The organism is Streptosporangiales bacterium, from assembly GCA_009379825.1.
Taxonomy (GTDB): domain Bacteria; phylum Actinomycetota; class Actinomycetes; order Streptosporangiales; family WHST01; genus WHST01.
In genome coordinates this window covers 1-50,355 of record WHTA01000037.1, presented here as the reverse complement: position 1 = coordinate 50,355, position 50,355 = coordinate 1, and the positions used below count along the sequence as shown (strand labels likewise).

Below are 50,355 nucleotides of genomic sequence, written 5' to 3'. Positions count from 1 at the left end.
ACCCACCGGAGTCTTCACCCGCATCGCCCAGCGACTCCTCGCCCTCACCTCCGGCATCTGGACCAACTGGACCACCGGCGTCACCAGCAAACGATCACTAACCGCCTACGACCACTGACCAAGGAATCAACCATCTAGCGGACATGGGTGTCGTGCCCGGCGATGCGGGCGGACAGCGGGGTGTCCGGGAAGGCCCGCAGCGTGCGTTTGATCTCGGCGAACCCGGGCCAGTTGGCGAGTGTGGTGACGGCATCCCACACGCGCAGCGCATCGTCGCCGTCGGGGGCACGGTGGATCACCGGACCGAACAGGGCGGGTCCGTCCGGCGGGTGGAACGACAGGATGGGCGTGCCGACGCCGCCGCCCACGCGGGCGACGGCGTCCTCGGTCTCGGCGCGGATCTCGTCATCGAAAGACCCGTCGATGGCGGCGTCGGCGAGATCGCGGGGCAGCCCGGCGCTGTCGAGTGCTCCGGCGAGGTCACGGGGCCGGGCGGTGTCGGCCAGGACCGCTTCGAAGCCGGGGGCTTCCGGTACCGGCGCGTGCCATACCGCCTCCCCCAGCGTCCGGTACAGGGCGTCGATCACCTCCGGGCCGTGGGCGGCGCGGGCGGCGACAACCACGCGCAGCATCTCCAGTCCGCGCTGGTGCGCCTCGGGATAGGCGGCGGGGCGCCCCGCGTAGCCGATCGGCTCGTTGAGGATCCGCAGCGACAGCGGGCGCCACTCGATGCGCAGCGGCCGGTGTCGGCGGACGTTGCGTACCCACTGCGCGGTGACCCAGCAGAACGGGCACACCGGGTCGAAGAAGAACTCCACGTCGACGTCGCTCATCTTGCCTCCCTGTCGACTCGGTGCACCGGCGTGTCACGGGCCGCGGCCGGATCGCGTTCTCGCGTGGCGCGGCGCAGCGCCTGAAGCATCATCTCGACCGGTTGGGCACCGGGTATCGCGAGTCGCCGGTCGAGCAGGAACAGCGGCACCGCGGTGACGCCGAGTTCGAGCGCCTCGTGCTCTTCGGCGCGCACCGCGTCGGCGTAGGCGTCCGAGTCGAGGGTGTCGCGCACCTGGTCCGGCTCCAGGCCGGCGTCGGCGGCGAGCCGCAGCAAGGTGGCGGGGTCGCCGATGGCCTCGCCTTCGGACAGATAGCCACGCATGAGGCGCTGGACGACTGCACTCTGCCGGCCGTGGTCCGCGGCGAGGTGTGCGAGCCGGTGCGCGTCGAAGGAGTTGCCGGGACGGGCACGTTCGAGGTCGAACCCCAGGCCCGCGTCGGCGGCGGCCTCGGTCATTCGCGCGATCATCGCCTGCCCGCCGGCCAGGCTGGTGCCGTACTTGCTCGCCAGCATGGCGGCGTAGTCGCCTTCCCGCACAGCGGGGGCACCAGGGTCGAGCTCGAAGCTGCGCCAGACCACGTCGACGCCGTCGGCATGCTCGAACTCGGCAAGCGCCGCCTCGAGCTGCGCCTTGCCGATCGCACACCACGGACACACGATGTCCGACCAGATCTCGATTCTCATGCGGCCCTCCCGACCGGCATACGTTCCGCGCTCGGCCCCGGGGGACCGGCACCGTGATCCCTACCCTGCGCAGCAGGCCACCAACGTGAGCACCCGCGGCAGCGTCGCGAAGTAGCAGTCCAGGATCGCCGCCATGCCGGGGCTTGCGTCGGCGATGCCGGCCTCGGCCGAGGCCGCGGGCTGACGACCACAGGCCAGGCCAGCTCTTGCGCGGTCTGTGTCGCCCGCTGACCCAGCGCAGCGGCCCGCTGCCGGGTCTGCGGCACTTGGCCGGCTACTTCGTGCCAGGCCGCGTCGAGGAGACCTCGGCCGGCCAGGCTCAGCCAGATGCTGTTGACCAGCGGCGTGCGCAGCGCGGCGCGAATGTCCCCGTACACCTGCTGCGCGCCGCTCTCGGCGGGCGTAGGTACCCACCGGCGAGGCTGCATCGGTCCGGTCGCTGCTGGTAGCCGGTTATCGGCGGGGACGTCGTCGAGGTGGCCGGCCAGCGCTTCTCGCAGCCCCGCGAAGACCAGCAGCATCCAGCTCAACGGCGACATGAACTCCGCCATCGCCTCCCGTACCCTCGCGTCCGCCGGTGGCACGGCGGCGGTGCGCACCGAGTCGGCGAGGCCGTCGCGGCCGCCAGGTGGATGTCGTCGCGCAACGCCGGCGCTGCCTGGTCCCACGCCAGTGCCAGGTACGGCGGGCACGCCGCCAGCGACTTGAACAGGCTCGGCACGATCGGCATCACCTCGGCGATCTGCGCGTACACGGCCGCCACCTTGCCCGTCGCCGCGCCGGGTTCCACCATCGGGTACCGCCACGTCCCCGTCGTCACCGCGCATCGCCGGCCCCCTCGGGGAGGGCCAGCAGTCCCTCGGCGACCTCGACCAGGTCGGCGCCGCTGACGTCGGCGGGGGCGAACAGTGCACCGTAGCCGCCTTCGGCGCGGCTCGCCCATCCGGTGGTGAGGCCGGCCCGCTTGGCTCCGTGGCAGTCCCAGGCGTGGACGGCGACGAGTGCCACCCGCTCGGCCGGCAGCTCCAACACGTCGAGCGCGTGGCGGTAGACGCGGGCCGGCGGCTTCCAGCTGTTCACCTCCGCCGTGCTGATCACCCGCTCGACGAGGTGCGCCGCCCCGGCGCGGGCCAGGAACGCCGCCGTGACGTCGGCGCTCCCGTTGGTGAGGCAAACCACCCGTACCCCCGCGTCGGCCAGCCGCCTGATCGCAGGTTCTGCGTCCGGGTGGGCGGGCAGCTGCCCGAACCCAGCGAGCACATACGCCACGTCCTCGTCGGACAGCCGGTACCCGCTGACGGCACGCAGCGCCTCGGCCGCGGCCTCAGGGAAGGGCACGTAGTCGCCGGCCGCGGACAGCCCGACCCCGTAAAGCAGCAGCCGTGCGAACCACGCCGGCAGGACGGACGCCGGTTGCCCGACCGTTTCCAACCGTGCCTCCAGCGGCTGCAACGACATCAGCGTCTCGACCACGTCGAACGCCACTGCCGACGGACGGGTCGCCATCGTGCCTCCTCGAGCATCTGGCGCCTCAGCTAGCCAAGCCGGACGCGGCCGGGATGTCCAGCTCCGTCTCCGCGTAGTGGTTGAAGTAGTTGGTGAGCATGTTCACCATGACGTGGGCGAACAGCTCTGCCAGCTCCTCATCGCTCCACCCCGCCCGGCGAGCGTGCTCGTACGTCTCGTCCGCAACCTCGCCCACGTTCGCCGCGATCTGCCTGGCCACCATCAGCAACGCGTCGAGCTTGGGGGCGAAGCCGAGCTGACCGTCGCGGATGGCGAGCGTCTGCTCCTCGCTCCAGCCAGCGCGGACCGCGCCGAGAGTGTGCGCGGACTGGCAGTAGCCGCAGCCGTTCTGGTTGCCCACCGCGAGCGCGATCGCCTCCCGGGTACGCGCGTCGAACGTGCCGTGCTCGGCGACCGCCTGACTCATCGCGTTCGAGACGGCGAGCAGCACCGGGGCGTGCGCCATCTCGCCGTAGATGTTGAGCACCTTCCCCAACCGCTGCCGGGTCGCCTCCAGCGCCGCCCGGGACGCCTCCGGCGCATCGTCGATGGTGTGGACCGGGAACCGCGGCATGATCTCTCCTCAACTCACAGCGATAAGCTAACCGGTTTAAACAGTTAGCACGCGGAGGTGAGACGTGCAAGCCCAACCGTCGAACACGCAGGCGGCGCGGACGCGCTTCGACGCCGGGCGCCCCTGCCTGAACCTGCTGGCCACCATCGGCCGGCGCGGCTCCACCTCGGTCGAACGCATCCCCGCCCCCGCCGACCTCGCGACCTGGCTCGTCGACGCCGACCTGCTCGACGACCTCGTGCCGCTCGACCTGGGCGACCTCGACCGGATGCGGCGACTCCGCGACGCCGCCTACGCCGTCGTCGACGCCGCCCGCCACGCCCGCACACCGGCCGCCGGGGCGGTCAGGCTGGTCAACGCGGCCGCCGCGCATCCCACGCCCCAGCTACGGCTGAACCCCAGCGGGCGCACCGCAGCCCGCCGCAGCGACCACCCCGTCGAGGCCGCCCTCGCCGTGCTCGCCCGCGACACCATCGACCTGGTCACCGGGCCCGAGCTGACCCGGGTACACGAATGCGCGGCCACCGAGTGCCGGATGCTGTTCCTGGACACCTCCCGCGGCACCCGCAGGCGCTGGTGCTCCATGACCCGCTGCGGCAACCGGGCCAAGGTCCGCACCCACGCCGCCAGGAACCGGCAATCCGGTCGACGGCACGATCGGTAGCCGCACCAGCGGGAATACGGCGACACCTGCGCGGTCCAATGACCGCCTCCCGCGCTACCAGCCGACCACCAGGCAAGGCAGGGCGTTCCGGTGAGCACCGCACGTCGACGGACCGCACCAGGTCGGCGCCGCCACCGAATTGTCGACCAACCACACCGCCACGCAGCCGCGTGCCGTCGACGGCTTCCGTTACAGCATGGCGCCGAACTCCGCGACTGCTTGCGCCAATGCCGTCGCGCGGTCGAGGACGGCGCCGGAGACATCGGGATGCCGGCTCGCCCAGTCGCCGGCCGCCTCCGACGTGGTGAAGAAGTTGATGGCGCCGCACGTCCGGTCCACCGAGGGACAGCAGGAGTCATCGGTGGCACCCGCAAACACGACGGCGGATGCCGGCGTCCAGTCCGCGCGATCGCCGTCGACGTGGACGGTCACCGCGTTGCCGGTGTCCGGTTCGGTCGCAGTGATAGTGACCGGACGGTCGAGCATCGCGGACATCCCAAGCGCATCCACGGCGCACATCGCGTACACCGTCGGCCCGCCGTCCCAGGTGACCTGGATCGCGGTCGGTGTCGGCGAGAACGGGTAGGCGGCACGGAGCTCACCGCGAGCGTCGACCGCCACTACGTCGCGTTCGGCGAGTTCGGTCAGCACCATTGCCGGGTCGCAGCCCCGGTCGGCGGCGACGCGTCGCAGGTCGGCCCTGCTCGGTGCGCGGCCGGTCGCGGCGAAGGTGCGCAGCACGTATACGTGCACCTGTCGTGCTTCGGCGCTCAGCGCGGCGGTCGCCGTGCACTTGTCCAGCTGGAGGTCCACGGTTTCGACTCCGTTCACGAGGCGCAGCACGAGAGCTTGCTGACGTCACGAGTGAACGTCTGCGCGGCGAGCTTGAGCGCCTCGGCCGCGGTGAGGTACGGCGCCCAGGTGTCGGCGACCTGCTGCACGGTCATGCCGGCCTTGACGGCGTACACGGCGGCGAGGATGGCGTCGCCGGCACCATGCGCGAGCATGGACACACCGACCACCCGGCCCGTCGCCCGGTCCGCGACGATCTTCACCAGACCTCGGGTGTCGCCATCGACGATCGCGCGGGGAACCCGGTCGAGCGGGAGCACCCGGCTGTCGACGTCCAGCCCGTGCGCGGCCGCCTCGGCCGCCGTCAGCCCGACCGCGGCGATCGCAGGCGAGGTGAACGTCACCCTGGGCAGGCTCGCGTAGTGGAGTGTGCGCCGCGCGTCGGCGAACGCGTTGTCAACCGCCGCTGTCCCCTGCCCGGCGGCGACGTAGACGAACTGAGGACCGCCGGTCACGTCACCCGCGGCCCAGATCCGCGGGTTGGCGGTGCGCTGGCACTCGTCAACGACCACCGCCCCGCGCTCGTCGGTCTTCACACCGACACCGTCGAGACCAAGGTGCTCCGTGGCCGGGCGACGTCCCGTCGCGACCACCAGCTGCTCGGCCACCAGCTCCACGCCACCGTGGTCCTCGGCGTCGACGGTTACGACGTAGCCCGCCGCCGTGCGCCGCACCGACGTCACCATGGCGTCCGTAACGACCGAGATGCCGTCGGCTACGAACGCGTCCGCCAGGGCATGGGAAACCTCCGGCTCGTCGAACGGCGCGAGCCGGTCGAGCGCCTCGAGGACGGTGACGTCGACGCCGAGGCGGGCGAACAGCTGCGCGAGCTCCAACCCGACGGCGTTGCCACCCACCACGACCATCGACGCCGGCAACGCGGTGAGCTCAAGCGCAGTGGTAGAAGTCAGGTAGCCGGTGGCAGCCAGGCCGTCCACCGGTGGCGCGGACGGCGTCGCGCCGTTCGCGACGAGGTACTGCGCCGCGTCGATCCGCACCGGTCCATCGGCGGTGTCCACGTCCAGCACCGGCGCGTCGGCCTCGCCGGCGAACCGCGCGAAGCCGTGCACGACCCTCCAGCCGTACTCGGCCGCGAGATCAACGTACTTCTCCGCCCGCATCGCCTCGACCAGGTCCTGCTTCGCGCCCACCAACGCGGCGAGGTCGACCCGGCCCGCCTGGGTCGGCACACCGGGGAACCGCTGGCTCGCCGCTACGTGGCGGGCCTCGGCCGCCGCGAGCATGGCCTTGCTCGGCACGCACCCGGTGTTCACGCAGGTACCGCCGATCGTCCCTGACTCGACCATCACCACGGCGAGGTCACGCTCGCGCGCCGCGATCGCCGCGGCGAACGCCGCACCGCCGGATCCCACGATCGCCAGGTCGTACCGCTCATCGCTCATACCTGCCACCCTCCACCCTGTACCCCACTGCGGGGTCAAGCCCCCTTGACCCGGTATCCGAGTACAGGGCGGACAGTGGGTGCATGGCGCTCACCGACAACAACGACGAGGAACGCATCGTCGGCCGTCGCTCCCGCGGAATACTCGCCGCGGCCGGCGGCGGCATGGCCATCATGCTGTGCTGCCTCGCTCCGGTGCTGGTCGCCGCCGGATTGCTCGGTGCCGCCGGCGCGTTCCTTGAAGAGAACTGGCTCCTCGTCCTCGCCACCCTCGCGCTGGCCGTCGCCGTCGTGTGGGCGGCATCGACGGCACGGCGCCGTCGGTCGCGCCGCGGGTGAACCGCTGCGTGACCTCCCCGAGGTGACGAACCGGGACGGGCTCGATGTGGCACCGCTGCACCGCCACATCGGCGACCGCGAGGCCCACATCGACACGTCCGACGGCGAGCTGCCGCGGGTACGTCCCGGCGACTCGACAATCCAAAGTTGTTAATCGTCTATTTGACAACCTATAGTTGTCAAATGGACGAGCTGAGCGAAGATCCGGTCGACCACCTCGAGCTGGTGAGGACACGTGCCGGCTCTGGTGCGGATCCGCTCTCGCTCGTCGACATCGCGGCCAGCGTCAGCCGAGACCTCGTCCACGCGGGGGACGCGGTCCTCGAGCAGTTCGTCCGCGAGGCACACGACGCCGGCTGCTCGTGGACGGCGATCGGTGACCGGCTTGGGATGACACGGCAAGCCGCCCGCCAACGGTTCGGGGTCGCCCCGATGCGATTGCTGACAGACGCCGAGCTAGAAGTCCGGCCCCGGTTGCAGGCATGTTTGGACAAGGCACACAGCGAGGCCGAGCACGACGGCTGCGAGGAGGTCGATAGTCAGTACCTGTTGCTCGGTCTACTGCACGCCGGAGTCGCCGCCGCGGCGCTCGACCGCCTCGGTGTTACTCCTGACAATCTCCGGGACGCGATGCGCGAGCTGTTCGGTGCACCCACCGACCGGCGCCGAACGCGCCGCGCACCAGAGCTTTCCGATGACGCACGCGAGGCGATCGACGGAGCATACGCCATTGCCCGGGACCGCGGCCAGTGTTACGTCGGCACCGAACACCTGCTCTTCTGTCTCGCAACCGATCCCGGATCGCAGGCCAGCCGCGTTCTCACCCGCCTCGACGTCGACGTCGCATCGGTGAAACGCGAGCTGGAAGGGTGCCTTCCGCTAAGGGCCCGCCGGATACGACGCCGCAGGCGTGGGCAGTCGTGCTCCTTCTGCGGCAAGCCCGCATCGCCGACAGTGCGACTAGTCGGTGGACCTGGCGTGTGTATCTGCGACGAGTGCGTACGCAAGGCAATCGAGCAGTTACCAGATCTCCCGCGGTAGCTGGCGCGCGTGTGTGTGGAACCGGCCATGTTGGCCGCGACGTCCGGCTCGGAGCGGCCGGTCGGCGGGGTCATCGATCCGCCCCTTCGCGCGGGGTCCTCGGCGTCGAGATGCCGCGGTTGGCACGGAACACGGCGCCTGCCCATGGTTGCTCGGTGGGGTCAATGTTCAGCTTCGAGGTGGGGACGTACAGCTCGTCCAGGTTCGGGCCGCCGAAGGTGCACGCGGTCACCTGCGAGACCGCAAGCTCGATCATGTCGGCGAGCGTCCCGTCCCGGGTGTAGTGCCGGACCGCCGAGCCACCCATCAGCGCGACCCAGATGTCGCCGTCGGCATCGACGGTGAGGCCGTCCGGCAGACCGGCGTCCTGCGGAACCGCGAGGACGGTTCTACGGTCGGTCAGCCCGTCCGCGGTGTCGTAGTCGAACGCGTCCACAATCCGGGTCGCCGAGTCGACGTAGTACGCGGTGGCACCGTCCGGGCTCCAAGCCAGTCCGTTTGACACGGTGACGCCGGAGAGCACGACTGTGACGGTGCCGTCGCCGTCCAACCGGTACAGCGCGGCGGTGGCAGGCGGGGCGTCGTAGGCCATGGATCCGCAGTAGAACCGGCCGTCCGGGTCGCAGGCACCGTCGTTCATCCGGATCCCCGGCTCCGACCACAGCTCCCCCAACTTCCGCACTCACCGGAATTCCTTGTCGGCCAAGGCGATCCCCCGCTCGACGGTGAACACGACACCGCCGTCGACGGTGGGCCGCAGCATCGAGACGATCGCGCCGGGATCGAACCTGCGCACCCTGCCGGACGAGGCGTCCAGCTCGAACACGCCGCCGCCGATCATGTCCACCCACCGCAGGCCCGGCCAGCCGGAGTGCCATACCGGTCCCTCGCCGTACTCTCGACGACCGGGTCGGTCACCTGCTCCGCCGACGGCATGTCAGCCGAACCCCAACCGGGTCTTCGGCGTCGCCTCGGTCTCGGCGCTGCAGCTGGCCGTCATGGCCGCCCCGGCATCCTTGCGTACCGGGATCTCCCGCGGCAGGCCGTCCATGGCGATGGCGAGCTCGGAGACCGCCCACCGGTGGTCGGAACGGACCTCGCGCGCGATCGACCAGCCCTGGTACATGCCGACCGAACCGCCGGAGACCGCGAACACTTGGCCGGTGAAGGTGCAGTCCGCCGTGGCCAGGTACGCGACGAACGGTGCGCGTTACCCGGGTGCAACACGTCGAACCCGTCCACCGACGACGGCAGCGAGTCACGTCGGACGCGGACGTCGTCGCTGCCGCGGGTGCGGGCGGTCGGCACGATGCAGTTGACGCGCACCCCGTATGGTTCCAGCTCCGTCGCGGCGACCATCGTCATCGCGGCGATGCCGGCCTTGGCCTCGGCGTACCCGCTCGACCCGGCGGTACCGTGCAGGCCGGCGCCGGAGGAGGTGTTGACGATTGCCCGGTCCACACCGACGGCTGCCTGGTCCCGCCAGTAGGCGGCGGCCCACCGCGTCATCGCGAAGCTGCCCTTCAGGTGCACGGCGAAGAACGCGTCGTAGAGCTGCTCGGTGGTGTTCAGCAGCGTCCGCGCACGCCCCTGCCAGGCGTTGTTCACGACGACGTGCAGGTCACCGAACGTCTCTACCGCCGTGTCGACGATCCGCTTGGCAGCCTGCCAGTCCGCGACGCTGTCGCTGTTCGCCACCGCCTGGCCACCCTCGGCCGTGATCTCGTCGACCACCGCCTGGGCGACCGTAGTGTCACCACCGGAGCCATCGGGTGCGGCCCCGAGGTCGTTGACGAGCACCTTTGCGCCCTCGGCAGCGAGCAGCAGGGCGTGCTCGCGGCCGATTCCCCTGCCCGCTCCGCTGACGATCGCGACCCGTCCGTCGAGACACCCCTCAGGCGCACCAAGGATGGACCAGCGGACGCAGCTCGTCACGGTAGAGGAGCGAGGCCGAGCGTTCCAACTCGCTAGCGCGCGCGTGTTGCGTCATGGTTCCCTCACACCCTCGGTCCCATGCAACCCAGCGCACGGAGCAACGGGCAGTGCCGTTCGGCGCGGGGCAGATGGCAGGTGGCCACCAGCTCGTCGAGCGAGTCGCGCATCGCCTGCAGGTCGGTGATCCGGGCCTCCAGCTGCGCGATACGCCTCCGGGCGACATTGCGGACCTGGTCGCAGTCGTCGGGCCCGCCCGCCATCAGGTCGAACAACGACTCGATCTCCTCAAGGCTGAAGCCGAGCTCTTGCCCACGCTTGATGAATCGCACGACCTCCACCGCGTCCGGTCCGTAGACCCGATACCCGGACGCCCGGCGCGGCGGCTCGGGAAGCAATCCCCGGCGCTCGTAGTAGCGCAGGGTCTGGATGTTCACGTTCGCCTGCGCGGCAACCTCTCCGGTACGCATGCCGTCACGCTAGACCCGGTACCGGAGTATCGAGTCAACTCGAGGGGCGTGCGCGGCGGCGGAACCAGCCCACCGCCAACCCGACGAGCAACAGTGCGGCGAATGCGGCGAACACACCGGTGACACCGAGCCGATCGAGGAAGCCGGCGAGCCAGCGCTGGATCGTCGCCGCGACCGTGATCACCGGATCGTCCACGATGGCCCGTCGCGACCTGATCTCGTACCAGCCGTAGTAGGCGACGTAACCGCCGACCACGACCAACAGACCGCCGGCCAGCCGCGACACGAGTCTCCCGGTGCGTCGCAGCCACTGGGCCAGTGACATCCGCGCCAACGCGACAGCGAGGGAGACCGCGCCGACCACGAGCGCCATGCCGACGCCATAGGCGGCGAACAGGCCGAGCCCGGCGGCGGCGGAGCCGGTACTGAAGCTGGAGACCACGATGGCCAGGAACGGCCCGACGGTACAACTCAACGACGCCAACGCATACCCCGCACCGAACAGCGCCATCGACGGGAACGTCCGGCTGACTGGGCGCCCTTGTCCGAGATGCAGCGCGGGGAAGGGCAGCGACCGGCCAGCGAGCAGCCAGCCACCGGCCGCCATCAGCAGCACCCCGAGCGCGATCGTCACCCACGGCAGGTGCTGCTGCGCAGCGCCCGCCAACGGTGCGACGAGCAGCCCGAAGGCGCCGAACACCGCGACGAACCCGGCGATAATCGCGGCGCTGAACCCCAGTGCGCGCCACACCGCGGTGAGCCGGCCCGGCGGCTCACCGACCACCAGCAGGGACGCGTACACCGGCAACAGTGCGAACCCGCACGGGTTCACTACCGCCAGAGCACCGGCCGCCGCGGCCAGCGCTAGCGGCACCTCGTTCATCGCGACCGCGCCAGCTTGGCCACCCGCTTCGACAGCTCGTCGTCCTCGAGGTAGCCGGACTGCACGACGGCGCCCTTGGCGTCGAGCAGCACGTAGGTGCTCTGTGCCGTGATGCCGAACCGTTTCCACACCGTGCCGGAGTCGTCCGCGAGATGCGTGAATCCGTCGACACCGGTGCGTGCGACGAACTTCCTCATCTGCGGCTTGTCGTCGAGTCCGGCGACGCCGACGAAGGTGACCTCGCCTTGGTACTCCTCCGCGAGGTCGGCAACGTGCGGCGCCTGCGCCCCGCAGGTGGGGCACCACAGCGCCCAGAACCACAGCACCGCCGGCTTGCCCGCAAGCGTTGTGCCGTCGAACTTCTTGCCGTCGAGCGTCGTCGCAGTGAAGTCGAGCTTCTTCGGCGTTCCAGTAGATGCGGGCGCGCCGGAGCCGGAGTCACCGGTGCCGCAACCGATGCCCGCCAGGATCACCACGGCGAGCAGCACGGCCAGGCGCCATCGGACCCATTGCAGCACGCTGCCTCCACGCTGATCATCGTCGCCTGCTGGAACTATGCAGGTAGTCCTGGCGCTGCTTCCGTGAGCCCGGTCACAGACCGAGCATCATGCGCTGGGCAGACTGTCGTGATGCTGACAGTTGCGGCGATCGATCTCGCCGCGCGGTGTTCTCCACGTAGTGACCAGACCATGGGAGGAGCACTGCGATGACGATCAGCGGGCATACCGAGGGCACCAGGCAACGGGTGGTCGAGTTCTACTGGCGACCCGGCTGCCCGTTCTGTGCCATGCTTCGACGCGGCCTGGTCAAGACCGACCTGCCGCTACGGGAGGTCAACATCTGGTCCGACCCGAAGGCAGCTGCCCGGGTGCGCTCGGTGGCCGGCGGCAACGAGACGGTACCCACCGTCTTCGTCGGCACCGTCGCCCTGGTCAACCCCAGCGTCGCGGACGTCCGCGCCGCGGTCAGGGAACAGTTCCCCGACCTCGCCACCGCGGCGGAACCCCGCAAGCTCCGCTGGCCGTGGCAGCGTGCCAGGTGACCGGCGATGGCTACGCACGCGGGCCCGGCCGTCGACGTACCGGCCCCGCCTGTGCCGACCCGGCGATGGTGGGACGCGTGGCGGCGCACGTTCGAGCACCTGGCGAACCAGGTACGCAGGCCGCCCGCTGTTCGCAGACTTCGTGAGCTCGCACCCGGCGAGCGAGTTCTTGCCTACGCCTGTGACGCCGAGGAGGCGTCCGTCGTCGTCACCGACGCTGCACTACATCGCCTGACCGGTGCCGACGGTACGGAGAGCTGGGCACTCTGGGGGTGGGAGCAGGTCGCACAGGTCAGCTGGGACGCCCAGCGCCGGACACTGACCGTGGTCGGGCTGCTGCCGCAGCTGCCCCGACGTACCGTGCTGCGGTTCCTCGACCGTGCGCCGCTGGTCGACCTGGCGGCCGAACGCGTCGCCTGGACCAGGCAGCTCGCAACCCGGTTGACAGTGACCGGCGGCGGTACAGTCGACGTGGTGGTCCGGCGGCAACCGCGGTCGGACCGGATGTACTGGCTCGTGCATCCCGACGAAACTGGCAGCCGGCGACACCGTGCCAACCCACAGCGTGCAGACCGCGTGGGGCGACCTCGTCCGGATCCCCGACCCGAAGCGGTTGGTACACCTGCAGTTCCGCCGGTACGCCGGATGCCCGGTCTGCAACCTGCACCTACGTTCCATCACCAGCAGGCGCGACGAGATCGCCGCTGCCGGCATCCAGGAAGTCGTCGTCTTCCACTCCACCGCGGAGTCGATCGCGCAGTACCACGCCGACCTGCCGCTCGCCGTGGTCGCCGACCCGAAGGGGAAACTCTACGTCGAGTTCGGCGTCGAGACCGCACCCAAGCGGTGTTCGATCCCCGAACCTGGCCGGCCGTCGCCCGTGGCGTCTGGGCAGCGGCCTGCACCTCGGTGACGACCCGCAACCGGACCCGGGTGGGCACGGTACGGGCACTCCTCGACGCCGGTGCCGCCACCGACGGCGCCTGGGTGGCGGGCAAGCCACCCAGCCCCGAGGTCGCGTCCGTCCTCGCCGAGCATGGCATCGGCGAGGACGAGGGCGACTAGGCGGCCCAGCCGACCTCGCGCAGGGCGCGCCGGGTGATCTCGAACTCGTCGGCCACCGGGTCGACCCGGCCTGCCGGATTGCGGGCCAGCCAGTCGGTGGCGGCGTCCGGTGAGCTGAAGAAGTGGCCGAGGCCGCAGACGTCGCGACGCACGTCGGCGAGCTCCCCCGTCGGCCGGACCTTCGACACGACGGCCTCCGGCGGGTCCACCACGACGCCGTCGGGTGTGATCTCGACGCACACGTTCGTACCGGTTGCCGCGCACGGCGAGTCGATAGTCCCGGCGCGGCCGAGTGCGATCAGGATCTCCATCGCACCGGTGGCGCAGAACGCGTACACGGTGGTGCCGTCGAGGGCGATCCGGTGCGGTGTCGGACGGAGGGTGAGGTTGAATCCGGCGACCCGGTCGCCGTCCCAGTCGGTGCCGGGGTGCCGGGTCAGCTCACCACGCAGCTGCCCGGCATCCCAGCCGGTCTCGGCGGCCAGCCGTTCGACGGGTACCGGCTCGCCGCGGACGAGCAGTCGGTAGAGCAACCGCTGCGCGTACAGCACAGCGCCGTCGTGCAGCTTCACGGCGAACCGCTCACCGTCGTAGCTCACCTGGCTCGCCCGGCTGGCCGCGCGCACGGCGATGCCGTCGCGCTCCAGCGCATCCCGCACGACGTGCGACACCTCGGGCTCCTCCACCGGCAGCAGCCGGTCGAGCGCCTCCACCACCGTGACGTCCGAGCCGAACCTGGCGAACGCCTGCGCCACCTCCAGACCCACGGCGCCGCCACCGAGCACCAGCAACGACTCCGGCGGCTCAGTCGCCTTCATCGCGTCACGGTTCGTCCAGTACGGCGTGTCCGCTAGCCCGTCGACCGGCGGCACGACGGGCACCGTGCCGGTGCCGATCACGACGCCGCGGCGCGCCTCGTACGTCACGCCGTCGACCTCCACCTTGCCGGTGCCGACCAGCCGGCCACGGCCGCGGACGAACGTCCCACCCGCGCCGGTGAACCGCTCCACCGCGATGCGATCGTCCCAGTCGGTCGTCGCCTCCTCACGGATCCTGGTCGCCACCGGCGCCCAGTCCGGCGTCACCGACGCATGCCCGGCCATGCCGTCGACGTCGAGCCCCTTCCCCGCCAATGTGTCCGCGACCGATTCACCACCGACGCCCATGCCGAGGACGACGACGTCCACCTGCTCGGTCATGACTCCCCCATTTCGACGATCTCGACGTCACCATGGAACGCAACGTAGTTCTTGATCTTCCGCGCCAGCGGGAACGGCCTCGGGTAGTACCACGCGGCATTCTTGTTCGACACACCGTCTACGGTGACCGTGTAATAGGACGCGACGCCCTTCCACGGACACACGGTATGCAGCCTGGTCTTGGCGAGACACTCCTGCCGCACCGACGCCGGCGGAAAATAGTGGTTGCCCTCCACCATCCGCGTCTCGTCGCTCTCCGCCAACACCACGCCGTTCCACCTTGCTCGCACCGTCATGCGCTGTACCCCCTTCCGCAAATCTCGACCACGCTAGGTCCGGCGCGAGCGCCGGTCAGTGAGCCGGCTCACGTACGGACCGCGACCACCCGCCGAATCGGCACCGGCAGCACGGCGCCCGCCCGCACCAGGACACGCAGCCATCGCCGTGCCGCCGCGTACCGCGCCGGCGCGATACCAGGCAAGTACAGGGAGGACAGGAACACGTCGACGGCCGCGGCGTCGTCGAGCCGGTACTCGAACCTGCGCCGCTCGTCCACAACCGGACGGAGGCCGGCCGAAACGAACAGCTCCGGCAGCCGCCGCAAGTCGGCATCGTTGGGGTAGCCGAGCCGTCGACCCAGCGCAGCGAGCAGCACGCCGACCTCGACGACGTCGGTCGGCCGCAACGGTCCGTCCGCCGGCAGCGTCGCGACCAACCGCCCGCCAGCCGCCAGCACCCGCCCGATCTCGGCGAGCACGCCCGCCAACGGCTCGACGACCTGCAACGCCATCGCACGCGACCGCGTCCACGGCGGACGTCCGTATCGGCAGCGCATCCGCGGATCCCCGTACGACCGTGGCACCCCGGTCCCTAGCCGCACGCAGCTTCGCAGCGGAGGCGTCCAAGCCCAGATAGGGCTGGCCAGCCCGCAGCGACAGCGGCGCGCTACCGCACACCAGGTCGAGCACCGTCGCCTCGCCAGGAACAGCGGCCAACAGCCAGTCGTACGGGTCGCCGACGGCCGAACGGGCACGCCGCAGCACTCGCTCGGTGATCCCAGGCCGGGAATCGTGGAACCCGGTCACGTACCTCGACCACGACACCGCGCTCATCCGCTCGCCCTAACCCCACCCCCGGTGGGGTTAGGGTGAGGTCATGGCAGAGCACCATCGGCGAGTGGCGAACCGGCTCAAGACCGCCCGCGGACACCTCGACGGCATCATCCGCATGGTCGAACGCGAGGCATACTGCCCCGACGTGATGAAACAGCTCTCCGCGGTGCAGGGCACGCTCGAACGCACCAGCCGCGAGGTCCTGCGCCACCACCTGGAGACCTGCGTGGCCAAGGCGATGCGCGAGGGTCGCACCGAGGAGATCGTGGACGAGCTGATGGAGACACTGAAGTACGACAAGGTCGTCTTCCGGCCGCCGCCGACAACCGACGACGCCGCGGACGGAGATGAGTGATGTCGGCATGCTGCGGCCCGTCCTCAGGACGGGACCTCGACGTCGCCGAGGTCGAGCTCGGGCTCACTCCGCCCGAACGTGACCCGCGTGCGGTCACCAGGAAGATGGTGCGAATCCCCGGCGGGCAGTTCCAGATGGGTGGCGACGATGCCGACGCCTTCCCCGACGACGGCGAGGGGCCGGTGCGTACCCTCGAGCTGGCGCCGTTCCACATCGACCCGACCACGGTGGCCAACCCGACAGTTCGCCGCGTTCGTGAAGGCGACCGGCTACGTCACCGACGCCGAACAGTTCCGCTGGTCGTTCGTGTTCGGGGCGTTCGTCGACCCGGACCACAGGCACGACGTCCTGGACGCGACCATTCCCGACGCGCCATGGTGGCTCGCCGTCGAAGGCGCCACCTGACGCACCCCGGAAGGCCCCGACTCTTCGATCACCAACCGGCCGCAGCACCCCGTGATGCACGTCTCCTGGCGCGACGCGTACGCCTACGCCGCCTGGGCCGGCAAGCGACTCCCCACCGAAACGGAATGGGCACGCGCCGCGCGCGGCGGCCTCGAACGCGCCCGCTACGCGTGGGGCGACGAGCTCACCCCACGGGGACGCTGGCGGTGCAACATCTGGCAGGGCCGGTCCCCCACCCACAACACCGCCGACGACGGCCATCTCGGCACCGCACCAGTGAAATCGTTCGCCCCCAACGGGTACGGGCTCTACGAGGTCGCCGGCAACGTCTGGGAGTGGTGCGCCGACTACTGGAACACCACCTGGCACGCCGACGACCGCCCCGAGACCAGGAAGAACCCGACGGGCCCGGACACTGGCGACTCCCGGGTGATCCGCGGCGGCAGCTACCTGTGCCACCACTCCCACTGCAACCGCTACCGCGTCGCCGCTCGCACCCACAACACCCCCGACAGCTCCACCGGCAACCCCGGCTTCCGCTGCGCCGCCGACACCGTCACGTAGGCACGCCGTGCGGCGATCGCTATCCCTGTTACACAGTGAGTGCGCGTCGCCTGGCAAGTGGCGCAGCCGCCGTACGGCGTCCCCGGTATCACCACCAACGTGGACGTTATCCCGGGGGCACCGGACCTTGGGCGAGCCGCCTTCGCACAGCAGCTCCACACCGACCTGGTCGAGTTCCCGGCGGCCATGCCGGCGCCACCACCCGCCGCGACTCCTCGCCTGCGCGGCAGTGTCAGGCCAAGTCACGTGCGCCGGATCGACCGGGGCGCCGATGGCGGGTGTCCAGAGCTTGACGGGCGGCGGCGGCGATCCCGGTGAGGAAGATGACCGCGGTGAGCGTGACGTAGGCGAACAGGAGGCTGCCGAAGGCGAGGATGCCGAGGGCGGTGACGGCGAGGCCCAGGGCACCTGCAGCGGAGCTGCGGGTGGCGGTGCTTGCGGTGGACCAGCCCGTGCGGCGGACGCCTGACCAGCCGGCTCGCGCCAGCAGCACGATCGCGGGCAGGAACAGCAGCACCGGCCAGCGCGGGTCGAACGGCACCTGGACGCCGGCCAGATGCAGCAGGGGCTGCAGCAGGAGGTAGTGGAGTCCGCCGAGCAATGCCGGTACGCCGGTCACAGCGCGCGTGGTCGTCGACGACGCCCGGGTCAGCGGCCGTTCGGCGGCGTCGAGGGCGTTCATCGCGCAGTAGACGGTGTACCTGCGCCGCAGCACGACGACGGGGAGCCCGACGACCTCGCATCCGCCGTAGCCGGCGATGCCGATCAACACGCTCGACAACCCGGCATAGCCGTAGACCGCGGCGGGCATGGGCGCCGGCAGTGCAGTGACCTCGTCGAGCACGGCCACCGTGACGATCGGGGCAAGGAGCAACGCCGTGCTGGTCCACGGGTTCAGCCGCGCGAACACTCGGTCGCCGAGCACGTACATCACGGCGGTGTAGAAGAGCGCACCAACGGCCAGGACGCCGATCGCCAGGGCCACGTCGCCGACGCCGCGGCCCGGCCCGGTCACCTGGTCCACGCCGGCGAGCAGCAGCCACGCGCCGACCAGCACCCGCGCGATGCGCCCGTAGACACCGGCGTCCCTGCCAAGCACGATACGCTCGCCGGTGATCGCCGCGGTCCTCATCGGCACCACGACCTCGGGCTCCCGCCCGCCTTCGCAGCGATCACGATGCACAGCGGGACCGCCACCAGCAGCCCCACCGGTCCGACCGTGCCGAGGCTGGCGGCCAGCCCGGCGAGCACGAACGGCACCAGGCAGAGCAGGCACAGCCGAGACCTGCGACGGCGCTGGGGCGGGGGTTCGGTCGGTTCGCCGCGCAGCACGGCATCGACCGGGAGATCGGCGGTGAGCGCGTGCAGGTCACCCCAGGTGCGGGCGGTCAGTGCGGCGTCGGTGCGTTCGTCGAGCTCGGCGTAGGTCAGCCTGCCCAGGGCAGCCTGCTCGCCGAGTAGCCGAAGCACGGTGTCGCGATCCCGGTCGGACACTCGTGTCGACGGGTCCATGGCCATAGGTCACCTCGCATATCCGGGTCTATCCGTCAGCCTCCAGCCGGCTCGACGCTGTGCCCATCGGTCGTGCCGCCGGTTCGGTGCGGCCGTTCGGTCGACCCAAGGCATCGGTCGTCTGGTCGATACCGGAGACGGCGAAACCGTGGTGCAATGGAGCGTCGTGAGTGCTGAACAGGCACCATCTGCTCCTGCCGAAGCGCGTGTGGGTACCGGTGGGCCAGTTCGTCGTGCCTGGCGGCGCCAGCTGGTGGCGTGGTCGTGCCACGGTGTGCTCTACCTCGCCCTGGCAGCGGCCAGCGTCGGTGCGCTGCTCTCGGCGACCAGACTGTGGCCAGTCACCGTTCTGCTCGCCGCCGCGTTCGGCGGGTGGTACGGCTACTGGAACCTGCGGGCGTTCCAGCGGCTGGAGCGTTCCGGTGCCGCGTTGCTGGCCTATCTCCTGGTCGGCACGGTGCTGTGGATCGGGCTGCTGGCCGTGGACCGCGGCTACGGCGTCGTCGGCGTGGTCATGGTCGCCCAGCTGTTCGGGTACCTCGACTGGCGCGTTGCCCTGGGAGTCGTCACGGCGGTAGTCACGGTGACCGTGCTCGCGTCCGGTGTGCAGGGTTCACTCGGTGGCCCGCTGAACTGGCAGGGTATGAGCCTCGGTGCTGTCACCGGGACTGCCGCCGTGTTCGGCCTGGTCGCGTTGTGCGTATACCTGGACAGGCAGGTGGCGGCGGCGCGCGCGGAGCTTGCCACCGAGCAGCGCCGCGCCGGTGTGCTCGCCGAACGCGGCCGGCTCGCCGCGGACCTGCACGACACGCTCACCCAGAACCTGGCCAGCATCGTGCTGCTGCTTGAGGCCGCGCGGACCTCGTACCGGGACGGTGCACCGGAGACGGCTGTGACGTTGGACCGGGCACTGACGACCGCGCGCAGCGGGTTGCACGACGTCCGCGGCCTGGTGTGGGACCTGCGCCCGGAGGCGCTGGAGCAGCAGACACTGCACCAAGCGGTCGCCACGGTGGCCGACCGTCTCGCCGGGCAGGCCGGCATCGCGGTGCGGACCGAGGTCACCGGGGACCCGCGGCGGCTACCGGCGGGGACGGAGACCGCGCTATTGCGCATGGCGGAGGAGGCCCTGGCGAACGTCCGCCGGCACTCCCGGGCCCGGGAGGCGACGGTGACACTGTCGTACATCGGTGACGTGGTGGCCCTCGACGTCACCGATGACGGTGCCGGCTTCGACCCAACCGTGTCCGCGGTGGCCGGCCGCGACGGCGGACTCGGGCTCGCGACCATGCACGAGCGCGTCGCCGCGGTAGGTGGCTCGCTGACCGTGGAAAGTGCGCCGGGTGCGGGCACGTCGGTGGCGGCACAGGTGCCGGTCGCATGACGGTCCGGGTGCTGGTCGCCGACGACCATCCGTTGGTGCGGCTGGGTCTGCGTACGGTGCTCGAGCAGGCCGACGGCGTCGACCTGGTGGGTGAGGCGTGCGACGGTGCGGAGGCGCTCGCGCTGGCGAACGCCCTGCGCCCCGATGTCGTGCTGATGGACCTGCGGATGCCCGAGGTCGACGGGGCGACCGCCACCGCGAGCCTGTGCCGGCGGCTACCCGACGTCCGCGTGCTCGTGCTCACCACATACGACAGCGACGCCGACATCGCCAAGGCGGTGGGCGCGGGTGCGACCGGCTACCTGCTGAAGGACGCGAGCCATGACGACCTGCTCGCCGCCGTTCGGGCGGCGGCCCGAGGTGAGTCGGCGGTGTCCCCACGGGTGGCCACCCGGTTGATGAACCAGGTGCGGGCGCCGGCGTCGCAGGGGCTGAGCCGTCGGGAGACGGAGATCCTTCGGCTCGTCGCCGCGGGATGCACGAACAAGGAGATCGCCGGCACGATGCACCTGAGCCTGTCCACGATCAAGACGCACCTGTTGCATGTGTTCGCCAAGCTCGGCGTGGACGACCGTACCGCCGCGGTCGTCGCCGCGACCGACGCCGGCTACCTGGATACCGGCCGGTGAGGACGGCTACCTGCGGTCGCTGTCGTCAGCGGTCGCGGAGCATGCGGTCGAGGCCGAGCTCGAACTGGGCCTCAGGGTCGGACTGGCCGCAGAAGACTTCGGCGACCGCGGCGAGCTCGTCGGGGGTGTCCGCGCGCAACAGGTCGGTGACCGCGGGGGCGCAGGAGGCGCACGCCAGTTCCCAGTTCGTGTAGATCGCCGCATGGCCGAGCGCGTAGGAGGTGACGGTGCGCAGCAGCGCATACGCCTCGGGGGTGTCCACCCCGGACTCCACGGCGACCGCGACCTGGGTCTGGACGGCCCGTAGCGAGGCGTTGGTCATGACCGGCCGGAACGGCACAAGCGGCACGGCCCTGGGGTGCTGGCCAAGCACGTCGCGGATCGCGCGGGCGAAGCGCTGATAGTTCTCCCGCCAGTCCCCGCCCGGGTCGGCGGCCGTCTCGACCTCCTCCCAAAGGACACCGACGACACCGTCGAGCACGTCGCCCTTGTTCGCGACGTGGTTGTACAACGACATGGCCTCGACGCCGAGGACGGTACCGAGCTTGTGCATGCTCAGTTGCTCCAGTCCGTGCTCGTCGATATAGCGCAGGGCCGCGCGCAGAATGCGATCCCTGCTCAGCGGCTCGCGTTTGGCCTCCGCCTCGGAGATCTTCGTCGCCACCCTTGACAACTTACACCATAAGTCATAGCTTCGGCTATGAACTTATGGCATAAGTCTGGAGGCGTCATGACCGACGCGATCGAACTCCTGGGGCTTGCGAAGACCTACGGGCGTGGTGACAAGGCGCTCACGGCCGTCCAGCCGACCACCCTGTCCGTGCCGTGGGGCCAGGTCATCGGCCTGCTCGGCCCCAACGGCGCGGGCAAGACCACGATCATCAAGATGACCGCAGGACTGATCACGCCCACCGCGGGCACTGTCCGTATCGGCGGTCACGACATCCGCCGCGAACGCGCCGCGGCCGTCCGCCTCGTCGGCGCGGTGCTGGAGGGGTCGCGCAACGTCTACTGGCCGATGTCGGCCTGGGAGAACCTGATGTACTTCGGCCGCCTCAAGGGCCTGCGCGGCGCCGAGATCAAACCGCGGGCGAGACGCCTGCTGACCGAGCTGGGCCTGTGGGACCGGCGCCACCAGGTCGTCGGCGGGTTCTCCCGCGGTATGCAGCAGAAGGTGGCCGTGGCGGCCGCGCTCATCAGCGACCCGCAGATCCTCCTGCTCGACGAGCCGACCCTCGGCCTCGACGTGGAGGCAGCCCGGACCTTCAAGGACTGGATCAGTCGCCTCGCCCGCGACGAGGCCAAGACCATCGTGCTCACCACGCACCAGCTGCAGGCTGCCCAGGAACTTTCCGACCGGATCGCCGTGATCAGGCAGGGCGAGATCATCGCCGACCTGCCCACGGCCGAACTCCTGGCCCGCCACGCGGAGAACCGCTTCGAGGTACGCCTCGACGCCCCGCTCGACGGCCTGCGCGCCTCGCTTCCTGAGGGCGCGAGGGTCAGCCAGGACGGCGCCGCGACCCAGGTCGTCCTGCCCGACGCCGACACCGGGGCGCTGTACGACTTCCTCGACAAGCTCAGGGAGACCGGCGCTCCACTGTCGGCGGTGACCAAGGCGCAGCCCAGCCTCGAAGAGGTCTTCATCCGGCTCGTCCACGACGAGCCCGCAGCGGAGGAGCGCGCCGTATGAGCACCGCGGTGATCCCGGCCCACGCCACCAGCACGGCCCCGCAGATCCGCCTGTGGGCCAACGAGGTCGGGAAGGGACTGCGCCTGGCCAAGCGACGCTGGGCTATGGCGGTCGTCGGCATGCTCATGAACGCCGCCGTCTACCTGGGCGTCAACTTCTTCATCGGTGGCGGGCACGTCGTCGAAGACCTCATGATCCGCACCTTGCCGGCGCTGATGGCGGTGGTGATCGCCGCAGCCCTGGCGGTCGAAGGCGCGGGCGGCATCGCCGAAGAGATCAACGGCGGCACGCTCGAACAGACGCAGCTGAGCCCGATCACAGCGATCACGAGCGTCCTCGGCAGAGTCACCGCACTGGCCTTGCAGGGCATGGCCGCCGCAGCCGTCCTCTGGATCGGCTTCGTCGCGGCCTTCGGCCTGCAGTACGCGCCGCACCCGTCCGCGATCGTCCCGGCGCTGCTCACCCTCCTCGACGCCATGGGCTACGGCCTGCTGATCGTCGCGATGACGGTGCGGGTCGCGAGCATCGGCGCCATCACCCATGTGTTCAACATGGTGATCATGTTCTTCGGCGGCATGATCGTACCGATCTCCGTCTTCCCTGACGCCCTGGAAGCCGCCGCCCGGCTCATCCCGACCGCCGTGGGAGTCCAGGCGCTTAACACCACGCTCGCCGGCGAGCCGCTGTCGGCCGCCTGGGCAGACGGAACGCTGCCGCTCCTGCTGGTCCACACAACGGTGTTCGTCGCAATTGGCCTCACCGTCTATGCACGCAACATCCGCAAGGCCAAGAGCGAGGGAGGAGTGAGTCCCCGATGACGCCGAGATTCCTCGTCGCCGTAGGAAACGAGGTCCGCAAGGGACTGCGATTCGCCTGGTCGGAACGGCTGCAGATCCTCATCGAACTACCGATGTTCGGCGTGTTCATCCTGCTGCTCGGGCCGCTGCTCGGCGCGGGCGAGAACATCGTCCGCGGACAGGTCGAATGGACCCTCGACAGCGAGACCGTGTCCATCATGCTCGTCTGGTTCCTGCCGTTCACCTTCTTCTACATGCAAGTCGTCAAGATGTTCTGGCGGCTCCTCGCCGAGATCCAGACCGGCACCATCGAGCAGGTCTACCTCTCACCACTCCCGTCCTGGCTGGTAGCAGCCGCCGGGCGAGTGGTGGCCGCCTTGATCGAGACGCTCTTCGTCGCCGCAGGCACGTTCGCCATCGTGGCCCCGTTCACCGACATCCGGATCGACTGGAACGCCGCCGCCCTGATCCCGGCATTCCTGATCACGCTGGCCGCCATCGGGGTATCGCTGATCATCGCCGGAGCGACCCTGGTCTGGAAACGGATCCAGCTCGCCAACGACTTCGTACTGACGATGGTGATGCTCTTCAGCGCCAGCGCCATCCCGCTGATCACGGTGCCGAACTGGTGGGCGACGATCGGCCACTTCTTCCCACTCACCGACGGGGTCGGCAGCCTCTACCGGACCCTGTTCACCGACCAGCCAGTCACCGACCCCTGGGGCCAGGGCGGCCTCGTCTGGCTCCTCACCGTCTCGCTGACCTACCTAGCCACCGGGATCGCAGCCTTCGGCCTCGGCGAACGAATCGCCAAACACCGCGGCACCCTCGGCCGCTACTGAGGCAGCCATATCATGACGGCTGACCTTCCTTCTCCGCGGGAAGGACGTCGGCGACGGTAACGCGATCGCGTTCGAAGGCGCCATCAACGACGCCACGTTGCACGACGCCGAAGCGCTGCTCTCCGCACAGCGAGCCGCGAGCTATGCCGCCACATCCTGACGCAACGACGACATCTGGTTCGGTCTCGACACCGTCATGCCCGCCAAGCAGCACGTCACGCTCGGCCGCCCTGCTCGAAGGCAAAGGGGCGTGAACGGGAGCATCGACCGAGTTTGAGCCGCTATCTCAGGGCGCGTAGTGCCGCTGCGTCCGCTGCGATGTAGGCGGCGAAGCCGGGCCGCTCCTCCGCGGCGACCCAGCGCGCGAACGCCACCTGGAAGACGGTCACCGCGCTGTGGGCGGCGAGGTTGGCGGTGGGCTCGGCGACCCCTCGGGTGCGCAACGCCTCGGCTGTCGCATCGGTCAGCGCCGCGAGCTTCAGCAGCTCGCGCTCGTGCAGGCTCGGGTTGGCCGCGACGATCTGGGAGCGGCGTACGATGTGGTCGCGACGGTCCTCGAGCAGGCCGCCGGCCGCGACCATCCCGGCCAGCGCCGCGTCCAACGGTGCGAGGTCGGCGGGCGCGGCCAGGATCGCGTCGTGCGCCGTCCGTTCCATGGTCTTGGAACCGTCGAAGAGGACCTCGCGCTTGTCGGCGAAGTGCCGGAAGAAGGTGCGCTCGGTCACGCCGGCACGCTCGGCGATGTCGCCAGCGGTCGTCTGCTCGAACCCTCGCTCGGCGAAGAGCTCCATCGCGGCGCGGATCATCCGCCCCTGCGCGTCCGGCTCCCATCGACCCATGCCATGGAGTCTAGTGATTACAGCCACTGACATCACGTGCTAGAGCGCGTCTTCGTCACCGACGCCTCCGGCTAGATCGGGTCGGCCGTCACCGACGAGCTCCTCGCCCACGGCCACGACGTCATCGGCCTCGCCCGCTCCGACGACACGGCCGCCGCCCTCGCGGCGAAGGGCGTCACCGCCCACCGCGGCAGCCTCGACGACCTCGACGGCCTGGCCGCGGCGGCCGCGGCGTCGGACGGGGTCATCCATCTCGCCTTCAAGCACGACTTCACCGACTACGTCGACGCCGGTCGCAGCGAGCACGCCGCCGTCCTGCGGATGCTCGACACGCTCGAGGGCAGCGACCGGCCGTTCCTGCTCGCCTCCGGGCTGGCATCGGGTGTCACCGGGCGCCCGTTGACGGAAGACGACGAGTCACCGCGCCACGGTGCCGACTCGATGCGTGGCGGCAGCGAGAACCTCGCCCTGTCCTACGCCGACCGCGGGGTCCGGCCGGTGGCGAGCAGTGCGGCTACCGCGAACGTTGATGGGGATCGCGAAGGAACGCGGAGCGGCCGGCTACATCGGCGACGGCTCGACCCGGTGGGCGGCCGTGCATCGTTGCGACGCCGCGCGGACGGTCCGACTCGCGCTGGAGAAAGCCCCTCCGGGTGCACGGGTGCACGCGGTGGCGGAGGGCGGCATTGCCTCCCGCGACATCGCCGCTGGCATCGGCGACTACCTCGCCTGCCGACGGTGTCGGTCGCGGCGGAGGACGCCCAGGCCCACTTCGGCTGGATCGGAGGCTTCTTCGGCATGGACGTCACCGCGTCGAGCACACGCACCCAGGAGCTGCTCGGCTGGACACCGAGCGGACCGACGCTCCTCGAGGACATCGCCGCCGGTGCCCACGCGCTGTCGAAGTGACCCTCGTCGTTACCCGGGGGCGCTGAACTTGAACGTCGCCCAGCCGTGGCCAACCGGAGCCTTGTCGCGGTTGACCCACTCGAGGCGGACGCCGCGGTCCTTCTTGGCCATGGCGTGGTCCACCTTGCCGCCCTTGGCCACCTCGAAGCCGGGAAAGTGGTGGCGGCACTCCGAGGCGTACGCGTTGAGGTCGCCTGCGGCCAGGACGGGCGGGTTCGGGTGGCGGGCGGCGTACGCCTGCACGGCCCTCTTGGACTCGAGCCATGCGCGGCGGTTCTTGTGGTTGACCTTCATGCCCCCAGCCGGGCCGCCCGGCGGGTAGTGCACGCCCATGACGAGCCACCGTTGGCCGGACACGCGCAGGTCGACCGCCGGGTAGCGCCGCGGCTCGTGTCGCTTACCCGCGTTCGGCCACCACCACGGCTGGCTCATCTTCAGGAGGACGCGACTCTTGATCTGCACGCCGTTGCGGATGAGCAGCGCTACGCCCGGAGCCTCGGTCCCACACTTGCGTGGTGTACTGCCGCAGCCGGTAGCCCTTGCGGTCGGCGACGGCTCTCAGGTGCTTGCGCGCCTTGTACACCTCAGTGAGCACCATGACGTGCGGCTTCCGGTTGCCGAGGAACTTGCCCACCGGCGGCATGCGGCTGCCCTCGACGTTGGCGATGGACACCCGGACGTTGTCCCGTTGGGCAGCCGAAGCCGACGTCGTGACCGTCAACGTGGCCACCAGCATGACGAACGCGGACAAGGTCGCGAAGACCGGACGTGCACCCCACAGCATCGGCGACCCCATGGCTCGAAGGTCGAGAAACGATCCGGTGGGTAACGCTCCCGGCGGCCGTCGTCGCCAGGGCGTGGTTGTGCGGACCAATTTTCTGCCCGCAGCCGATATATTGTCGGCATGTATCCCGACCGCCTCGAGGACGCACAGATCCGGGAGATCCTCGCCCATGCGCGGGTTCAGCCGGTCGGCGCAGGCGACGGCACACTGTTCGGTGAGCCGCTGCTGATCCTGTACCAGTGGGTCACCGACCTCGCAGACGGACTCCGGTACAGCATCCTCAGCCCGGCCGGCATGGTCGTCGGGCGCTGCCACGAGCTGACCGCAGAGCAGCTCGACCCGGCAGAGAACTCCTTCGGCGAGCTGATGGACCACGCGAACACCGACCGGATCGCGTTCTTCGACCCGTACGGAACGCCCTGGGCGCGGCTCGCGCACAAGAAGGTGTGGAAGAGCAAGGTCACGCTGACCGCCCCCGCAGGCGGCGAGATCGGTGTCTTGCAACAGAAGAACGTCATGGGCAAGGTCAGGCTCGGCCTGCAGGCCGGCGGCCGCGACCTCGGCGAGCTCGTCTCCGACAACACGCGGCTGCTCGGGTTCACCCTCACCGACGCCGCCAAGACCCCGATCGGCCGCGTGCACAAGCTCGGCGGCTACGCGCAACCGGGAGCGTTTGGTCCGGGGCGGGTGCTCGGCTGCTACGTACTCCAGCTGCACGCCCGCCCCGCCCAACCGCTGCACGCCCTGGCGATCGCCGCACCCGTGGCATTCGACCTCGCCTTCAGCCCCACCCAGGCCGGTCACCGTTCGCTCGGCCGCACCGTCACCGGCGACTAGCGACCACCACAACCGGTGCCGCCGAGTGGCTCGGACGCTGGCAAGCGTGACCTGTAGGGCGGCATCGTGCCTGAGGCACCGCAGCCATGCAATGCCTACCCTGGCACTGCAGGGCGCCTCTCACTCGCGCGTGTCGTTTGCCAGCGTTCCCGCGGACAGATCCAGCTCGCGTTCCGCTACCTCCCTGACCACATGGCTCAGATCGTCGGCGCGCTGCGTCGCCGGGCGAATCGAGCGCTGGACTGCGATGCCGGCTAGCGTGACGAGGATCCGCCAGGCGCTCTGCGCACTGTCGTCGGTGGCGAACTCCCGAGCCCGCCTGCCCTTGTCGATCACGCGGGCCAGGAGGTCGACTCCGGCCGCCATCTGACGGTCGACCTCGCGCGCGAGCTTTGGACGCCGACTGGCCGTTACCCATGCGCTCATCCACAGCGCGAGGACCGCTTCCCGGCGCCGCGCCAGGGAGCGCGTGCGGAACTCGGTGAGCGCTTCGGTCGCCGGCAGGTCGTCGAGGCCATCGGCCAGCTGTTCGATGTCGGTCGTCACCACGTGCCGGAAGGCTTCGACGATGAGGTCGTCGATTTGCGGGAAGTAATGGTGCAGCAGGCCCGGCGCGACACCCATTCGCGCGGCAATGTCGCGCCCGGTCAGCCGGTCCAACCCGATCTCGTCGGCCAGGGCGACCGCGACCTCGATGATTTCCGCTCGCCGTTGGGCCGGTTCCTTACGTGTCCTCTTCGCTGCCGTTGACTTCACGATAGGCAGCGTATTAAATGTGTGGCCAAAATAGGTGGCCTCGTGTGCGACAGCCGCTGGTTCAGGACGGAACGAGTCACTCCGGCCGTGACCCGCATCTTCGAGCCGCTCGTCGACCCGCTCCTGCAGGCCAACGCGTGGTATGCGGCACCGACCGAGACGTCTTCGTCGACGCCGGGCTCGGGCTTGTGTCGTTGCGCGCGAACCTTCCCGGTCTCTTCGACAGGGACCCGATGCTCGTGGTCACCCATACGCACCTCGACCACTCGGGCGGCGCGTACGAGTTCGCCGACGTCGCCGTCCATCCGGCCGAGGCCGACATGGTCGAGCGTCCAGGACCCACGAGCCTGTTCGCCCGCGAGCTCTTCGCCCTGCTCGGTATCGCCGACGCCGACTTCATCGCAGCCCTGCCCGAGGTGCCGGTCGAAACCTACCCGTCTCCCGGTTTCGATCCCGCCGCCTTCGCGATCCGCCCAGCCGCCGTAACACGAACCGTGCAGGAAGGCGACCGGATAGACCTCGGCGACAGGCAGCTCACCGTCGTCCATCTACCGGGACACTCGCCGGGAAGCATCGGCCTGCTGGACGAGCACGCGGGAACGCTGTTCAGCGGCGACGCACTCTACGACGGCGTGCTAGACACCGTCGCCGGATCGGACGTGTCGCAGTACCGCTCGACGATGCAGCGCCTGTCAACCACGGCCTGCGACGTCGTCTACCCGGGTCACGGCACGGCGATCAGCCCCGCGCGTGCACACGAAATCGCCACGAGGTACCTGCGCTCCCGACTCCAGACCGACTGAAAGGGCCCTCGACGATGACCTTCCTCGACGTCACCGACTCGTACCTGCTCGTCATCGACATGCAGTCCGACTTCTACGGGCCGGACCGACGCGACATCGACAGAGCCGCGCTCGACGCGGCATTCCAGACAGCCGCATGGGTCACCGCGGTCTCCCGATCGCTCGGCGTCCCCACGGTCGTCACCGAGGAGGACGCGGCCAGCAACGGCACGACGACCGCCGCCATCGTGGAAACAGCTCGGCCAGTCCGCGCAAGTTCGGCGCCGCTATGCGCTGGGTGAGACTCATCTGCACGACGAGGTGGTCGGCGAGCTCACGAGGTTCTCCGCGCAGCGATGAGTTCCTGCGTCCGTTGCGGTCTACCTTGCGAAACCCCCGAGGCCGAGGAGCAGACCAATGGGCAAGATCGTCTCGAACTTCTTCATCTCGCTGGACGGTTGTCGAGTCGCCGGACCAGTGGCATTTCCCGTACTTCAACGACGAGATGGGCGCCGCGATCGGGGTCGGCATGGAGTCCGCTGGGGCGTTCCTGATGGGCCGCAAGCTGTACGAGGAGTGGGCCGAGTACTGGCCGGCGGCGGACGCGGACCAGGACTTCGCCACGTTCATCAACGACATCGACAAGTACGTCCTGTCGAACACCCTGCAACAGGCGGACTGGAACAACACCACGATCATCTCCGGCGACGTGGCCACCGGTTTGCGCGAGGTCAAGGAACGGACAACAGGCGACATCCAGATGTCCGGCTGCGCGACGACCGCTCGCTGGCTGCTCGCCAACGGGCTGCTCGACGAGCTGAACCTGCTCGTCCACCCGATCGCCGTCGGCCACGGCCAACGGCTGTTCGAGGACACCCCGACCCAGCCGCTGAAGCTGCTCAGCTCGAAGACCTTCCAGACCGGCGTCCTGCACCTCGTCTACGCACCGGACGCCAGCTGACCAGAGCGTGGGTCGACGGGAGCGGCGGTTGGAGTGAAGATGGGACGACCACTCGCCGTGGGTGTCGGGAGGTTGTCGTGAGCACCGTCCATCAGCACAAGTTCGTCCTGGACGAGTCCGAGTTGCCGACCAGGTGGTACAACCTGTGCGCCGACCTGCCCGAGCCGCCCCCACCGCCGCTGCATCCGGGCACCCGCGAACCGATCGACCCGGACGCGCTGACGCCGCTGTTCCCGATGGACCTGATCGCGCAGGAGGTCACCACCGACAGGTACGTCGACATCCCCGCCGAGGTGCAGGACGCGTACCGGCTGTGGCGGCCGTCGCCGCTGTACCGCGCCCACCGCCTGGAGGCGGCACTCGGCACGCCCGCGCACATCTACTACAAGTACGAGGGCGTCTCCCCCGCCGGCTCGCACAAGCCGAACACGTCGGTGCCGCAGGCGTTCTACAACGCGCAGGCGGGCGTGCGGAAGCTGACCACGGAGACCGGCGCCGGCCAGTGGGGCACGGCGCTCGCGTTCGCCTGCGCGCTGTTCGACCTCGAGTGCGAGGTGTGGCAGGTCGGTGCGAGCTACGACCAGAAGCCGTACCGCCGCATGATGATGGAGACGTACGGCGCCACCGTGCACCGGTCGCCTTCGCGCCTCACCGAGTCCGGCCGGGCGTTCCCCGACGACCATCCGGGCAGCCTGGGGCTGGCCATCTCCGAGGCGGTCGAGGTCGCCGGGCAGGCCGACGACACCAGGTATTCGCTCGGCAGCGTCCTCAACCACGTACTGATGCACCAGACGGTGATCGGCGAGGAGGCGCTGCTGCAGTTCGAACGGGCCGGCGAGATGCCCGACCTGATCGTCGGCTGCACCGGTGGTGGCTCGAACTTCGGCGGCCTCACCTTCCCGTTCATCCAGGAGAAGCTCGCCGGGCGGATGTCACCGGTGATCCGTGCGGTCGAGCCGGCGGCGTGCCCGTCGTTGACCCGTGGCACGTACGAGTACGACTTCGGCGACACCAGCGGGCTGACGCCGCTGCTGAAGATGCACACGCTCGGGCACGACTTCGTCCCCGACCCGATCCACGCCGGCGGCCTGCGGTACCACGGCATGGCGCCGCTCACGAGTCACATCTACGAGCTCGGTCTGCTCGAGGCGGTCGCCATCCCGCAGCGCGAGTGCTTCGCCGCGGCCGTGCAGTTCGCCCGCGCCGAAGGCATCGTGTCGGCACCCGAGCCCACGCACGCGCTTGCCGCATGTGTCCGGGAAGCCTTGTCCTGCAAGGATTCCGGCGAAGAGAAGGTCATCCTCACCGCGCTGTGCGGACACGGCATGCTCGACCTCGCGGCGTACGACGCGTACCTCGCCGGTCAGATCGTCGACAACGACCTGACCGAGGAAGCCCTGCAGGCGTCGCTGCGGACGGTCCCGCAGCCGGCGGGTTGAGTGTCGGCCCCGGCCACCTCGTGAGTGGCCGGGGCCGCACGGTTCTCTGACGTGTCGCATCGCTCGATCGCGTGACAGGGCCTCGCCTCCTCCTCCATGCCGGCGGTGGTCACTCGGCGCGTCGGCGGGCTATGCCTGGCGGAAGCGGACCGAAGCGGCGAGTGCGATCTTTGCCTTGACGTGGCCGTGCGCGACGACGTGCGCGTTCCCGCTCACCTTGCAGTTGGCCGTCGCCGAGACCACGGCGTCCAGGTCGGTGGCGTTCCTGACCCGGAGCACCAGGTCGCCGTGCGCCTTCAGGCGGTAGCACTTACCCGCGTCCGGGCTCGTGATCTTGTGCGTGGCGCCAGCCTGCGTCTGGTAGCTGAACACCGGCTGTTGGCTGGCCGCCGCCGGCGTGACGGTGGCTGGCACGAGCAGCGCGGCAGCCGCCAGCGCGGCAACGATACGGGTGACCATGACGAGCTCCGATCACAATTAGTACCGGTTATATCACTGTGAGTATCGTAAGCCGGTACGGCGGATCGCGCACCCGTTTCCGCGAGATCGCCCCGTCAGCCGCGTTACGGCGCCCAACCCGCGTGCAGCCATCAGGCACCGAACACCGCGCTGACCAACACTGCGGTCGCGGCGACCGCGACAGCCACGCCCGCACGTGCCCGGGCGAGCTGCACCGCCAACGGGAAGAACAGCACGAAGGCCGGCACCAGGAACCGCGGCTTGGACCCGAAGTACCCCGAGGTGCCGAAGGCGAGTGCGACCGTGACCACCCAGTACGCGAGCAGCGCCATCGGCTGCCGCTGCCGTACACACGAAAGACACAGCCACGCCACGGCGCCCAACCCGAGCACCATGCCGACGCCACCGAGCACCGCGGGGAACGCGGTGAAGGTCGAACCGATGAGCTGTACGAAGTTCAGTCCGGCGTCGAAGCCGTTGTTCCACTGCCCCTGCACGTCGAGGTAGCCGAAGATGCCGCCGCCGGTGTACCACCCGACCCAGAGGACGTAACCGGCCGTACCCCACGGCGCGAGCAGCGCGCCGACGACCGGCTGCCAGCTCAGCTTCCGCTCCCGCACGCACGTGACGAGCGCGGCGACGACGACGGCCGCGACGACGGCCATGCCGAACGGCCGGGTGAGGCCGGCAAGCACCGCGAGCAGCCCGGCCGCCACCCACTGCCGACGGAGTACGGCATACAGCGCCCAGGCGGCGAGCGCGGTGAACAACGACTCGCTGTAAGCCATCGACTGCACGATGCCGACCGGCATGGCGGCCCACAGCATGACCGCATAACAACCCGCACGCGGTCCGTACAACCGCTCGGCGATCAGGTAGATCCCCCACGCGGCGAGCACCGAGGCCACCCAGCTGACCGTCAACCCGGCGTCCCCGTACGATAGCGGGCTCACCGTGACGAGCACCCGCTCCAGCCACGGCAGCAGTGGGAAGAACGCCAGGTTCGAGTGCACAGCACCGTCGGCCAGCTCCACCTGCCAGCCGTAGCCGAAACGCGCGATCCGCATGTACCAGAGCGAGTCCCAGCGCCCGGCGAGCAGCTGGTGCGGGTTGCTGCCCACCACCGCGGCCCACAACGACAACACGAGTAGACCCAGTCCGCGTACCGCCATGTACACCAGCACCACGGGCCACGCCCGGTAGAGCGCCGCCGTGGCCCGGTCGCCCACCATCCGGTGCGGACCACGGGCCGCAGGTATCGCCTCGACGCGCGGACGCTCCAGTACGGGCACGTGTCCCCCGGTTGCTCGTCGATGTCCCCCGTGACGTTAGGTGTCCACGACATAGTGCGGCCATAGGTGTGCTTGGCGCCTGCACAGTCCTTGGTGGACGCCAGGTCGGTTGGTACCGTGTGTCGCTCCGAACCGAGTGGACTGGGGAGCACTGATGACCGGGTCAGCCGTCGCCGCCGATGGTCGCGAGCGGTGGGGAAGCAAGGTCGGATTCATGTTGGCCGCCGCGGGATCGGCGGTCGGCCTCGGCAACATCTGGCGGTTCCCGGCCGTCACGTACGAGAACGGCGGCGGGGCCTTCATCATCCCGTACCTCGTCGCACTCGTGACCGCAGCGTTACCGATCCTCATGCTCGAGTACGGTCTCGGCCACAGGTACCGGGCCGGCGCACCGTTCACGTTCCGCCAGATCCGGCGCCGGTGGGAGTGGCTGGGCTGGTGGCAGACCGCCGTGTCGTTCCTCGTCGTCACGTACTACGTGACGATCCTCGGCTGGTGCCTGAGCTACATGGTGTACTCGTTCGGCACCCAGTGGGGTGACGACCCGGCGGGGTTCTTCATCGGCAGCTTCCTCGGCACCTCGGCCGACGGCGACCCGTCGGGGTTCTGGCAGTTCGGCGGGCTCCAGCTCAAGGTGCTGCTCGCGGTGGCGATTGCCTGGCTGCTCGTCTACGCGATCCTCATGCGGCGCGTCAGCAAGGGCATCGAGCTGGCCGCGAAGGTCTTCATGCCGTTGCTGGTCGTGCTGCTGCTCATCATCGTCATCCGCGGCATCACCCTGCCAGGTGCCGCCGTCGGGTTGGACGTGTTGTTCACGCCCGACTTCGCCGCACTGGGCAACCCGGCGGTGTGGATCGCCGCGTACGGCCAGGTGTTCTTCTCGACCAGCATCGCGTTCGGCACGATGATCGCGTACTCGAGCTACCTGCAGCGCAAGACGGACCTCACGAACAGCGCCGCCGTCGTCGGGCTGTCCAACTCCGGTTTCGAGATCCTCGCTGCGGTCGGCGTGTTCTCGGTGCTCGGCTTCCTCGCCAACGCGTCAGGCGCACAGGTGACCGACGTCGTGGAGAGCGGTGTCGGCCTCGCGTTCATCGCGTTCCCCGCGATCATCAACGAGCTGCCCGGCCTGAACAGCCTCTTCGGCGTGCTCTTCTTCGGCGCGCTCTTCATCGCCGGCATCACGTCCGCGGTATCCATCCTGGAGCCGGGGATCGCGGCGGTACGGGAGAAGTTCTCGCTCAGCCGGCCGGCCGCCGTCACCATCCTCACCGGGTTGGCCGCACTGATCAGCCTGCTGTACGTGAGCAAGGGTGGCCTGTTCTACCTCGACACGGCGGACCGGTTCCTGAACAACTTCGGTCTGGTGCTGTGTGGCCTCGGCGAGATCGTCCTGGTCGGCTGGGTCGCGCGTGCCCTGAACGGCATGCAGACCCACCTGAACGCCACCTCGTACTTCAAGGCCGGTTGGTGGTGGAAGGGCTCGCTGCTCATCATCACACCGCTGCTGCTCGGCTCGATGACCGTCTACAACCTCTACACCGAGCTGACCACCAGGTACGAGGACTACCCGCTGTCCGGCCTCATCGTGATCGGCTGGGGTGCCGTCGTGCTGTCCCTCGCCGTCGCCGTGCTCATGCAGGCGGTCCGCAAGTCGCACCAGATTCCTTCGGAAGGGTGAGCGCCGTGGGTACAAGCGCCATCGTCATGTTGCTCATCGGTGTCGTCGTCGTCTACGGCAGCCTGACCGCGGCCGTGGTCAACTACATCCGGGCGTCCCGCAAGGACGTCTCCTGAGGAGGCGTCGGCCGGCGCGGCTAGGCTCGTCCCCGTGGAGCTGATACATACCGGCAAGGTCCGTGACGTGTACGCAGAAGGCGACGACCTGGTGCTCGTCGCCTCCGACCGCATCTCCGTCTACGACGTGGTGCTGCCCACGCCGATCCCGGACAAGGGCAAGATCCTCACGGCCCTGTCGCTGTGGTGGTTCGAGCAGCTCGCGGACGTCTTCCCGAACCATGTGATCTCCGGCACCGACGTGCCGGCGGAGTTCGCTGGCCGCGCGGTGCGGTGCCGGCGGCTGGACATGGTGCCGTTCGAGTTCATCGCCCGCGGCCACCTCGCCGGGCTCGGCCTGCGCGAGTACCAGACCACCGGCGCGATCTCCGGCGTGCAGCTGCCGGCCGGTCTGCTCGAGGGGTCGCGGCTGCCCGAGCCGATCTTCACGCCGACCACGAAGGCCACCGCGGGCCACGACGAGTTCGTCACCGCCGACGCGTTGGTCGACGAGCTCGGCGCCGACACGACGCAGGCGCTCGCCGACGCCACGGTGGAGATCTACCGCCGTGGCGCGAAGCTCGCCGCCGACCGCGGCATCGTCATCGCCGACACGAAGCTGGAGTTCGGCCGGGCACCCGACGGCAGCCTGGTGCTCGCCGACGAGCTGCTCACCCCGGACTCCTCCAGGTTCTGGCCGGCCGACAGGTGGCAACCTGGCCAGCCGCAGTACGCGATGGACAAGCAGGTCGCGAGGGACTGGGCGTCCGGGCTGGACTGGGACAAGACGGAGCCTGGCCCGGAGATCCCGGACGACGTCGTCGCCGCCATCCAGGACCGCTACGCCGACGTCTACGGCAGGATCACCGGCGAGCGCTGGACGTTCTGACGAGCGTCTTGCCGGTGTTCGCACCGTCCAGCATGGCGATGAACGCGTCCGGCGCGTTGTCGACGCCGTCGACGATCGTCTCCTCGTAGGAGAGCTTGCCGTCGCGCAGCAGCGGGCCGACCGCGCCGAGGAACTCGCCGTACCTGTCGTAGTGGTCGCGGATGATGAACCCGCGTACGGTGAGCCGCTTCTGCACGATCTGGAACAGGTTCCGCGGGCCGGGCGGTGGCTCGGTCGCGTTGTAGACCGACACCGCACCGCAGGCGGCGATCCTGCCGAAGTCGTTCATCACGGCGATCGCCGCCTCCAGCTGCTCGCCGCCGACGTTGTCGAAGTAGACGTCGATGCCGTCCGGTGCCGCCGCGGCGAGCTGTTTCACCGCCGGGCCGTCCTTGTAGTTGAACGCGGCGTCGAAGCCCAGCGTGCCGGTCACGTACTGCACCTTCGCCGCGGTGCCGGCACTGCCGACCACCCGCGACGCACCGCCCAGCTTGGCGAGCTGCCCGGCGATGCTGCCGACGGCGCCGGCCGCGGCGGAGACGAAGACCACGTCGCCCGCCCGCATCCCGGCGGCCTCGTGCAGGCCGTAGTGCGCGGTGAACCCGGTGCCGCCGAGCACGCCCAGGTAGACCGAAGGGCTCGGCACGGCGGACACGTCGACGCGCCGGAAGTCGCCGGCGGCCGCGACCGCGTACTCGCGCCAGCCGTGCTGGTGCACCACCACGTCGCCGACCGCGAGCCGGTCGCTCGCCGACGCGACCACCTCGCCGACGGCCGCACCGGTCATCACCTCGCCGACCCGGAACGGCGGCACGTACGACTTCGCGTCGTTCATCCGCCCGCGCATGTACGGGTCGACGGAGAAGAACAGGTTGCGCACCTGCACCTCACCCGTGGTCGGGGAGCGCACGTCGGTTTCGACGAAGGCGAAGTTCGCCATCGTCGGCGCACCGTGCGGGCGAGCCGCCAGGTGCACCTCACGGCTGCGGGTACTCATCCGCCACCACCCCTCACTCGTCGCCGAGCGTCAGCACCACCTTGCCGACGCTGCTGCCCGACGTGACGTACGCGTACGCCGCGTCGAGGTCGGTGAACGCGAACACTCGGTCCACGGGTACTCCGAGCCTGCCAGACCCGACGAGCGGAAGCACGTCCGCGCGTACGCCCGCCACCACCTCCGCGTGCTCCGCCGAGGTTCTCGTGCGGAACGTGGTACCGACCAGGCGGACCCTGCGGTACGCGAGCCGGCCGAGGTCGAGCAGCGCACGGTCGCCGGCCAGCCTGCCGACCTGCACCACCGTGCCGCCAACCCGGGTCGCCGCGATCGCCCGGTCGGTCAGCTCGCCGCCGACGTGGTCGACGACCACGTCCGCGCCCGCACCACCGGTGCTCTCCAGGACGGCGTCGGCGAGGTCGGTCGTCGAGGTGTCGATCGCCACGTCCAGACCTGGCACCAGCTTCAGCTTCGCCGCCGACCGCGAAGTGCCCAACACGGTCGCCGCGCCGAGCTCGCGGGCGAGCGCGGCGGCGAACACGCCCACGCCGGACGTGGCGCCCAGCACGAGCACCGAGTCACCCGGCCGGAGGCCGGCACGTGCCACGAGAGCGTCGTGCTCGGTGAGGCACGCCACCGGCAATGCCGCCGCGGCGGTCCAGGTCAGCGCCGCCGGCACCGGCAGCAGCAACCGCGCGTCGACCACCGCGTACTCGGCGAACGCACCGTTGACCATGGCCATCACCCGGTCGCCCGGCACGACGCCCGTGACCTCGCCGCCCACCCACTCGACCGCACCGGCAAGCTCCGCGCCTGCGACGTTCGGCAGCGCCGGATCGTGCGCCTTGCCGCGGTACCGCCCGTCGCGCTCGTCCAGGTCGGCCCGGTTGAGACCGACAGCGTGTACTCGCACCAGCACCTCGTGCGGCGCCGGCGTCGGCACCGGTAGCCCGGTGTACGCCCAGCCGCCCGCGCCGACCACGACCGCCTGCAACACGCTAGCTCTCGTAGAAGACGCGCTCGAAGACGTTGCGGGCGTGCCGCGCCGAACGCCGGTAGTCCTCGACGAGCGAGCCCACGTGGTCGGGTTCGTAGCCGAGCACCCGGGCGACCGCGCCGCGTTCCTTGAACTCGACGGGAATCGTGTCGCCCTGCTTGCCGGTGACCAGGCCGCGCGCGTTGCGCACCCGGCTGGCGAACCGCCAGGCGGCGACCAGCTCGTCGCGGTCGGCCGGGTCGAGCAGCTCGGCCACGACGGCCTGCTCGAGCGCGGTGACCGTACCCGTGGTGCGCAGCGCCGGTTGCGCGCCCGCGTGCCGGAGCTGGAGCAGCTGCGCGACCCACTCGACGTCGGACAGGCCACCGGGGCCGAGCTTGACGTGCATGGCGGGGTCCACGCCGCGGGGCAGCCGCTCCGCCTCCATCCGCGCCTTCAGCCGGCGGATCTCCTTCAGCGCACTGCCGCCGAGGCCCTGCGCCGGGTAGCGCAGCGGCTCGATCGACGCGCTGAACCGCTCCCCGAGCTCCCGGTCGCCGGCCACCGGCCGCGCCCGCAGCAGCGCCTGGCTCTCCCACGGCGACGACCACCGCTGGTAGTACGCCTGGTACGAGGCCAGGCTGCGCACCAACGGTCCCGACCTGCCCTCGGGGCGCAGATCCGCGTCGATGGTCACCGGCGGGTCGGGGCACGGCAGCGCCAGCAACCGCCGCAGCTCGTCGGCGACCGCGTGCGCCCACCTGGCGGCGTCCTCGTCCGCGACGCCGGTGCCCGCCTCGTACACGAACAGCACGTCGGCGTCGCTGCCGTACGCCATCTCCGCGCCGCCGAAGCGCCCCATCCCGATCACGGCGAACCGGCCGGGCGCCGGCTCCCCGGCGCGCACCGTGCGCAGCGCCACGTCGAGCGCCGCGGCGATGGTGACCTCGGTGACGGTCGTCAGCGCGGCGCCCACCGCCTCGACGTCCAGCGAGCTGAGCAGGTCGGCCGCCGACACCCGGAACAGCTCCCTGCGACGCACCCCGCGCAGGCCGGCCACCGCGCGCTCCGGGTCGTCCTGCCGGCCGACGATGGACGCGGCCTCGCGCGCCAGCGCGTCGTGCGGCCGCGGCACCAGCTCCTCTTCCGCGCCGACGATGCGCACCGCCTCGGGTGCGCGCAGCAGCAGGTCGGCCGCGTACCGGCCGGCGGCGAGCACCTTCGCCAGCCGTTCCGCCGCGGCGACCTCCTCCCGCAGCAGCCTGAGGTACCAGGGCGTGCGGCCGAGTGCGTCGCTGGCCTGCCGGAAGGCGAGCAGCCCGTAGTCCGGGTCGGGGCCGTCGGCGAAGTAGCCGAGCATCACCGGCAGCAGCGTGCGCTGGATCGCCGCCCGCCTGCTGACCCCCGCAGTCAACGACTCGATGTGCCGCAGGGCACCCGCGGGGTCGGCGTAGCCGAGCGCCTCCAGCCGGCGCCGGGCCGCCTCCGGCGTGAGCGACACCTGCTCGCCTGGCAACCTGGCGACGGCGTTCAGCAACGGCCGGTAGAACAGCTTCTCGTGCAGCCGCCGCACCTCCCGCGCGTGCCGCTGCCACTGCTCCACCAGCTCGCTGATCGGCTGCGTGCGGTAGCCGAGCGCACGGCCGAGGCAGCGCAGCTCGGCGTCCTCAGCGGGCACGACGTGGGTGCGGCGCAGCCGGCGCAGCTGCAGCCGGTGCTCCAGCGTGCGCAGGTAGCAGTACGCGTCGGCGAGCGGCGGGCCGTCGTCGCGGCCGACGTAGCCGCCGTCGGTCAGCGCGGCCAGCGCGGCCAGCGTGTTGCCGCTGTGCAACGTCTCGTCGGACCGGCCGTGCACGAGCTGCAGCAGCTGCACCGCGAACTCCACGTCGCGCAGGCCGCCGCGGCCGAGCTTGAGCTGACGGTCCGCGTCGCGCTGCGGCACGTGCTCCTCCACCCGGCGGCGCATCCCCTGCACCTCGTCGACGAAGCCGTCCCGGTCGGCCGCGTGCCACACCAGCGGCGTGACCCTGCCGACGTACTCCTCGCCGAGCGCGAGGTCGCCGGCCACCGGCCGCACCTTCAGCAGCGCCTGGAACTCCCAGGTCTTCGCCCACCGGTTGAGGTACGACTCGTGGCTGGCGAGGGTACGTACCAGCGGCCCCGCCTTGCCCTCCGGCCGCAGCGCCGCGTCGACCGGCCACAGCACGCCCTCCTGGGTGTTCTGCGAGCAGGCGCGCATCATGCCGGCGGCGAGCTTCGTCGCGGTCGCCAGCGCCACCGCCTCGTCGCCGTCCGGGACCGGCTCGGCGACGAAGATGACGTCCACGTCGCTCGAGTAGTTCAGCTCGCGCCCGCCGCACTTGCCCATGCCGAGCACCGCGAGCCGGCAGGGCGCGGCGTCGGCCGGCAGCTCGGTGCGCGCGATGGCCAGCGCGGCCTCGAGCGCGGCGCAGGCGAGGTCGGACAGCAGGGCGGCCACCTGGTCCAGGGCGAGCTCGCCGGCCAGGTCGCGGGCGGCGACGACCAGGAGCGCACGCCGGTAACCGACCCGAAGCGCGTCGTACGGGTTGCCGTCCGCCGTCGACGCGCACGGCTGGTCCGCGACGGGGTCCGCCCCGACGGCCGCGAGCAGGTCGGCCCGCGGCCGCTGCCCCACCGGCTCGCGCAGCGCCCGCCACTGGCCGGGGTGCCGCACCAGGTGGTCGCCGAGCGCGGAGCTGAACCCGAGCACCGCGAGCAGCCGGTGCCGCAGCGCGTCGTCGCCGCGCAGGGTGTCGTCGAGGGCGGCCAGCTCGCCGGCGTCCGGGTCGGCACCGGACGCGATCGCGTCGCGAAGCCGGCACACGTTCGCCAGCGCGAGGTCGGGGTCGGCGGTGTCCGCCAGGTCACCGACCAGCTCGGCCGCGATCCCGTCGAGCAGCTCGCTCGCGGCCTCCGGGTCGGCGAAGCCCAACCGCGCCAGCCGGCCGAGCAACGTCGTCCGTTCTTCGCCCAGATCCGCCCGCACGCCCCGAGACTATCCCGCCGGCCGGCGACCGCACGCCGCGCGCACCCGTCCTTGGTAGGGTTGGCGAGACTTTCGGATATCGGATCCAAGGAGCTGCCGTGCCTCTCGCCGGTGCCCTCGACGGGCTGGTCATCGCGGACTTCTCCCGGGTACTCGCCGGACCGTACGCCACCATGCTGCTGGCCGACCTGGGTGCCACGGTGGTGAAGGTCGAAACCCCGATCGGCGACGAGACCCGCAGGTGGGGACCGCCGTGGGCGACCGACGGCGTCAGCACGTACTATCTTTCTGTCAACCGCAACAAGCACTCCATCGCCCTCGACCTGCGCACCGAGGAGGGCCTGGCCGACGCCGTCGCCATCGCGACCAAGGCGGACGTCTTCGTCGAGAACTTCCGCGCCGGCAGCCTGGACCGGATGGGCCTCGGCTACGAGGCGCTGCGTGCGCACAACCCCGGGCTGGTCTACTGCTCGATCACCGGCTTCGGCGCCGCGTCGCGGCTGCCCGGGTACGACGCCGTCGCGCAGGCGGTCTCCGGGCTGATGTCGGTCACCGGGCCGGCGGACGAGCCGAGCAAGGTGGGCGTGGCCATGTCCGACGTGACGACCGGCATGCACGCCGCCATCGGCATCCTCGCCGCCATCAGGCACCGCGACCGCACCGGCGAGGGGCAGCACCTGCGGCTGAGCCTGCTGTCGTCCACGCTGTCCGCGCTGGTGAACGCCGGCAACGCGTACACGGAGACCGGCGAGTCGCCGCGCTCGATGGGCAACAGGCACCCCAGCCTTTGCCCGTACCAGCCGTTCGAGACTGCCGACCGGCCGCTGGTCATCGCGTGCGGCAACGACGCGCAGTTCGGCGCGCTGTGCACGTGTCTCGGGGTGCCCGAGCTGGCCGCCGACCCGCGGTTCGCGCACAACGCCTACCGGGTGGCGCACCGCGACGAGCTCACCGGGCTGCTCGGCGAACGGCTGGCGGCGAAGGGCGCCGACGAGTGGGAGACGCTGCTCGGCGACGCCAGCGTGCCGTGCGGCCCGGTCAACGACATCGGCGGCGGGCTCACGCTGGCGACGGCGCTGGGGCTCGCGCCCGTCGTGCAGGTCGGCTCGCGCTCCCAGGTGGCCAGCCCGTTCCAGCTGTCCGCCACCCCACCCACGTACCGCACGCCGCCGCCGGACGTGGACGAGCACGGCGACGCGGTCCGGCACTGGCTGACGGGCGGTGAGCTGACGTGAGCGGCTCGGTGAAGCCGCCCACCGCGCAGCAGGCCGTGCTGGCCGAGCTGCGCGGCTTCCTCACCGCGGGGACACTGCGTCCCGGCGAGCAGATCCGCCAGGACGCGCTGGCCGAGGAGCTCGGCGTCAGCCGGGTGCCGCTGCGCGAGGCGCTGAAGATCCTGGAGGGTGAAGGCCAGGTCACCTACGCCGCCCACCGCGGCTACTTCGTCGCGGAGCTCTCGCTGGCCGACCTGCTCGAGGTCTACCGGATCCGCGCGCTGCTGGAACCGGAGGCGGTAGGCGAGGCGCTGCCGCGGCTCACCGCCGAGGACGTCACCCGCGTGCTCGACGCGCACCACGACGTCGAGCGGGCGTCGGCCGCCGGCGACCTGGCCGCGATGACCGAGGCCAACCGCCGCTTCCACTTCGCCCTGATGGACCCGTGCGGGCTGCCCAGGCTGGTCAGGTTCGTCCGGCTGCTGTGGGACGCCACCGACGCGTACCGCTCGTTGTACTACAACCTCGCCGAGCACCGGTCGACCGTCGTGCACGAGCACGAGCAGGCGGTGGCGGCCATCCGAACCGGCGACGCGGACACCCTGGTGAAGGTGCTCGACGAACACCGCGAGAACGCCGTCGCCGCCCTGCGCACCCTGCTCCCCACCGACCCCGCGTAAACCGCGGCGGCGCAGGTCGCGGGCTGTCAGCTGCCGTAGTGGTATCGGCAGGCCGCAATGCGGATCTCGTCGTCGGCGACCTTGTACACGAGACGGTGCTCGTCGGTGACCCGGCGCGACCAGTAGCCCTGGAAGCCGTGTTTGAGTGGTTCGGGTTTGCCGATACCCTCGTTGCCGTTGCGCTGGATCTCTTTGATCAGCACGTTGATCCGCTTGAGGGTTTTGCGATCCTGAGTCTGCCACCAGAGGTAGTCGTCCCAGGCGTTCTGGTCCCAGACCAGCTTCATTCCACCAGGTCCCGCCGGATCCCCTCGCCGTGTTCGAGCCGCTCAATGGATGTCAGCAGCCGGCGAGCGTTCTCCGGGCTCTTGAGCAGGTAGGCGGTCTCCTTCAACGACTCATAGTCGTCGAGCGCAACCATGACCACGGGGTCGTGCCCAGCACGAGTGATGATCACTTCCTCGCGGTCATCGGTGACGGAGTCCAGCGTCTCGGCGTACCGTGCGCGGGACTCGGAGTACGACATGGTCCTCACGATCCACCTCCCTACGTACAAGAAATTGTACGCACACGAGGGCGTTGCGGCAAGTGAGCTACCGTCGCGGCGGCGCGCTACCGGTCGGTGGCGTGCACGAGCTGGGCGAAGCGGTGGGCCACGGCGCGCCACACGGGGGTCGACACCGGCTCGTCGATGATCGCCTGCCGGTACACCTGCTCGGGCTCGAAGCCCTGCGTACGCATGGTGTCGGCGTTCCACTGCGGGATCCGGTCCGGCGTCGTCTCCGGGTGGAACTGCACGCCCCACGCCCGCGGGCCGACCCGGAACGCCTGGTACGGGCAGCGCTGCGTCTCCGCCAGCCACACCGCATCCGGCGGCAGCGCGGTGATCGCGTCCACGTGGTGCTCGATCGCCGGCACCACGTCGGGCAGCCCCTGGAACAGTGGGTCGTCGGCCGCCTCCGCGCGGATGGTGACGGGGGTGCTGCCGTTCTCCGGCGCGCCGACGTCGCCCTGCACCTCGCCGCCGGCGACGTGCGCGAGCAGCTGGCCGCCGAGACAGATGCCGAAGAACGGCACACCGGCCGCTAGCGCCTGGCCGGCCAGCTCCCTGGTGCGGGCGAGCCACGGCGCCCGCTCGTCGTCGTCGGGCAGGTAACCGCCGCCGAGCACGAGCAGCGCGTCGTGTTCCAGCGTCCGCGGCAACGAGGTGCCGGCGTACGCGGGCACGACGTCGACGACGAGGCCGTCCTCGGTCAACCAGTCGCCGAAGCGGCGCGGCCCGCCGCGCTCGCCGTTCTGTACGGCCAGCACCCGCGGCGGACCGTGGCTCGTCCCTGCCATCGCCGCCAGGTTAACCGGCGGCGCGCACCGCCGGGATGACCTCGTCGGTGAGCACCTTGATCTGCTCCCGCCAGTTCCACGACGTGATCCGCAGCGTGATCTCGGTGGCGCCGTCGGCGTACAGCTGGTTCAGGTCGGCGATGACCTGGTCGACCGAGCCCGCGGCCGTCCAGTACTTGGCGTCCTCCTCCGAGTACACCGGGCCGTAGTACTCCCTGAGGAACCGGTAGCTCTCGTCGTACGCGGCGTCGCGGTCCGGGTTGAGGTTGACGTTGTGGTAACCGACGACCGGGAAGTTGTCCGGGTCGCGCCCCTCCTCCTCCAGGTACTGCCGCACCAACGGCCAGTTCTCGGTCAGGTAGCCGGGCGCCTTCCTCGTGGTCATCCAGCCGTCGGCCAGCCGCGCGACGCGCCGCAGCGCCTTCTCCGCACGCAGCCGCGGGTCCGGGTTCGACGCGATGTGGATCGGCGGCGGCGACTGCACCGGCTTCGGGTTCACGGAGACGTCCTCGAAGCTGAGGTACCGGCCCTCGAACGTCACGTTGTCCTCGGTCCACAGCCGGCGGAGGATGTGCATGTACTCCTCCAGCCGGCCGGTGCGCGACTTGTCGGTGACGCCGTACAGCGCGCCCTCCTTCGCCGACGCGTCCCGCGCCTTCACGATGCCCGTGCAGGCGGCGAGCAGCATCCGCCCGTTGGAGAGCTGGTCGAGCGTCGCCCACTGGTCGGCGAACAGGATCGGGTCACGCACGGGGAAGCTCGCCATGCAGCCGACCGCGAGCTCGACCCGTTCGGTCACAGCGGCGAGCGAACCGAACAGCGCGATCGACTCAGGGCGCGGCTTGGCCAGCAGGCTGTCGCCGATCCACAGCGAGTCGTAGACACCGGACTCGTCCGCGAAGTGACCGGTCTCGACGAGCTCGGAGTACGTGATCGCGTCGAAGAACACACCGCGCTGCGGCAGGGTAAGGCCGAGCTTTCTGGCCATGCCAGGTTCCTTTCTCGGGTCAGGACAGCGTTACCTGTCCGTTCGGGGTGTCGAGCACGACCTCGAAGCCGGGCGCTCCCCGGTGCAGGTCGAGCGTGACGTCCAGCGCGTCGAGGTCCTTGCGCACCGCGTCCGGGTCCGGGTGTCGGCCGGCGAACGAGAGCAGCGGCAGCTCGGGCAGGTCACCGGTCGCCGGCTGCGGCGAGTCCTGCCAGTCGATCAGCGCCGGCACCAGGCCATCCTTGTTCTCCGGCGGCCACTTGGCCAGCCGCCACTCCAGCAGCGACCCCTTCGGGGTCTGCCGCGACATCGGCTGCACCTCGCCGGGCTCGTAGCCGCGCTCCCTGGCCCGCCGGATCGTCCCGTCCAGGTCGGTGGGGTGCACCAGCCAGGCCACGATGCGCGGCTCGGTCAGCTCGTGGATGCCCCACGCGGTGGTGCCCCGGCCGGGCGCGGACGGGTCGTCCGGCCCGATCAGCTCGAGGTAGGCGAGCGGCCCGAGCCGCACCAGGTGGTTGCGGCTGCCCTTGCCCACGTGTCGGCCGCCGAACGGCGCGTGCACCCCGGTGCGTTCCTCGAACGACGCGACCAGCTCGTCGACGTCGGGCGCGGCGTAGACGATGTGGTCGAGTTGCGGCTCGATCACTGGTTCCTGCCCTCCCAGCTGCTATGGTCCGGAACAGACGATGCCGTGTCGGCGGTCGGCTGCCAACTGGATGAGACGAATGTCTCCAGTTGTCCATCCTGCCCTCATCGGGTACGTACGACCTCAGGACCGAGGTCACCGACCCGGCGGCAGCCGGCCAGCCCCATGGTGAGGTCGAGGTCGGCCGCCAGGTTCCTGATCACCTCGCGTACGCCGGTCTCGCCGGCCACCGCGAGGCCGTAGACGTACGGCCGGCCGACGAGCACGGCGCTAGCGCCGAGCGCCAGCGCCTTGACCACGTCCGCTCCGGTGCGTACGCCGCTGTCGAAGAGCACCGGCAGCCGCCCGGCCACCGCCGCCACCACGTCGGGCAGCGCGTCCAGCGCGCCGACGGCACCGTCGACCTGCCGGCCGCCGTGGTTCGACACCACCACCGCGTCCACGCCGGCGTCGACCGCGTGCGCCGCGTCGTCGGGATGCAGGATGCCCTTCAGCACGATCGGCAGTGTCGTCAGCTCCCGCAGGTGCGCCAGGTCGGGCCACGCCAGCGTCGGCCGGGAGAACACGTCGAGGAACGTCTCGACGGCCGCCACCGGTCGCGGCGACCGCAGGTTGCGCAGGAACGCGCCTGGATGGGCGCGGGCCAGGTCGACGAGCGTCCGCACGGCAGCCGGCGCCGGCCGCGGGCGTTCCCGCGGCTGGGGGTGGGCGAGCCGGTCGTCGACTAGGCGCCGGAACACCGGGTCCGAGGTGTACTGGGCGATGCCGTGACCGTGCGCGAACGGCAGGTACGCACGGTTCAGGTCCCTCGTCCGCCAACCCAGCATGGTGGTGTCCAACGTCACGACGATGGCGTCACAGCCAGTAGCCTCCGCGCGGGCGACGAAGCTCCGCACCAGGTCGTCCGACGAGCTCCAGTACAGCTGGAACCACCGCGGCCCGTCCCCCATCGCCGCCGCACACTGCTCGAGCGGGCGCGACGCCTGGGTGGAGAACACCACGGGCACGCCTTCCGCGGCCGCGGCACGCGCGACCGCCACGTCCGCCTGCCGGTGCACGATCTCGAGCGCACCCACGGGCGCGAGCAGCAGCGGCGTGGGCAGCCGGCGCCCGAGCACGGTCACCGCCGTGTCGCGCTCGGCCACGTCGACCAGCATGCGCGGCACGATGCGCCTGCGCTCGAACGCCGCCCTGTTTGCACGAACCGTCGACTCGACGCCCGCACCACCTGCGACGTAGTCGAAAGCCGCGCGGCTCAGCGAACGGCGGGCGCGCCGCTTCAGCGCGGCGTAGCCGACGGGGACGACCGGACGGCGCCCGACGGCCCCGGCCCGGTAGATCGCCGCCTGGCGTTGCCTACCGCTGCTCACCGGCGGTCACAGCTCGGCGAGCCGTTCCGCGTACGAGGAGCGGACGAGGACCTTGCCGTCCTCGACGACGGTCTCCTCGTCGAGGAACTCGAAGAAGCCGATGGTGCCGCCGCCGGGCTCCGGCACGAGGTTCGCGCCTTCCCGCAGCGCCCGCCAGGCCGCACCGGGCAACGTCGCCGCGACCACGGTGCGTTGCACACCTACGTGCGCCAGGTACCTGCGCAACAGCGCCTCGCCGCGATAGATCGCCGGCCCACCGAGGTCGGGCACCCGGCCGGAGGGGCCGGCCGCGACCAGGTCGGCGAGCCGCCGTGCGACGTCGCGTACGTCCACCGGCTGCACCCGTAACCGCGGCACCACCACGAGCGGCGGGCGCGCGAACTGCTGCGCCAGGGCGAGCACGAAGTCGTGGAACTGCGTAATGCGCTGGATGGTCCAGTCGACGTCGGACTCCTCGACCAGCTGCTCGGCTTCGAGCTTGGACTTGTAGTACGTGTACGGCACCTTGTCGACGCCGACGATCGAGACGTAGACGACGTGCCGCACCTCGGCCAGCCTAGCGGCGGCCAACAACCGCTTGGTGCCCTCTTCGTCGACCGCCTTGTGGCGTACCAGATCGGTGGCACAGTGCACGATCGTGTCGACGCCGGCGACCGCTTCCTCGATCCCCTCGTCGCTTGTGAGGTCGACGTTCACCTTCTTCGTACGAGGTGGCAGATCGACCAGCCCACGACTCATGGCTCGCACTCGATAACCGCGCCGAGCAAGCTCGGCGACTACCGGCTCACCGAGGACCCCGGACGCCCCTGTGACCAGAACATTCGTTGCTTCCGCGTCGTCGGTCGTGCCCATGGCGTTACGCTACCGCCAATCGCTTCATGGGTCAGAGGATCGGAAGATATCGATCCCGTTCGTAAGCAGTCACTTGGCGTTGGTAGTCCTTCCACTCCTCGCGCTTGTTGCGCAAGAAGAAGTCGAAGACGTGCTCACCCAGCGTTTCCGCGATCAGCTCACTGTCCTGCATGACGGCGATCGCTTCGGAGAGGCTCTCCGGCAACGGCTCGATGCCGAGCACTCTGCGTTCGGCGTCGGTCAACGCCCACACGTCGTCCTCGGCTCCGTCGAGCAGCTCGTACTCCTCCTCGATGCCCTTCAACCCGGCGGCGAGGATCACCGCGAACGCCAGGTACGGGTTGCACGCGGAGTCCGGTGAGCGTACCTCGACCCGGGTGGAGTGGCCACGCTGCGAGTACATCGGGATACGGATGAGCGCCGACCGGTTGTTGTGTCCCCAGCACACGTACGCGGGGGCCTCGCCGCCGGCGCCCGCGGTCTGCCCGGCGGAGCTCCACAGCCGCTTGTACGAGTTGACCCACTGGTTGGTCACCGCGGCGTATTCCCTGGCGTGCCTGAGCAGGCCGGCGATGAACGAGCGGCCGACCTTGGACAGCTGGTACTGCCCGCCCGGCTCGTAGAACGCGTTCTGCTCACCTTCGAAGAGGGAGAAGTGCGTGTGCATACCCGAGCCGGGGTACTCGGTGAACGGCTTCGGCATGAACGAGGCGTAGACAGACTGCGACAGCGCGACCTCTTTCATGACGAACCGGAACGTCATGATGTTGTCCGCGGTGCTCAGCGCGTCGGCGTACCGCAGGTCGATCTCCTGCTGCCCGGGCGCGCCCTCGTGGTGGCTGAACTCCACAGAAAGGCCCATGTTCTCCAGCATGGTGACGGCCGTGCGCCTGAAGTCGCGCGCGACGCTGTGCGGCGTCTGGTCGAAGTAGCCGCCCGAGTCGATCGGCACCGGATAGCCGCCCGGCGTCGGCGGGTCGGTGAAGAGGAAGAACTCGATCTCCGGGTGGGCGTAGAAGGTGAAGCCGAGGTCACCGGCACGCTTCAGCGCCCGCCGCAGCACGTGCCGCGGGTCGGCGTGGCTCGGCGAGCCGTCCGGCATCAGGATGTCGCAGAAGATCCGTGCCGCGCCCGGCGCGTCGGTGCGCCACGGCAGGATCTGGAACGTCGTAGGGTCCGGCTTCGCGAGCATGTCCGACTCGTAGACCCGGGCGAAGCCCTCGATGGCCGAGCCGTCGAAGCCGATGCCCTCCTCGAACGCGGACTCCAGCTCAGCGGGCGCGACGGCGACCGACTTCAGGAAACCGAGCACGTCGGTGAACCACAGGCGCACGAAACGGATGTCGCGCTCCTCCACGGTGCGCAACACGAACTCCGTCTGCTTGTCCATCGCATCCCATCCCTGCCGGCAGGCCACCTGGACACATATCACCCAAGTACGAGCATCCTGCCACGCGCAAGCAACGCGCCGCGGTCGACCGTCAGCGTTGTCAGGTACGCAACCGCTTCGCCGCCGCCAGGGCCGCGGTGTACGCGTCGTTCATCGCGTCGTCCCTGCTATATGCGTCGGTGTCGATGTCGCGGGTGCCTGACCACGACCCGGACGGTGCGGGACCTGCCGCCGCCGTACGCGAACCAGTCGAGCTTCGCCTCGTCGCCGAGCCCGTCCTCGGTCAGCCGCTCACCGTCGTTGGTGTAGTAGAGCGTGCGCGCGACGGCGGTCGCGTCGTCCCCGGTGGTGCGGCTCGGTGCGATCGCCTCCACGTCCACCGCCAGGCTGGGCTGCTCGGTCTCGTTGTCGGTCCAGGCGCACCCGGGCCGCCGCCCACCGGGCGGCGAGGTGTCCCACTGTTTCACCCCTGGCATCAGGCGGTTCGCGGTCGGCACGGCGGAGCAGACCGGACGTACGGTGTCGAACTCGCCGTCCCGGTACCCGACCCTGGGCGGTGCCGGCTGCTTACCGCCGGCCAGCTCCACGAGCAGCTCACGCGCGGCGGCGAGGGTGCCCGCCTCGACCTGGTCGAAGGCGGGCATCCGGTCGCCCCCGGAGTCGGCCAGCGACTGGATCCGCGCCCTGACCTCGACGATGGTGTTCCTGTCCCGCACCGCTATCCACACCTCGGCCCGCTTGCTCGCGGGCAGCAGGAACCGTGCGACCTTAGCCTCGTCGCCGAACCTCCGCATGGGCACGGTGGGCACACCCGCCCAGCCGTCCAGCCGGCCAGCCGGCGGAACCGCGCCCGCGCCTCCTTGCTGGCCGTGTAGCTGCGCCTGGTCAGCGGCGGCGTGTACGTCGACTCGGTCACGGTCAGCTCGCGCCGCATCGAATGGTCGTCGTCGGAGTCGTCCTGGGACCACGAGCACTCGCCGTAGGCCGAGATCTCGGGTTCGGTGATACCGAGCTTGCGCAGCGTCCTGGTCGAGACCGCATGGCAGAGCTCGGCCGAGGGATCCGGGGTGTGTTCGCCCTTGCGCACCGTCGGGGACGGCTTGGGGCCGGTGCTGCTCGGCGTGGCCTCGACGTCGCCACCGGTGCATCCGCCGGCGACGAGGGCCACGCCGAGCACGGCCGCAACGACGCTCCCGACCGACCAGTGCCCCACGCCAGGCGACACTAGTGCGCCCGAGTTATAGATCGGCCATAGCTACTTCGACCTGAAAAATGGTGGGCTGGGGTGACCTGGTTCGTGTTTGGTGGGTTTCTTCGAGCGTGGTCTTCCCGGGTGGCTCTTCACGCGGCCAGTGCACCGATCTTGACCAGGTTGTGGGCGAAGATGCCGTGT

General features: G+C 70.4%; 54 protein-coding genes and 7 pseudogenes. 24 read left to right on the top strand and 37 right to left on the bottom strand.

What is annotated here, in order from left to right:
* On the top strand, window positions 1–118 hold a 118-nt coding region (locus GEV07_18045), incomplete at its 5' end, for an IS982 family transposase (protein MQA04530.1).
* A gap of 16 nt (window positions 119–134) precedes the next feature.
* On the opposite strand, the gene GEV07_18040 is transcribed toward GEV07_18045, so the two are convergent.
* From GEV07_18040 to GEV07_18020, 5 genes are all read right to left on the bottom strand, one after another.
* On the bottom strand, window positions 135–833 hold the full coding sequence (locus GEV07_18040; GenBank protein MQA04529.1) for a hypothetical protein: 699 nt from the start codon (window positions 831–833) through the stop codon (window positions 135–137).
* On the bottom strand, window positions 830–1,519 hold the full coding sequence (locus GEV07_18035; GenBank protein MQA04528.1) for a DsbA family oxidoreductase: 690 nt from the start codon (window positions 1,517–1,519) through the stop codon (window positions 830–832). The genes GEV07_18040 and GEV07_18035 overlap by 4 nt, the downstream gene beginning before the upstream one ends.
* Window positions 1,520–2,045: 526 nt before the next feature.
* Window positions 2,046–2,339 carry a hypothetical protein gene (locus GEV07_18030; protein MQA04527.1) on the bottom strand — a complete coding sequence of 98 codons (294 nt, stop codon included), beginning with the start codon at window positions 2,337–2,339 and terminating at the stop codon, window positions 2,046–2,048.
* Window positions 2,336–3,025 (bottom strand): haloacid dehalogenase type II, encoded by a 690-nt coding sequence (locus GEV07_18025; protein MQA04526.1) that lies wholly within the window; start codon window positions 3,023–3,025, stop codon window positions 2,336–2,338. The genes GEV07_18030 and GEV07_18025 overlap by 4 nt, the downstream gene beginning before the upstream one ends.
* Before the next feature lie 25 nt (window positions 3,026–3,050).
* Window positions 3,051–3,599 (bottom strand): carboxymuconolactone decarboxylase family protein, encoded by a 549-nt coding sequence (locus GEV07_18020; protein ID MQA04525.1) that lies wholly within the window; start codon window positions 3,597–3,599, stop codon window positions 3,051–3,053.
* A 64-nt stretch (window positions 3,600–3,663) separates the two neighbouring features.
* On the opposite strand from GEV07_18020, the gene GEV07_18015 reads away from it, so the two are divergent.
* The gene (locus GEV07_18015; GenBank protein ID MQA04524.1) at window positions 3,664–4,263 is read left to right on the top strand and encodes a 4-hydroxybenzoyl-CoA reductase; all 600 of its coding nucleotides are present in this window, start codon (window positions 3,664–3,666) and stop codon (window positions 4,261–4,263) included.
* 189 nt (window positions 4,264–4,452) lie between these two features.
* Here GEV07_18015 and GEV07_18010 read toward each other — a convergent pair whose 3' ends face one another.
* Together GEV07_18010 and merA are read right to left on the bottom strand one after the other, a co-directional pair.
* Window positions 4,453–5,094 carry a hypothetical protein gene (locus GEV07_18010; GenBank protein MQA04523.1) on the bottom strand — a complete coding sequence of 214 codons (642 nt, stop codon included), beginning with the start codon at window positions 5,092–5,094 and terminating at the stop codon, window positions 4,453–4,455.
* The gene (merA, locus tag GEV07_18005; GenBank protein MQA04522.1) at window positions 5,091–6,518 is read right to left on the bottom strand and encodes a mercury(II) reductase; all 1,428 of its coding nucleotides are present in this window, start codon (window positions 6,516–6,518) and stop codon (window positions 5,091–5,093) included. The genes GEV07_18010 and merA overlap by 4 nt, the downstream gene beginning before the upstream one ends.
* A gap of 83 nt (window positions 6,519–6,601) precedes the next feature.
* Between merA and GEV07_18000 the strand changes: the two genes are divergently transcribed.
* The gene (locus GEV07_18000) at window positions 6,602–6,856 is read left to right on the top strand and encodes a hypothetical protein (protein MQA04521.1); all 255 of its coding nucleotides are present in this window, start codon (window positions 6,602–6,604) and stop codon (window positions 6,854–6,856) included.
* Window positions 6,857–7,039: 183 nt separating this feature from the next.
* Window positions 7,040–7,897 carry a hypothetical protein gene (locus GEV07_17995; protein ID MQA04520.1) on the top strand — a complete coding sequence of 286 codons (858 nt, stop codon included), beginning with the start codon at window positions 7,040–7,042 and terminating at the stop codon, window positions 7,895–7,897.
* Window positions 7,898–7,967: 70 nt separating this feature from the next.
* On the opposite strand, the pseudogene GEV07_17990 reads toward GEV07_17995, so the two are convergent.
* The 5 genes and pseudogenes from GEV07_17990 to GEV07_17970 form a co-directional block, all read right to left on the bottom strand.
* Window positions 7,968–8,833 (bottom strand): annotated as a pseudogene (locus tag GEV07_17990) (SMP-30/gluconolactonase/LRE family protein).
* A 1-nt stretch (window position 8,834) separates the two neighbouring features.
* Window positions 8,835–9,766: pseudogene (locus tag GEV07_17985) on the bottom strand (SDR family NAD(P)-dependent oxidoreductase).
* A 128-nt stretch (window positions 9,767–9,894) separates the two neighbouring features.
* Window positions 9,895–10,299, bottom strand: coding sequence for a MerR family DNA-binding protein (locus GEV07_17980; protein MQA04519.1), 405 nt, complete (start codon window positions 10,297–10,299; stop codon window positions 9,895–9,897).
* Between the two features lie 34 nt (window positions 10,300–10,333).
* Window positions 10,334–11,182 (bottom strand): cytochrome c biogenesis protein CcdA, encoded by an 849-nt coding sequence (locus tag GEV07_17975; protein MQA04518.1) that lies wholly within the window; start codon window positions 11,180–11,182, stop codon window positions 10,334–10,336.
* Complete coding sequence (locus tag GEV07_17970; protein ID MQA04517.1) at window positions 11,179–11,739, bottom strand: redoxin family protein; 561 nt, start codon at window positions 11,737–11,739, stop codon at window positions 11,179–11,181. The genes GEV07_17975 and GEV07_17970 overlap by 4 nt, the downstream gene beginning before the upstream one ends.
* A 149-nt stretch (window positions 11,740–11,888) precedes the next feature.
* Here GEV07_17970 and GEV07_17965 point away from each other — a divergent pair, with 149 nt between their 5' ends.
* Together GEV07_17965 and GEV07_17960 are read left to right on the top strand one after the other, a co-directional pair.
* A complete protein-coding gene (locus GEV07_17965; GenBank protein ID MQA04516.1) occupies window positions 11,889–12,224 on the top strand; it encodes an NrdH-redoxin in 336 nt (111 codons plus the stop codon).
* Window positions 12,225–12,756: 532 nt separating this feature from the next.
* Window positions 12,757–13,289: pseudogene (locus GEV07_17960) on the top strand (redoxin domain-containing protein).
* Here the strand turns inward: GEV07_17960 and GEV07_17955 are convergent.
* From GEV07_17955 to GEV07_17945, 3 genes are all read right to left on the bottom strand, one after another.
* A complete protein-coding gene (locus tag GEV07_17955; protein MQA04515.1) occupies window positions 13,286–14,488 on the bottom strand; it encodes a hypothetical protein in 1,203 nt (400 codons plus the stop codon). The pseudogene GEV07_17960 and the gene GEV07_17955 overlap by 4 nt on opposite strands.
* Window positions 14,485–14,784 carry a DUF427 domain-containing protein gene (locus tag GEV07_17950; GenBank protein ID MQA04514.1) on the bottom strand — a complete coding sequence of 100 codons (300 nt, stop codon included), beginning with the start codon at window positions 14,782–14,784 and terminating at the stop codon, window positions 14,485–14,487. The genes GEV07_17955 and GEV07_17950 overlap by 4 nt, the downstream gene beginning before the upstream one ends.
* Window positions 14,785–14,852: 68 nt before the next feature.
* A complete protein-coding gene (locus tag GEV07_17945; GenBank protein MQA04513.1) occupies window positions 14,853–15,278 on the bottom strand; it encodes a hypothetical protein in 426 nt (141 codons plus the stop codon).
* 365 nt (window positions 15,279–15,643) lie between these two features.
* Between GEV07_17945 and GEV07_17940 the strand changes: the two genes are divergently transcribed.
* Entirely contained in the window at window positions 15,644–15,955 is a 312-nt protein-coding gene (locus GEV07_17940; protein MQA04512.1) for a metal-sensing transcriptional repressor, read from the top strand.
* A 134-nt stretch (window positions 15,956–16,089) separates the two neighbouring features.
* Window positions 16,090–16,924 (top strand): annotated as a pseudogene (locus GEV07_17935) (SUMF1/EgtB/PvdO family nonheme iron enzyme).
* Window positions 16,925–17,156: 232 nt separating this feature from the next.
* Here the strand turns inward: GEV07_17935 and GEV07_17930 are convergent.
* Entirely contained in the window at window positions 17,157–18,056 is a 900-nt protein-coding gene (locus GEV07_17930; GenBank protein MQA04511.1) for a hypothetical protein, read from the bottom strand.
* Window positions 18,053–18,436: a DUF1707 domain-containing protein gene (locus tag GEV07_17925; GenBank protein ID MQA04510.1), complete on the bottom strand. Its 384-nt coding sequence runs from the start codon at window positions 18,434–18,436 to the stop codon at window positions 18,053–18,055. Before GEV07_17925 ends, GEV07_17930 begins: the two co-directional genes overlap by 4 nt.
* Between GEV07_17925 and GEV07_17920 the strand changes: the two genes are divergently transcribed.
* Together GEV07_17920 and GEV07_17915 are read left to right on the top strand one after the other, a co-directional pair.
* On the top strand, window positions 18,435–19,820 hold the full coding sequence (locus tag GEV07_17920; GenBank protein ID MQA04509.1) for a hypothetical protein: 1,386 nt from the start codon (window positions 18,435–18,437) through the stop codon (window positions 19,818–19,820). The genes GEV07_17925 and GEV07_17920 overlap by 2 nt on opposite strands.
* Window positions 19,817–20,449, top strand: a complete 633-nt coding sequence (locus tag GEV07_17915; GenBank protein ID MQA04508.1) for a response regulator — start codon at window positions 19,817–19,819, stop codon at window positions 20,447–20,449. The genes GEV07_17920 and GEV07_17915 overlap by 4 nt, the downstream gene beginning before the upstream one ends.
* Before the next feature lie 25 nt (window positions 20,450–20,474).
* Here GEV07_17915 and GEV07_17910 read toward each other — a convergent pair.
* A pseudogene (locus GEV07_17910) lies at window positions 20,475–21,071 on the bottom strand (TetR family transcriptional regulator).
* Between the two features lie 78 nt (window positions 21,072–21,149).
* Here GEV07_17910 and GEV07_17905 point away from each other — a divergent pair.
* The 3 genes from GEV07_17905 to GEV07_17895 are packed head-to-tail and all read left to right on the top strand — an operon-like array spanning window position 21,150 to window position 23,781.
* A complete protein-coding gene (locus GEV07_17905; protein MQA04507.1) occupies window positions 21,150–22,142 on the top strand; it encodes an ATP-binding cassette domain-containing protein in 993 nt (330 codons plus the stop codon).
* Entirely contained in the window at window positions 22,139–22,960 is an 822-nt protein-coding gene (locus tag GEV07_17900) for an ABC transporter permease (GenBank protein MQA04506.1), read from the top strand. Before GEV07_17905 ends, GEV07_17900 begins: the two co-directional genes overlap by 4 nt.
* Window positions 22,957–23,781 (top strand): ABC transporter permease, encoded by an 825-nt coding sequence (locus tag GEV07_17895; protein MQA04505.1) that lies wholly within the window; start codon window positions 22,957–22,959, stop codon window positions 23,779–23,781. The genes GEV07_17900 and GEV07_17895 overlap by 4 nt, the downstream gene beginning before the upstream one ends.
* Window positions 23,782–24,062: 281 nt before the next feature.
* Here GEV07_17895 and GEV07_17890 read toward each other — a convergent pair whose 3' ends face one another.
* The gene (locus GEV07_17890; protein ID MQA04504.1) at window positions 24,063–24,620 is read right to left on the bottom strand and encodes a TetR family transcriptional regulator; all 558 of its coding nucleotides are present in this window, start codon (window positions 24,618–24,620) and stop codon (window positions 24,063–24,065) included.
* A gap of 36 nt (window positions 24,621–24,656) precedes the next feature.
* Here GEV07_17890 and GEV07_17885 point away from each other — a divergent pair.
* Window positions 24,657–25,529, top strand: a pseudogene (locus tag GEV07_17885) (NAD-dependent epimerase/dehydratase family protein).
* A 9-nt stretch (window positions 25,530–25,538) separates the two neighbouring features.
* Here the strand turns inward: GEV07_17885 and GEV07_17880 are convergent.
* Entirely contained in the window at window positions 25,539–25,961 is a 423-nt protein-coding gene (locus GEV07_17880) for a hypothetical protein (GenBank protein ID MQA04503.1), read from the bottom strand.
* A complete protein-coding gene (locus GEV07_17875) occupies window positions 25,927–26,325 on the bottom strand; it encodes a hypothetical protein (protein ID MQA04502.1) in 399 nt (132 codons plus the stop codon). Before GEV07_17875 ends, GEV07_17880 begins: the two co-directional genes overlap by 35 nt.
* 108 nt (window positions 26,326–26,433) lie before the next feature.
* Here GEV07_17875 and GEV07_17870 point away from each other — a divergent pair, with 108 nt between their 5' ends.
* A complete protein-coding gene (locus GEV07_17870; protein MQA04501.1) occupies window positions 26,434–27,150 on the top strand; it encodes a hypothetical protein in 717 nt (238 codons plus the stop codon).
* A 120-nt stretch (window positions 27,151–27,270) separates the two neighbouring features.
* Here the strand turns inward: GEV07_17870 and GEV07_17865 are convergent, their stop codons facing one another.
* A complete protein-coding gene (locus tag GEV07_17865) occupies window positions 27,271–27,906 on the bottom strand; it encodes a TetR family transcriptional regulator (protein ID MQA04500.1) in 636 nt (211 codons plus the stop codon).
* A 17-nt stretch (window positions 27,907–27,923) separates the two neighbouring features.
* On the opposite strand from GEV07_17865, the gene GEV07_17860 reads away from it, so the two are divergent.
* The 4 genes and pseudogenes from GEV07_17860 to GEV07_17845 all read left to right on the top strand — a co-directional run bounded on the left by GEV07_17860 (window position 27,924) and on the right by GEV07_17845 (window position 31,088).
* Entirely contained in the window at window positions 27,924–28,709 is a 786-nt protein-coding gene (locus GEV07_17860) for an MBL fold metallo-hydrolase (protein ID MQA04499.1), read from the top strand.
* 14 nt (window positions 28,710–28,723) lie between these two features.
* On the top strand, window positions 28,724–28,990 hold the full coding sequence (locus GEV07_17855; protein MQA04498.1) for a hypothetical protein: 267 nt from the start codon (window positions 28,724–28,726) through the stop codon (window positions 28,988–28,990).
* A 115-nt stretch (window positions 28,991–29,105) separates the two neighbouring features.
* Window positions 29,106–29,649, top strand: a pseudogene (locus tag GEV07_17850) (dihydrofolate reductase).
* Between the two features lie 77 nt (window positions 29,650–29,726).
* Window positions 29,727–31,088: a TrpB-like pyridoxal phosphate-dependent enzyme gene (locus tag GEV07_17845; protein MQA04497.1), complete on the top strand. Its 1,362-nt coding sequence runs from the start codon at window positions 29,727–29,729 to the stop codon at window positions 31,086–31,088.
* Between the two features lie 129 nt (window positions 31,089–31,217).
* Here the strand turns inward: GEV07_17845 and GEV07_17840 are convergent, their stop codons facing one another.
* Window positions 31,218–31,547, bottom strand: coding sequence for a hypothetical protein (locus GEV07_17840; GenBank protein MQA04496.1), 330 nt, complete (start codon window positions 31,545–31,547; stop codon window positions 31,218–31,220).
* Between the two features lie 131 nt (window positions 31,548–31,678).
* Complete coding sequence (locus GEV07_17835; protein ID MQA04495.1) at window positions 31,679–32,779, bottom strand: hypothetical protein; 1,101 nt, start codon at window positions 32,777–32,779, stop codon at window positions 31,679–31,681.
* A gap of 214 nt (window positions 32,780–32,993) precedes the next feature.
* On the opposite strand from GEV07_17835, the gene GEV07_17830 reads away from it, so the two are divergent.
* The 3 genes from GEV07_17830 to GEV07_17820 are packed head-to-tail and all read left to right on the top strand — an operon-like array spanning window position 32,994 to window position 35,504.
* Window positions 32,994–34,520 carry a sodium-dependent transporter gene (locus GEV07_17830; protein MQA04494.1) on the top strand — a complete coding sequence of 509 codons (1,527 nt, stop codon included), beginning with the start codon at window positions 32,994–32,996 and terminating at the stop codon, window positions 34,518–34,520.
* Between the two features lie 5 nt (window positions 34,521–34,525).
* Window positions 34,526–34,636, top strand: coding sequence for a MetS family NSS transporter small subunit (locus GEV07_17825; GenBank protein ID MQA04493.1), 111 nt, complete (start codon window positions 34,526–34,528; stop codon window positions 34,634–34,636).
* A gap of 34 nt (window positions 34,637–34,670) precedes the next feature.
* Window positions 34,671–35,504, top strand: coding sequence for a phosphoribosylaminoimidazolesuccinocarboxamide synthase (locus GEV07_17820; GenBank protein MQA04492.1), 834 nt, complete (start codon window positions 34,671–34,673; stop codon window positions 35,502–35,504).
* On the opposite strand, the gene GEV07_17815 is transcribed toward GEV07_17820, so the two are convergent.
* The 3 genes from GEV07_17815 to GEV07_17805 are packed head-to-tail and all read right to left on the bottom strand — an operon-like array spanning window position 35,479 to window position 40,469.
* Window positions 35,479–36,501: a zinc-binding dehydrogenase gene (locus GEV07_17815; GenBank protein ID MQA04491.1), complete on the bottom strand. Its 1,023-nt coding sequence runs from the start codon at window positions 36,499–36,501 to the stop codon at window positions 35,479–35,481. The genes GEV07_17820 and GEV07_17815 overlap by 26 nt on opposite strands.
* Window positions 36,502–36,514: 13 nt before the next feature.
* Entirely contained in the window at window positions 36,515–37,495 is a 981-nt protein-coding gene (locus GEV07_17810; protein ID MQA04490.1) for a zinc-binding dehydrogenase, read from the bottom strand.
* Window position 37,496: 1 nt separating this feature from the next.
* Entirely contained in the window at window positions 37,497–40,469 is a 2,973-nt protein-coding gene (locus GEV07_17805; GenBank protein ID MQA04489.1) for a bifunctional [glutamine synthetase] adenylyltransferase/[glutamine synthetase]-adenylyl-L-tyrosine phosphorylase, read from the bottom strand.
* 110 nt (window positions 40,470–40,579) lie between these two features.
* On the opposite strand from GEV07_17805, the gene GEV07_17800 reads away from it, so the two are divergent.
* Window positions 40,580–41,716 (top strand): CoA transferase, encoded by a 1,137-nt coding sequence (locus GEV07_17800; protein ID MQA04488.1) that lies wholly within the window; start codon window positions 40,580–40,582, stop codon window positions 41,714–41,716.
* The gene (locus tag GEV07_17795; protein ID MQA04487.1) at window positions 41,713–42,375 is read left to right on the top strand and encodes an FCD domain-containing protein; all 663 of its coding nucleotides are present in this window, start codon (window positions 41,713–41,715) and stop codon (window positions 42,373–42,375) included. The genes GEV07_17800 and GEV07_17795 overlap by 4 nt, the downstream gene beginning before the upstream one ends.
* Window positions 42,376–42,401: 26 nt before the next feature.
* Here GEV07_17795 and GEV07_17790 read toward each other — a convergent pair whose 3' ends face one another.
* The 10 genes from GEV07_17790 to GEV07_17745 all read right to left on the bottom strand — a co-directional run bounded on the left by GEV07_17790 (window position 42,402) and on the right by GEV07_17745 (window position 50,175).
* Complete coding sequence (locus GEV07_17790) at window positions 42,402–42,662, bottom strand: Txe/YoeB family addiction module toxin (GenBank protein MQA04486.1); 261 nt, start codon at window positions 42,660–42,662, stop codon at window positions 42,402–42,404.
* Window positions 42,659–42,910 (bottom strand): type II toxin-antitoxin system prevent-host-death family antitoxin, encoded by a 252-nt coding sequence (locus GEV07_17785; protein ID MQA04485.1) that lies wholly within the window; start codon window positions 42,908–42,910, stop codon window positions 42,659–42,661. The genes GEV07_17790 and GEV07_17785 overlap by 4 nt, the downstream gene beginning before the upstream one ends.
* 77 nt (window positions 42,911–42,987) lie before the next feature.
* The gene (locus tag GEV07_17780) at window positions 42,988–43,716 is read right to left on the bottom strand and encodes a type 1 glutamine amidotransferase (GenBank protein MQA04484.1); all 729 of its coding nucleotides are present in this window, start codon (window positions 43,714–43,716) and stop codon (window positions 42,988–42,990) included.
* 10 nt (window positions 43,717–43,726) lie between these two features.
* Window positions 43,727–44,704 carry an LLM class flavin-dependent oxidoreductase gene (locus tag GEV07_17775; protein MQA04483.1) on the bottom strand — a complete coding sequence of 326 codons (978 nt, stop codon included), beginning with the start codon at window positions 44,702–44,704 and terminating at the stop codon, window positions 43,727–43,729.
* A gap of 19 nt (window positions 44,705–44,723) precedes the next feature.
* On the bottom strand, window positions 44,724–45,368 hold the full coding sequence (locus GEV07_17770) for a VOC family protein (protein MQA04482.1): 645 nt from the start codon (window positions 45,366–45,368) through the stop codon (window positions 44,724–44,726).
* Window positions 45,369–45,454: 86 nt separating this feature from the next.
* Complete coding sequence (locus tag GEV07_17765; protein MQA04481.1) at window positions 45,455–46,720, bottom strand: lactate 2-monooxygenase; 1,266 nt, start codon at window positions 46,718–46,720, stop codon at window positions 45,455–45,457.
* A 6-nt stretch (window positions 46,721–46,726) separates the two neighbouring features.
* Window positions 46,727–47,572 (bottom strand): NAD(P)H-binding protein, encoded by an 846-nt coding sequence (locus GEV07_17760; GenBank protein MQA04480.1) that lies wholly within the window; start codon window positions 47,570–47,572, stop codon window positions 46,727–46,729.
* Window positions 47,573–47,603: 31 nt separating this feature from the next.
* The gene (locus tag GEV07_17755; GenBank protein MQA04479.1) at window positions 47,604–48,962 is read right to left on the bottom strand and encodes a glutamine synthetase; all 1,359 of its coding nucleotides are present in this window, start codon (window positions 48,960–48,962) and stop codon (window positions 47,604–47,606) included.
* Window positions 48,963–49,129: 167 nt separating this feature from the next.
* Window positions 49,130–49,756 carry a hypothetical protein gene (locus GEV07_17750; protein ID MQA04478.1) on the bottom strand — a complete coding sequence of 209 codons (627 nt, stop codon included), beginning with the start codon at window positions 49,754–49,756 and terminating at the stop codon, window positions 49,130–49,132.
* Window positions 49,681–50,175, bottom strand: a complete 495-nt coding sequence (locus GEV07_17745) for a hypothetical protein (protein ID MQA04477.1) — start codon at window positions 50,173–50,175, stop codon at window positions 49,681–49,683. The genes GEV07_17750 and GEV07_17745 overlap by 76 nt, the downstream gene beginning before the upstream one ends.
* Window positions 50,176–50,355: the final 180 nt, after the last annotated feature.

What these genes read in the sequence shown, in the direction of transcription:
- GEV07_17830 (MQA04494.1), top strand. Translation starts at nt 32,994, where the DNA reads ATGACCGGGTCAGCCGTCGCCGCCGATGGTCGCGAGCGGTGGGGAAGC.
- GEV07_17780 (MQA04484.1), bottom strand. Translation starts at nt 43,716, where the DNA reads ATGGCAGGGACGAGCCACGGTCCGCCGCGGGTGCTGGCCGTACAGAAC.
- merA (MQA04522.1), bottom strand. Translation starts at nt 6,518, where the DNA reads ATGAGCGATGAGCGGTACGACCTGGCGATCGTGGGATCCGGCGGTGCG.
- GEV07_17955 (MQA04515.1), bottom strand. Translation starts at nt 14,488, where the DNA reads ATGACCGAGCAGGTGGACGTCGTCGTCCTCGGCATGGGCGTCGGTGGT.
- GEV07_17835 (MQA04495.1), bottom strand. Translation starts at nt 32,779, where the DNA reads ATGGTGGGCGACCGGGCCACGGCGGCGCTCTACCGGGCGTGGCCCGTG.
- GEV07_17755 (MQA04479.1), bottom strand. Translation starts at nt 48,962, where the DNA reads ATGGACAAGCAGACGGAGTTCGTGTTGCGCACCGTGGAGGAGCGCGAC.
- GEV07_18040 (MQA04529.1), bottom strand. Translation starts at nt 833, where the DNA reads ATGAGCGACGTCGACGTGGAGTTCTTCTTCGACCCGGTGTGCCCGTTC.
- GEV07_17950 (MQA04514.1), bottom strand. Translation starts at nt 14,784, where the DNA reads ATGACGGTGCGAGCAAGGTGGAACGGCGTGGTGTTGGCGGAGAGCGAC.
- GEV07_18035 (MQA04528.1), bottom strand. Translation starts at nt 1,519, where the DNA reads ATGAGAATCGAGATCTGGTCGGACATCGTGTGTCCGTGGTGTGCGATC.
- GEV07_17890 (MQA04504.1), bottom strand. Translation starts at nt 24,620, where the DNA reads ATGGGTCGATGGGAGCCGGACGCGCAGGGGCGGATGATCCGCGCCGCG.
- GEV07_17920 (MQA04509.1), top strand. Translation starts at nt 18,435, where the DNA reads ATGGCCATAGGTCACCTCGCATATCCGGGTCTATCCGTCAGCCTCCAG.
- GEV07_17775 (MQA04483.1), bottom strand. Translation starts at nt 44,704, where the DNA reads ATGGCCAGAAAGCTCGGCCTTACCCTGCCGCAGCGCGGTGTGTTCTTC.
- GEV07_17940 (MQA04512.1), top strand. Translation starts at nt 15,644, where the DNA reads ATGGCAGAGCACCATCGGCGAGTGGCGAACCGGCTCAAGACCGCCCGC.
- GEV07_17870 (MQA04501.1), top strand. Translation starts at nt 26,434, where the DNA reads ATGTATCCCGACCGCCTCGAGGACGCACAGATCCGGGAGATCCTCGCC.
- GEV07_18025 (MQA04526.1), bottom strand. Translation starts at nt 3,025, where the DNA reads ATGGCGACCCGTCCGTCGGCAGTGGCGTTCGACGTGGTCGAGACGCTG.
- GEV07_18020 (MQA04525.1), bottom strand. Translation starts at nt 3,599, where the DNA reads ATGCCGCGGTTCCCGGTCCACACCATCGACGATGCGCCGGAGGCGTCC.
- GEV07_17750 (MQA04478.1), bottom strand. Translation starts at nt 49,756, where the DNA reads ATGCGGAGGTTCGGCGACGAGGCTAAGGTCGCACGGTTCCTGCTGCCC.
- GEV07_17975 (MQA04518.1), bottom strand. Translation starts at nt 11,182, where the DNA reads ATGAACGAGGTGCCGCTAGCGCTGGCCGCGGCGGCCGGTGCTCTGGCG.
- GEV07_17895 (MQA04505.1), top strand. Translation starts at nt 22,957, where the DNA reads ATGACGCCGAGATTCCTCGTCGCCGTAGGAAACGAGGTCCGCAAGGGA.
- GEV07_17860 (MQA04499.1), top strand. Translation starts at nt 27,924, where the DNA reads ATGTGTGGCCAAAATAGGTGGCCTCGTGTGCGACAGCCGCTGGTTCAG.
- GEV07_17840 (MQA04496.1), bottom strand. Translation starts at nt 31,547, where the DNA reads ATGGTCACCCGTATCGTTGCCGCGCTGGCGGCTGCCGCGCTGCTCGTG.
- GEV07_18000 (MQA04521.1), top strand. Translation starts at nt 6,602, where the DNA reads ATGGCGCTCACCGACAACAACGACGAGGAACGCATCGTCGGCCGTCGC.
- GEV07_17880 (MQA04503.1), bottom strand. Translation starts at nt 25,961, where the DNA reads ATGAGCCAGCCGTGGTGGTGGCCGAACGCGGGTAAGCGACACGAGCCG.
- GEV07_17760 (MQA04480.1), bottom strand. Translation starts at nt 47,572, where the DNA reads ATGGGCACGACCGACGACGCGGAAGCAACGAATGTTCTGGTCACAGGG.
- GEV07_17925 (MQA04510.1), bottom strand. Translation starts at nt 18,436, where the DNA reads ATGGACCCGTCGACACGAGTGTCCGACCGGGATCGCGACACCGTGCTT.
- GEV07_17980 (MQA04519.1), bottom strand. Translation starts at nt 10,299, where the DNA reads ATGCGTACCGGAGAGGTTGCCGCGCAGGCGAACGTGAACATCCAGACC.
- GEV07_17790 (MQA04486.1), bottom strand. Translation starts at nt 42,662, where the DNA reads ATGAAGCTGGTCTGGGACCAGAACGCCTGGGACGACTACCTCTGGTGG.
- GEV07_17815 (MQA04491.1), bottom strand. Translation starts at nt 36,501, where the DNA reads ATGAGTACCCGCAGCCGTGAGGTGCACCTGGCGGCTCGCCCGCACGGT.
- GEV07_17945 (MQA04513.1), bottom strand. Translation starts at nt 15,278, where the DNA reads ATGGCGTTGCAGGTCGTCGAGCCGTTGGCGGGCGTGCTCGCCGAGATC.
- GEV07_17930 (MQA04511.1), bottom strand. Translation starts at nt 18,056, where the DNA reads ATGAGGACCGCGGCGATCACCGGCGAGCGTATCGTGCTTGGCAGGGAC.
- GEV07_17915 (MQA04508.1), top strand. Translation starts at nt 19,817, where the DNA reads ATGACGGTCCGGGTGCTGGTCGCCGACGACCATCCGTTGGTGCGGCTG.
- GEV07_17900 (MQA04506.1), top strand. Translation starts at nt 22,139, where the DNA reads ATGAGCACCGCGGTGATCCCGGCCCACGCCACCAGCACGGCCCCGCAG.
- GEV07_17995 (MQA04520.1), top strand. Translation starts at nt 7,040, where the DNA reads ATGGACGAGCTGAGCGAAGATCCGGTCGACCACCTCGAGCTGGTGAGG.
- GEV07_17855 (MQA04498.1), top strand. Translation starts at nt 28,724, where the DNA reads ATGACCTTCCTCGACGTCACCGACTCGTACCTGCTCGTCATCGACATG.
- GEV07_17875 (MQA04502.1), bottom strand. Translation starts at nt 26,325, where the DNA reads ATGGGGTCGCCGATGCTGTGGGGTGCACGTCCGGTCTTCGCGACCTTG.
- GEV07_17965 (MQA04516.1), top strand. Translation starts at nt 11,889, where the DNA reads ATGACGATCAGCGGGCATACCGAGGGCACCAGGCAACGGGTGGTCGAG.
- GEV07_17905 (MQA04507.1), top strand. Translation starts at nt 21,150, where the DNA reads ATGAACTTATGGCATAAGTCTGGAGGCGTCATGACCGACGCGATCGAA.